This window comes from Streptomyces luteogriseus, from assembly GCF_014205055.1.
GTDB classification, from domain to species: domain Bacteria; phylum Actinomycetota; class Actinomycetes; order Streptomycetales; family Streptomycetaceae; genus Streptomyces; species Streptomyces luteogriseus.
Genome location: NZ_JACHMS010000001.1, coordinates 8,020,770 through 8,075,906, shown reverse-complemented (window position 1 = coordinate 8,075,906; position 55,137 = coordinate 8,020,770). Strand labels below are relative to the sequence as shown.

Below are 55,137 nucleotides of genomic sequence, written 5' to 3'. Positions count from 1 at the left end.
GTACCCGGGTGTCGAGCGCGAGGACGAGATGGTCGCCGCGTTCGACTACTGCCTGCACGGCAAGGGCGGGGCCGCTCCGTCCATCGACACCGCCATGCACGGGCTGGTGGAGGCCGCGCATGTCGATCATCTGCACCCGGACTCGGGGATCGCGCTCGCGTGTGCCGCCGACGGGGAGAAGCTGACCGCCGAGTGCTTCGGGGACAGCGTGGTGTGGGTGCCGTGGCGGCGGCCCGGTTTCCAGCTGGGGCTGGACATCGCCGCCGTGAAGGAAGCCAATCCGCAGGCCATCGGGTGCATCCTCGGCGGGCACGGGATCACCGCCTGGGGTGACACCTCCGAGGAGTGCGAGCGGAACTCGCTGCACATCATCCGGACCGCCGAGACGTTCCTGGCCGAGCGGGGCAAGCCCGAGCCCTTCGGACCGGTGATCGAGGGGTACGCCGCGCTCGCCTCCGGAGAGCGGCGGGAGCGGGCCGCCGCGCTCGCCCCGTACGTGCGGGCCATCGCCTCGCAGGACCGGCCCCAGGTGGGGCACTTCGACGACTCCGAGGTCGTGCTCGACTTCCTCGCGAGCGCGGAGCACCCGCGCCTCGCCGCGCTCGGGACGTCCTGCCCGGACCACTTCCTGCGGACCAAGGTGCGGCCGCTGGTGCTGGACCTGCCGCCGAGCGCGCCGCTCGACGAGGCGATCGCCCGGCTGAAGGAGCTGCACGCCGGGTACCGCGAGGAGTACGCCGCCTACTACGAGCGGCACGCCGAGCCCGGCTCCCCCGCCATGCGCGGCGCCGACCCGGCGATCGTGCTGGTGCCGGGCGTGGGCATGTTCTCCTTCGGCAAGGACAAGCAGACCGCCCGGGTCGCCGGCGAGTTCTACGTGAACGCCATCAACGTCATGCGCGGGGCCGAGGCCGTGTCCGCGTACGCGCCGATCGAGGAGTCCGAGAAGTTCCGGATCGAGTACTGGGCGCTGGAGGAGGCCAAGCTCCGGCGGATGCCGAAGCCCAAGGCGCTGGCGACCCGGGTGGCGCTGGTGACGGGGGCCGGCAGCGGCATCGGGAAGGCCATCGCGCACCGGCTCGTGGCCGAGGGCGCCTGTGTGGTCGTCGCCGATCTCGACGCGAAGAACGCCGAAGCCGTCGCCGAGGAGCTGGGCGGACCCGACAAGGCCGTCGCCGTGACGGTGGACGTCACCTCCGAGGAGCAGATCGCCGAGGCGTTCCGGGCGGCCGTGCTGGCCTTCGGCGGAGTCGACCTCGTCGTCAACAACGCGGGCATCTCGATCTCCAAGCCGCTGCTGGAGACCTCCGCCAAGGACTGGGACCTCCAGCACGACATCATGGCGCGCGGCTCGTTCCTCGTGTCACGGGAAGCGGCCCGGGTGATGACCGCCCAGGAGCTGGGCGGCGACATCGTCTACATCGCCTCGAAGAACGCCGTGTTCGCCGGTCCCAACAACATCGCCTATTCCGCCACCAAGGCCGACCAGGCCCACCAGGTGCGGCTGCTCGCCGCCGAGCTGGGCGAGCACGGCATCCGGGTCAACGGGATCAACCCGGACGGTGTGGTGCGCGGCTCGGGCATCTTCGCGGGCGGGTGGGGGGCCAAGCGGGCCGCCGTGTACGGGGTGGAGGAGGAGAAGCTGGGCGAGTTCTACGCCCAGCGGACCATCCTCAAGCGCGAGGTGCTGCCCGAGCACGTGGCCAACGCCGTGTTCGCGCTGACCGGCGGCGACCTCACCCACACGACCGGTCTGCACATCCCGGTCGACGCCGGCGTCGCGGCCGCCTTCCTGCGATGAGCGCGACCGTGAAGTCCTACGCCGCGGTCGACCTCGGCGCGTCCAGCGGGCGCGTCATGGTCGGCCGCGTCGGCCCGGACAGCCTGGAGCTCGCCGAGGCGCACCGCTTCCCCAACCGGCCCGTCCGGGTGCCCGAGGGGCTGCGGTGGGATGTGCTCGGGCTGTACGCCGGGGTGCTGGACGGCCTGAAGGCGGCAGGTGCCCACTGCGGTGGACGACTCGACTCCGTCGGCATCGACAGCTGGGCCGTCGACTACGGACTGCTGGACGAGGACGGGGCGCTGCTCGGCAACCCCGTGCACTACCGGGACTCCCGGACGGAGGGTGTCGCGGACAAGGTGTGGGCGACGGTGCCCGCGGCGGAGCTGTACGCCGCGACCGGGTTGCAGTACGCGCCCTTCAACACCCTGTACCAGCTGACCGCCGCGCGATCGACGGCCCAGCTCGCCCGGGCCCGGCGGCTGTTGCTGATGCCGGACCTGCTGACGTACTGGCTGACCGGCGAGCAGGGCACCGAGCTGACCAACGCGTCCACGACCCAGCTGATCGATCCCCGGACGCGCGACTGGGCGTACGGCCTCGCGTCCCGGCTCGGCATCGACCTGAACCTGTTCGCACCGCTGCGGCGGCCCGGCGATCCGTCAGGGCTGCTGCGCGCCGGGGTGCTGGAGGAGACCGGGCTCGCCGGTCCGGTGCCGGTGACGGCCGTGGGGTCGCACGACACCGCCTCGGCGGTCGCGGCCGTACCGGCGTCGGGCGAGCGCTTCGCCTACATCTGCACGGGCACCTGGTCGCTGGCCGGTCTGGAGCTGGACGCGCCGGTGCTGACCGAGGAGAGCCGGGCGGCCAACTTCACCAACGAGCTGGGACTGGACGGCACGGTCCGCTATCTGCGGAACATCATGGGGCTGTGGCTGCTCCAGGAGTGCGTGCGGGCCTGGGGCGACCCGGATCTGGGCGCGCTGCTGCTGGAGGCGTCCAGGGCCCCGGCGCTGCGCTCGGTCGTGGACGCGGGTGACGCGGCGTTCCTGGCGCCGGGCCGGATGCCCGAGCGGATCGCCGAGGCGTGCCGGCTCTCGGGGCAGCCGGTGCCCGAGTCGCCGGCCGAGGTGACGCGCTGCATCCTCGACTCCCTGGCCCTCGCGCACCGCACGGCGGTCCAGGACGCCCAGCGGCTCGCCGGGCACGCGGTCGACGTCGTCCATGTGGTCGGCGGCGGCACCCGCAACGCGCTGCTGTGCCAGCTGACCGCCGACGCCTGCGGGCTGCCGGTGGTGGCCGGGCCGACCGAGGCCGCCGCGCTGGGCAATGTCCTCGTGCAGGCGCGGGCGCACGGGCTGGCCGGTGACCTGGCCGGAATGCGGCGCCTGCTCGTGAACACGCAGCCGCTCACGCGGTACGAACCCCGGGGCGGGACCGAGCGATGGCACTCCGCGCAGGCCCGGCTCGCCGGGCACTGACGGGGTCTCCCCCGCCTCTCGTCCCGGGACTACGCTTCACTCATCCGATGATCGACCACAAGGAGCCGCGATGCGTGTCGCCCTGTTCCTGACCTGCGTCAACGACACGCTGTATCCGGACACCGGGCGCGCCGTGGTGAAACTGCTGACCAGGCTGGGTGTCGACGTCGACTTCCCGAGCGGGCAGACCTGCTGCGGGCAGGCCCACTACAACACCGGCTACCGCCACGAGGCCGAGCCGCTCGCCCGGCATTTCTCCGATGTCTTCGGCGCGTACGAGGCGATCGTGACGCCGTCCGGGTCGTGCGGGGCGATGGTGCGGGAGCTGTATCCGCGGATGGGCGAGCGGGCCCGGGCCGAGGGACGCGGGGACACCCTCGCGGCCACCCTGGCCCCCGTGGTGCCCAAGACGTACGAGCTGACCGAGTTCCTGGTCGACGTGCTGGGTGTGACGGACGTCGGGGCGTACTACCCGCACAAGGTGACCTACCACCCGACCTGCCACGGGCTGCGCGGACTCGGACTCGGCGAGCGGCCGCGGCGGCTGCTCCAGGCGGTGAAGGGCCTGGAACTCGCCGAACTGCCGGGGGCCGACGAGTGCTGCGGGTTCGGCGGCACCTTCGCGCTGAAGAACCCCGACGTCTCGGCGGCCATGGGCGCGGACAAGGTGCGCAACGCCGAGTCGACGGGTGCCGAGGTGCTGTGCGCGGCCGACAACTCCTGTCTGATGCACATCGGCGGGACGATGGCCCGGCTGCGGACCGGCATGCGGCCGGTGCACATCGCGGAGATCCTGGCGAGCACGGAGGAGGAACCGGCCGTATGAGCGGGACGTATCTCGGTATGCCGGCGTTCCCGGAGGCCGCGCGCGAGGCCGTGGGGAACGCGACCCTGCGCGGCAATCTGCGGCACGCCACGCACACCATCCGCGCCAAGCGGGCGAAGGCGGTGTCGGAGGTGTCCGACTGGGCCGAGCTGCGCGAGGCGGGCAAGCGCATCAAGGACCACACGCTGCGCCATCTCGACCGCTACCTCGTGCAGTTGGAGGAGTCGGTCACGGCCGCGGGCGGCGTCGTGCACTGGGCCGCCGACGCGGACGAGGCCAACGAGATCGTCACGCGGCTCGTGAAGATGACCGGCGAGCCGGAGGCCGTCAAGGTCAAGTCGATGGCCACGCAGGAGATCGGGCTCAACGAGGCGCTGGAGGCCGAGGGCATCCGGGCCTACGAGACCGATCTCGCCGAGCTGATCGTGCAGTTGGGCAAGGACCGGCCCTCGCACATCCTCGTCCCCGCCATCCACCGCAACCGGGGCGAGATCCGGGACATCTTCACGCGCGAGATGAGCGAGTGGGGTCGCCCCGCTCCCGAGGGCCTGACCGACACACCGGCCGAACTCGCCGAGACGGCCCGCCTGCACCTGCGGGAGAAGTTCCTGCGGGCCAGGGTCGGCATCTCCGGCGCCAACTTCATGGTCGCCGAGACGGGCACGCTCGTGGTGGTCGAGTCCGAGGGCAACGGCCGGATGTGCCTGACCCTGCCCGAGACGCTGATCTCGGTCGTCGGCATCGAGAAGATCGTGCCGACGTGGCAGGACCTGGAGGTGTTCCTGCAGACCCTCCCCCGCTCCTCCACGGCCGAGCGCATGAACCCCTACACCTCGACGTGGACCGGCACCACGGACGAGGACGGTCCGCAGAACTTCCACCTGGTGCTGCTGGACAACGGCCGCACCGACACCCTCGCCGACGAGGTCGGCCGGCAGGCCCTGCGCTGCATCCGCTGCTCGGCGTGCCTCAACGTGTGCCCGGTCTACGAGCGGGCGGGCGGCCACGCCTACGGGTCGGTGTACCCGGGGCCGATCGGCGCCATCCTCAGCCCTCAACTGCGGGGCACGGGCAGCGAGATCGACGCCTCGCTGCCGTACGCGTCGTCGCTGTGCGGGGCGTGCTACGAGGTCTGCCCGGTCGCCATCGACATCCCCGAGGTGCTGGTGCACCTGCGGGAGCGGGTCGTTCAGGGCGGCGAGGTCACGCGGGCCGGCAACAAGGTGGTGCTGCGGCCCGCCAAGGGGCATGCCGCCGAGCGGGCGGCGATGCGCGCGGCACGCTGGGCGTTCCTGCACCCGGGCGCGCTGCGCACGGGCCAGCGCGCCGCCTCCCGGACGCGTCGCTTCCATCCCCGGACGCTGCCCGGTCCCGGCCGGGCCTGGAGCGGGACCCGGGAGCTGCCGCCGGTGCCCGCGGAGCCGTTCCGGGACTGGTGGCAGCGGACGCGTGGTGGGAAGGACGGGGACAGGTGAACAGCAGGGAACGGATTCTGGGGCGGGTGCGGCGCGCGCTCGCGGACGTGCCGGCCGACGAGACACCCCTCTCGCGGGACTACCTCCGTGAGCACGGGCGGCGGAGCGCCGCGCAGACGGTGGACCTGCTCGCGGAGAACCTGGCGGACTACCGGGCGCTCGTGCACCGTTGCACGGACGGCGAGCTGGCGGATCTGATCATGCGGCTGCTGGCCGAGCGAGGCTCGCGGACCGTGCTGGTCCCGCCCGGACTGCCGCCGTACTGGCTCAAGGCGTCCGACGTGACGCAGGTGCACGACCGAGCCGCGAGTACCGCGCACGAGCTGGACCGGGTCGACAGCGTGGTCACCGGTTGCGCGGTCGCCATCGCCGAGACCGGCACCCTGGTGCTGGACGGCTCGCCCGACCAGGGCCGCCGCCGGATCACGCTCGTCCCGGACCACCACATCTGTGTCGTACGGGTTCCGGGCCAGGTCGTGTCGTCCGTGCCGCAGGGGCTCGAGCGCCTCGATCCGGCGCGCCCGTTGACGTGGATCTCCGGGCCGTCGGCGACCAGTGACATCGAGCTGGACCGGGTCGAGGGGGTGCACGGTCCGCGCACGCTGGAGGTGATCCTGGTCGGCGAGGACTGATCCAGGGGATCAGGGCAGGATCGAGTCGACGTAGCCGCCGTCGACCCGCAGGGCGCCGCCCGTGGTGGCCGAGGCCTGGTCGGAGGCGAGGTAGACGACCATGTGGGCGATCTCGCGTGGTGGGCGTGGAGGGCCTGGTGCTCACGGTCGCCGGCGTCTTCTTCGGCATCGCCCCGGCGCCGGCGGTGAGGGTGGTGGCGTCGGCCGCGTGAGTGACGAACAGGGCAGTCGCCTCGGCGGCCGCTCCCTTCACCGCGCGCCGGAGGCGTCCAGCAGCGCGGTCACGGTCTCCGTGGTCAGCCCGTCCAGCGTCTCGATCCCAGCCCCGCCCCGGGCGCTGGCACCGTCGAAGACCAGCATCAGCTGGCGGGCGAGCAGCTCCGGGTCGCGCGCACCGCCCTCCTCCGCCCGGGTACGGAAGAAGTCCAGCAGCCACTCCTTCGCCCCCCGGGCGACGACACTCGCCGGGTGCTCGGGATCCTTCAGCTCGACCAGTGCGGCGAGATAGGGGCAGCCCCGGTAGGACGGCTCGGCCGAGGCCTTCTCCAGCCGTTCGAAGACGTGCAGGATCCTCGCGCGCGGGCTGCCGGTCTCCTGCGGGCCGGGCGCGAACCGCGCCTCGTACTCGGGGAGCCGCCGGGCCAGGCTGGCCGCGAGGACCTCGTCCTTGCTCGCGAAGAGCTGGTACATGGACCGCTTCGAGACTCCGGCGCTCCGGCACAGCGCCTCGACACCGAGGGAGACGCCGTCGCGGTAGAACAACTCGGCCGCCGCGTCGAGGAGCCGGTCCCTGGTGGACGCCTTGTCGGTCGTGGCCATACGGACGAGAGTACCTCGCCCCGGGCTCCTGGGAAACCGATCGGTTTAGAGCGTCCGTCCGACCGGAGAACCCCGTGACAACGTGGGTGAACAAGCGCTTAGATAGTGCTCTGACCGTCCGTCCCACGCCGCCGTCCTGGAGGCCCCGTTGTTCACATCCGTCGACGACGTCTCCGCTCGTCTCGCCGAGACCGGCTACCTCGCCTCCCCCGCCGTCGCCACGACCGTCTTCCTCGCTGCCCGGCTCGGCAAGCCGCTCCTGGTGGAGGGCCCGGCCGGTGTCGGCAAGACGGAACTCGCCAAGGCCGTCGCCACGGTGGCCGGGGCGCGGCTCGTCCGCCTGCAGTGCTACGAGGGCGTCGACGAGTCCCGCGCCCTGTACGAGTGGAACCACGCCAAGCAGCTCCTGCGCATCAGCGCGGGCCGGGACGAGACGTGGGACGAAGCCCGTACGGACATCTTCAGCGAGGAGTTCCTGCTCACGCGGCCGCTGCTGACCGCGATCCGGGGCGACGACCCGAAGGTCCTGCTGATCGACGAGACCGACAAGGCGGACGTCGAGGTGGAGGGCCTGCTGCTGGAGGTGCTCAGCGACTTCCAGGTGACCGTCCCCGAGCTGGGCACGATCACGGCGACGCGGCGCCCCTTCGTCGTCCTCACGTCGAACGCGAGCCGCGAACTGTCCGAGGCGCTGCGCCGGCGCTGCCTCTTCCTGCACATCGGTTTCCCGGACGAGGAGCTGGAGCGCCGGATCGTACGGCTGAAGGTGCCGGGCCTCGACGAGGCGCTGGCCCGCTCGGTCGTGCGGGTCGTGGGCGCGTTGCGGGCGATGGACCTGCGCAAGGTGCCGTCGGTCGCCGAGACCGTCGACTGGGCACACACCCTGCTCGCCCTCGGCGCCGAATCCCTCGACGAGACGGTCGTGCGGGCCACGCTCGGAGTGCTGCTCAAGCACCAGGACGACGTGCTCAAGGCCTCGGCCAAGCTCGACCTGGACGCCCTGTGACGACGCCGCCGGGCGTCGCCGAGCGGCTGACGTCCCTGGTCGGGGCGCTGCGCGCGCACGGCATGCGGATCGGCACCGGCGAGACCGTCGACGCGGCGCGGGCGGTCGGGGAACTCGGCCTCGCGGACCGGGAGCTGCTGCGCGAGGGTCTCGCGGCGACCCTGCTGCACGGGGCCGGACAACGGCAGGTGTTCGACCCCGTCTTCGACCTCTATTTCCCGCGCGGCGTCGGCGGGCCGGAGCAGCGGACAGCCGGGCGGGAGGACCTGCGGGACCGGCTGGCCGACGCCCTGACCGCCGACGACCGGGCGATGCTGGGCCGGCTGGCGATCGAGGCGGTCGACGGTTTCGGCGGCTACGGTTCCTCGCCGGAGTCGGACGGCTGGTCGTCGTATCAGACGCTGGAACGGCTGCGGCCGCAGACACTGCTGGCCCGGGTGCGCGACAACGTCCGGGGGCAGGGCGGGAGTCAGGGGTTCGCGGACCGCTTGCTGGAGGACGAGGTCCGGCGGCGCATCGACGTCTTCCGCGCTCTGGTGGCGGCCGAGGCGCGGCGGCGGGTCGCCGAGCGGCGCGGCCGGGACGAGATCGCCCGGCGGGCGGTGGCCCCGACCGCCGACCGGGTCGACTTCCTGTTCGCCGGGCAGGACCGGCTGGCCGAGCTGCGCAGGACGGTTCAGCCTCTGGCCCGCAAGCTCGCGACCCGGCTGGCGGCGCGGCGCCGTCGCGCCTCGCGGGGCACGATCGATCTGCGGCGGACCCTGCGCGGTTCGCTGTCGACGGGCGGGGTGCCGATGAGGCCGGTGCTGCGCCGACGACGGCCCGCCCGTCCCGAACTGGTGCTGCTGTGCGATGTGTCGGGGTCGGTCTCCGGCTTCTCCGACTTCACGATGCTGCTGGTGCAGGCGCTGCACGAGCAGTTCAGCAAGGTGCGTGTGTTCGCCTTCGTCAACCGGATCGACGAGGTGACCGGGCTGCTGGAGCGCGGGCGGGCCGACCCGGAGGGGCTGAGCAGCCGTATCCAGGGGGAGGCGGCGGTCACGGGCTACCACGGCAGCAGTGACTACGGCATGGCGCTGGGCGAGTTCGCCGAGCGGTACGCGGACGCGGTCGGTTCGCGCACGACCGTGTTCGTGCTGGGTGACGCCCGCACGAACCGGAGCGACCCGAATCTGCCCGCCGTGCGGCAGATCGCCGAACGCGCCCGCCGTGTCCACTGGCTGAACCCGGAGCAGCGCTCCCGCTGGGGTACGGGCGACTCCGTCGCGCCTGCCTACGCCGAGCTGGTCGCGATGCACGAGTGCCGCAACGCCCGGCAGTTGAGCGCACTGGTGGCGCGGCTGCTGCCGGTGTGATCAGGCGGCGGTGAGCTGCGGGTACAGGGCCGCGGGGTCGGCCGCGAGCCCGGCCTTGACCTGCCGCGAGACGTCGTCGGCCAGCACCTCGTAGGCGCCGGACGCGATGCCGTCGAGAGCCTGGGCCGCGACGGATCCGGCCGAGGACTTGGGGGCGTCGACCCCGACGGTCATGTCCGTGTCCACGTAGCCGACATGGAGACCGGTGACGTCGATCCCCCGCGGCTTCAGGTCCAGGCGCAGCGAGTTGGTCTGCGACCAGAAGGCGGCCTTGGACGCGCTGTAGGAGCCGGCGAGGCCGATCCAGGACAGCACGGAGTGGACGTTGAGGATGTGGCCGCCGCCGTTGCGCTCGATGACCGGGACGAAGGCCCGGGTCACCAGGAGCGGCCCGTAGAAGTTGGTCTCGAACTCGCGGCGCACGTCCTCGACGGGCGAGTCGAGGAAGTTGGCGTTGACCGACGCACCGGCGTTGTTGATCAACAGGGTGACGTCCTGTGCCCGTTCGGCCGCCGCGGCGACGGATGCGGGGTCGGTCACCTCCAGGGCCAGCGGTACGGCGTCGGGGTGCGTGACGGTGCGCGGGTCCCGGGCGGTGGCGTACACCTTCCGCGCGCCCCGCTCGTACAGGGCCTCGACCAGCGCCCTGCCGATGCCACGGCTGCCGCCGGTGACCAGAGCGACGGAACCTTCGATGGCGGTCATGGGGTCTCCCTCATCGTCCTCAGTTCGGAAACCGATCGGTTTCCCATGCCGTGAAGCGTAAACCGATCGGTTTCCGAGGGCAAGGGGAGGGTTGCCCGGAGGGAGAGGGAAGGGGCGCGACCCCGGAGAAGATCAGGGTTCGTCCCCGATGGTCCGCGCCCGGGGGACGCCCTACGCTCGCCGGGAGCGGAGGGGGCCTCATGAAGGCAGTGGTGCAGGACCGGTACGGCTCGGCGGACACGCTGGAGTTCCGGGAGATCGACAGGCCGGTGCCGGCGGCCGGTGAGGTGCTGGTGCGGGTGCACGCGGCCTCGGTCAACGCCTACGACTGGCACTTCATGCGCGGCGACCCGCTGCTCGGCCGCGGTGTGATGGGGTTGCGCAGGCCCAGGATGCCGGTGCGGGGCCGGGACTTCGCGGGCCGTGTCGAGGCGCTGGGGCCCGGGGTCACGGGGCTGGAGCCCGGCGACGAGGTGTATGGGGAGGCGGACGGCGCGTTCGCGGAGTACGTGTGCGCGCGGGACGGCGAGGTGGGCCCGAAGCCCGCCAACCTCACCTTCGAGCAGGCCGCCGCGGTGCCGCTGGCGGGGAACACCGCCCTCATGGCCCTGCGCGAGGTGGCCGGCGTGCGGCCGGGGCAGACGGTCCTGGTGAACGGGGCGTCGGGGGGCGTGGGCACCTTCGCCGTGCAGCTCGGCAAGACCTTCGGCGCCGAGGTGACGGGCGTGTGCAGCACGAGGAACGTGGATCTGGTCCGCTCGCTGGGCGCGGACCGGGTCGTCGACTACACGCGGGAGGACTTCGCCCGGTGCGGCAGGCGGTACGACGTGGTCCTGGACCTGGTGGGCAACCGCTCGCTCGGGGAGTTCCGGCGCGTGCTGACCCCCTCCGGGACGCTCGTTCTGTCCGGCGGCGGGGTGTACGAGGGCGGCAGCGTCGTGGGGCCGATGGGGCTCTTCCTCAAACGGCGGCTCCGGGCGCCCTTCGCGGGCGGCCAGCGGTTGTTGGAGGTGTCGGCGCGGCAGAGCAGGGCGAACCTCGGGACGCTGCGGGAGCTGGCCGAGTCCGGGAAGATCACCCCGGTCGTCGAGCGGACGTATCCGCTCGACGCGGCGGCCGAGGCGATCCGGTACCTGGAGGTGGAACACGCGCGGGCGAAGGTGGTGATCACCGTATGAGGCGCCCGCGCGGCCGGTGGATGCTACTCCTGCTTCGCGTACTCCTTCGCCGTCTGTCCCTCGAAGTCGTAGACCACGACCTGTTCGTCACCCACAACCCAGGCGTCGTGACCGGGCGAGCAGACGAAGACGTCGCCGGGGCCGACCTCGGTCTCCCCGCCGTCGTCCATGCGGATGTGCATGCGGCCCTGGGCCATGTAGCAGTAGTGATGCATCTGGCAGGTCGCGGTGCCCGCGATCGGGGCCACGGATTCCGTCCAGCGCCAGCCGGGCTCGAAGGTGGCCACGGCGAAGTCGAGCTCCGTCATGTGGATGGCTTCGAGGTGGCCGCGGGGGAAATCACGCCGCTCGTCGGGCTTGTCGAGCGTCTTCACTTCCAGCATGACGGGCTCCCTTCCGGCCGCGATACTCCGCAGCCGGGGGCCGGCTCGCCCCGGCGGCCCTGGACACCGCCGTCGGCGGCCGGCCCGCTACCTCTCAATTGTCCGCCCTGCCACCCGGGGCCGCCATTCGGGGAGCCCCCGCTCAGCCGCCGCTGCCGCAGAGCTCGGCGAAGCGCCCGGTGTCGATGTTCCCGCCGGAGACGATGACGCCGACCCGGCGCGGCAGGGTGCCCGCCCGGCCGGTGAGCAGCGCCGCCAGGGGGGTGGCGCCGCTCGGCTCGACGACGATCTTCAGGCGTTCGAAGGCGAATCGCATCGCGTCCCGGATCTCGTCGTCGGTGACCAGGACGACGTCGTCGAGGAGCCGTCGGTTGACCGAGAAGGTCAGCTCGCCGGGTGTGTGCAGGGCCTGGCCGTCGGCGATGGTGTGCGGGACCGGGATGCTGATGCGCCGGCCGGCCTCCAGCGAGCGCTTCGTGTCGTCCCCGGTCTCCGGCTCGACGCCGACCGTGCGGATGCCCGGGTGCAGGCCCTTGGCCGCCGTGGCGCTGCCGGCCATCAGCCCGCCGCCGCCGACCGGCGCCAGCAGCGCATCCAGCTCTCCGGCCTCTTCGAGGAGTTCGAGAGCGGCCGTGCCCTGTCCGGCCATGACGTGCGGGTGCTCGTAGGGCGGGATGAGGGCGAGGCCGCGTTCGGCGGCGAGGGCCTCGGCGATGGCGACGCGGTCGCCGGTGTAGCGGTCGTACGTGACGATCTCGGCGCCGTAGCCGACGGTGGCCGCACGCTTCGACGGCGGGGTGTCCTCCGGCATGACGATGACCGCGGTGGTGCCCAGCTCACGGGCCGCCAGGGCGACGGCCTGGGCGTGGTTGCCGGAGGAGTAGGCGGCGATGCCCCGGGACAACTGCTCGGAGGTGAGACGGGAGGCGGCGTTGTAGGCGCCACGGAACTTGAAGGCGCCCACGCGCTGGAAGTTCTCGCACTTGAGGTGGACTTCGGCACCGACCAGGGCGTCGAGGGTGCGCGAGCGCAGCACGGGTGTGCGGTGGGCGACCCCCTTGAGACGGGCGGCGGCGTCGCGGACGTCGTCGAGGGTGACCGGTGGGGTGGTGGTCGTCACGCGGGTCCTCCGGTGGAAGTGTCGTGGGCGGCCCGGGCCCGGGACAGGTAGTTGTAGGCGGAGGCGCGGGAGATTCCGAGCCGGGCGGCGACCTGCTCGACGGCGCCGCGCACCGCGAAGACACCGCGGCTGTCCAGCCCGCCGAACAGCTCCAGGCGCTCCGCGCGGTCGAGCTCCGCCCAGCTGCCCCGCTGCTTCGACTGGTGGACGTCGACGAGGGCGTCGACGACGGAGTCGATGTCGTTGCCGAAGGTGGTGGTCGGCAGCTCCGCCGGGGCGGCGTCGAGTCCGGCGAGCGCGCCGAGCAGGCCGTGGACCTGGGTGACGGCACTGACGTCCACGTTGACGCAGAGGGCGCCGAACACGGCTCCCGTGGAGTCCCGCAGCACCATCGTGGAGGACTTCACCAGTGTCCCGCTGCGGGTGCGGGTGACGTAGTTCAGGTCGTCCTCCGCCTCGTCGCCGCGGGCGAGGACGCGCATGCCGATCTCGCTCATCGCGCCGCCGACCTCGCGCCCGGTCACCGATCCGGCCACGGCGACCACCGATTTCCCTGGGTTCCGGTAGTCGTGCAGCACGACGTCGCACACCGGTCCGAAGGTCGCGGCGATTCCGTCCACGACCGGCGTCAGCGCGGCGAGGATCGCATCCCGCTCGGCATCCCTCTCGTCGGCCATCCCTCCTCCTCTCACCTCCACCACTTTAGACCACAAGTCCAGGACTTGGATAGACAGTCCAAGCATCATCAACAGTTGGCAATGGTTTTCACATGACTTCGACCCAGAACCGCTTTTGACATTCATTCCCACTTAGCGTGATGCCTGCCGATCACCCCTGTGCACGTCCGCCCTGGAGGAGTCATGTCCCTGTCCACGTCCCGCCGCCTCGCGCTGCTGACCAGTGCGTCACTGGCCCTGCTCGCGGGCTGCGGCAGCTCGTCGGGCTCGGCCGACGCCAAGAGCGCACCGGCCCGGGTGGCCGTGGTCGCCTCCACGAACGTCTACGGCGACATCGCCCGGCGCATCGGCGGCGACCGGGTCGAGGTCACGTCGGTCATCAGCGACCCCGACCAGGACCCGCACTCCTACGAGGCCGACCCCCAGAACCAGCTGGCCCTGTCCAAGGCGAAGGTCGTCATCGAGAACGGCGGCGGCTACGACGACTTCGTCGACCACATGCTCAAGAGCGGACACGACGACTCCGCCCAGGTGATCAACGCGGTCGGCGTGTCCGGCCGGACCGCGCCCAAGGGCGGGGAACTCAACGAGCACGTCTGGTACGACTTCCCCACCGTCGCCAAGGTCGCCGACCGGATCGCCACCGCCCTCGCCGAGGCCGACCCGGGTGATGCCGCCGCCTTCGGGAAGAACGCCGCCGCCTTCAAGGCGAAGCTCGCGCCGCTGGAGGCCGAAGAGGCGCGGATCAAGAAGGCACACGGCGGCGACGGCGTCGCCATCACCGAACCGGTGCCGCTGTACATGATCGAGGCGAGCGGCCTGGTGAACAGAACGCCCGCGGCATTCAGCGAGGCGATCGAGGAGGGCGACGACGTCTCGCCGCGCGTCCTCCAGGAGAGCCTCGCGCTGTTCAGCGCCAAGAAGGTGAAGGCCCTCGTCTACAACGAGCAGACCTCCGGCCCCCAGACCGAGAAGGCCGAGGCGGCGGCCAAGGCGGCCGGCATCCCCGTCGTGCCCGTGACGGAGACCCTGCCCACGGGCAAGGACTACTTCGGCTGGATGACCGCCAACCTCGACGCGCTCGCGAGCGCGCTGGCCAAGTGACCCCGATACCCCGGCAGGACGGCACGCCCGTCGTCGCCCTGCGCGCGGCCGCCCTGTCCTACGGCGACCGCGAGGTGTGGAGCGGTCTCGATCTCGACGTACGGCCCGGCGAGTTCCTCGCCGTGCTGGGCCCGAACGGCGCGGGCAAGACCAGCTTCGTCCGGGCCCTGCTGGGCCGTCAGCCGCTGTCCGCCGGCACGCTGACGGTCCTCGGCCGGCCCGCGCGTGAGGCCGCCCGGCACATCGGCTACGTCCCGCAGCAGGCGGCGCTGTCCGCGCAGGCCATGCTGCGCGCCCGCGACCTCGTCCGGTTCGGCATCGACGGCCACCGCTTCGGGCCGCGGCTGCGCACCGGCGGGGTCCGCCGCCGGGTGGACGGGATCCTGGAGTCGGTCGGCGCCTCGGCCTACGCCGACGTCCCGCTCGGGATGCTCTCCGGCGGCGAGCGGCAACGCGTGCGCATCGGGCAGGCCCTGGCGACCGACCCCCGCCTGCTGCTGTGCGACGAGCCGTTGCTGTCGCTGGACCTGAACCACCAGCGGGCCGTCACCGGGCTGATCGACGCCCGGCGCCGCTCCCACGGCACGGCGGTGGTGTTCGTGACGCACGAGATCAACCCGGTGCTGGGCCTGGCCGACCGGGTGCTGTACCTGGCCCGCGGCGGCCACCGGGTCGGCACCGCCGACGAGGTGCTGACCTCCGAGTCGCTCTCCCGCCTCTACGGCACCCGGGTCGACGTGGTACGCGTCCGGGGCCGGGTGGTCGTCGCGGGAGCTCCCGACGAGACGGCCGGCCCGCCGCACCACCCCGAGCAGGCCCACGAGACGGACGGAGTGCGCACATGACACTCGCCGACGGGATCTGGCACCAGATCTTCGACTTCACCGACTACGGCCAACTCCTCGCCCTGGTCCGCAACTCCCTCGTCGCCGGCGTCGCGCTCGGCCTGGTGGGCGGGCTGGCCGGGGTGTTCGTCCTGATGCGGGACCTGCCGTTCGCGGTGCACGGCATCAGCGAACTGTCCTTCGCCGGTGCCTCGGCGGCGCTGCTGCTGGACACGAACGTCGTGGCGGGCTCCATCGCCGGTTCCCTCCTCGCGGCCGGTGCCATAGGCGTCCTCGGAACACGCGCCCGGGACCGCAACTCGGTGATCGGCATCATCATGCCGTTCGGCCTGGGACTCGGCGTGCTCTTCCTCGCCCTCTACAAGGGCCGGGCGGCCAGCAAGTTCGGGCTGCTCACCGGGCAGATCGTGGCCGTGGACACCCCGCAGATGTCATGGCTGCTCGGCACGTCCGTCCTGGTGCTGGCCGCCCTGGCGGTGATGTGGCGCCCGCTCGCCTTCGCCAGCGCGGATCCGGACGTGGCTCAGGCCCGCGGGGTGCCGGTGCGCACGCTCTCCTTCGCGTTCATGCTGGTGCTCGGGCTCGCGGTCGCCCTGTCGGTGCAGATCGTCGGCGCGCTGCTGGTGCTCTCCCTGGTCGTCACCCCGGCCGCGGCGGCCGCCCGCGTCACCGCCTCGCCGGTGCTGCTGCCCCTGCTGAGCGTGCTGTTCGCGGTGGTCTCCATCGAGGGCGGCATCCTGCTCGCCCTGGGCGGCAGCATCCCCATCAGCCCCTACGTCACGACGATCTCCTTCACGGTCTACGCGGTGTGCCGGGCCGCCGGGCGGTACCGGAACCGGCGGTGGGGGGCCCGGCGCACGATGGTGCGAGCGGCCTGAGCGCAGCCCTCACCGCTCGAAGACGACCCGCCCGTCGAAGACCGTGAGATCCACCTGCACCTGGGTGATCTCGTGCGGGTCGAGGTCCGGCAACGGCCGGTCCAGGAACTGGGCCGTTCCGCCGTACGGCTGGCGCTCGAACGGGAGGAGCGGACTCCGGGTGCCGACCACGTGGTGCTGAGCACCCGGTTGGTGATCCGGCAGTCGGTGCGGCGCCTGAAGTGAGCGGTGCCCGCCGGCGGTAGCGGCGGGCACCGTCGGCCTGGATGTGTCAGGCCGCGACGAGGGCCGGGCCCGGATCCTCCGCCGCGGCGAGCAGGGCGAGGAGCGTCGCCCGGGCGCGGGCCACGCGGGAACGGACCGTGCCGACGGGGCAGTTGCTCAGCGCCGCCGCCTCCGCGTAGGGCAGGCCGAGCAGCTGCGTGAGGACGAATGCCTCTCGGCGTTCGTCCGGCAGTCCGGCCAGCAGCTCCAGCAGCGCTACGCCGTCGTCGAAGCCGGGCAGGCCGCGCGGCTGGGCGAGTTCGGCCGCCGGCTCCCAGTCCGGGAGGTCGGCCGGGCGGGGGCGGGCGGCGGAGTAGCGGATGCTGTCGGCCACCGCGCGCCGGGCGATCGCCAGCAGCCAGGTCCGCGCGGAGGAACGGCCCTCGAACCGGTGGAGGCTGCCGAGCGCCCGCAGGAACGTGTCCTGCGCCAGATCGTCCACCGCCTGCGGGTCGGCGCACAGATGGGCCACGTACCGGATGACGTCACGGTGCAGGGCGCGCACGAAGCGGTCGACGGCCGCGGAGTCGCCGCCGCGGGCGGCCAGCGCCCAGGCGGTTATCGACTCGTCGGCCGACGCCGATCTCTCGTGCGCAAGGGGCAGGGCAGGAGTGATCACCTGATGTCCTTCTCGGGATTCCGGGACCACGGGCACACGGGCAGGCAGGCCGTGAGGTCGGACGTGCGCGTGTACCTGCGCGGTCCGGTGAGGGGGGGGGAGGCGGGCGTGCCCGTACGGCGCGTCGGGAGGCGTGACCGCCTGCGGATGACGCGTCGGACCGGACGTACGGCCGCGGCCGGGGCGCACAGGGGCTGCCCCGGGGTGTCACCGGCTGCCGTCAGGCGGCAGCGGCCCCCACGGGTGGTCCCCGGGTGGTGATCGCGTGGACGAGAAGGAGGAGGCGCGGCGTGCGGTTCGACGACCGTCGCCGTGGGCGTACGGGCGGGGGCGGCGGTGCGGGCAGGGCGAACAGGAGCCGCAGCGGTGCGGCGAGCCGGCTGCCCACGGCGCGCAGCAGCCGGAAGACCGCCCGCTCGCCGTGGCCCAGCCACAGGCCGCACAGCAGCGCCGCCAGGAGGTGGGCGGCGAGCATGCCGAGGGAGGAGTCGCCGCCGGGGAGGTGCACCGTGTGCGGGGACATGGACTCCATGGCGCCCGAGCTCATGCCGTGGCTCATGGATCCCATGCCGTGGCTCATGGACGGCATGTCCATGGAGTCCGTCCCAGGTGCCCCGGGCGTCGGCGGTCCGAGCGAGAACGCCGAGTGCAGAGCCGTCTGGACCGCTACGGCGACGGCGACGACCAGGCCGGGTCCGCGTTCGCGGCCCGCCAGGCACCAGCCCGCCACGACCGTCACGGCCCAGCCCGCCAGCAGCGTCGACAGGGGCACGTGGTCGCCGGACATCATGACGTGCCCCAGGGCGGCGAGCACGACACAGACGGCCGCGAACACCGCGGCCCGTATCGTGCGAGCACACCACCCGACTGTCATGGCGCCTCATCCTCGCATCCGGCCCCGCCCCGACACCCATGGGTACGGACAACTCCCCCGCCGGACACTCAATCCAAGCCATGTGATCCAGAGCACTGCCTTGGAGTCGGCGACTCCGGCCGGGCCACGGCAGAATCCCCGGCGTGGACATCACCGCGCAGGAGCTCAATCGAGCCACCCTCGGGCGCCAGTTGCTGCTGGGGCGGGAGGCGATGGAGAGCGGGGAGGCGGTGCGGCGTGTGGTGGCACTGCAGGCGCAGCACCCCGCCTCACCGTACGTGGCGCTGTGGAACCGGCTGGCCGGGTTCGCGCCGGCCGGGCTGGACGCCGCCTTCGCGGGGCGCGCGGTGGTCAAGGCGACCCTGATGCGGATCACGTTGCACGCGGTCCACGCCGACGATTATCAGGTGTTCCGGGAGGCGATGCAGCAGACGCTGTACGCCTCACGGCTCGGGTACCGCTTCGCCGCGGCGGGGCTCACGCCGGCCGACGGCCAGGCGCTGGTCCCCGAGTTGCTGGACTTCGCGGACCGGCCGCGGACGGCCGCCGAGGTGCAGGACTGGCTGGCGGAGCGAGTCGGTGAGGAGAAGAAGGCCGGGGCGTGGTGGGGGCTCAAGGCGTACGCGCCGCTGCTCCATGTCCCGACCGGCGGGCCGTGGTCGTTCGGCGCCCGGTCATCGTTCGTCGCGGCGCGGACCGGTCCCGTGCCCGAAGGGCGGGAGACGGTGGCGGAGGCGCTGAACCACCTCGTCCTGCGCTATCTGGCGGGCTTCGGGCCCGCCTCGGTGGCGGACGTCGCGCAGTTCGCCATGGTGCCGCGGGCGCCGGTACGCCGAGCACTGGTCGCCCTCGACGATGCGGTGGAGCAACTGCGGGGACCCGACGGGACCCTCCTGTACGACGTGCCCGGCGCCTCGCGCCCACCGGCGGACACTCCCGCCCCGCCCCGGCTGATGGCCATGTGGGACAGCGTCCTGCTGGCCCATGCCGACCGCAGCCGCGTGATCCCCCCGGCCTATCGCCGTCTGGTGATCCGGGTGAACGGTGACGTACTGCCCACGCTTCTGGTCGACGGCCGGGTCGCCGGCGTGTGGCGCGCGCTCGACGGCGGCATCGAGGCCATGGCCTTCCACGACCTGCCGGCCGCCGTGTGGGACGGACTCGCCGCGGAGGCCGCGTCGTTGACGACCCTGCTGGCCGGCCGCGACACCGAGGTCTACCGGCGCTACCACCACTGGTGGCCGAAACTCCCCGAGGGTCAGGTGCGCCTGCTCAAGAGCTGAAGCGGCTGCGGCACGGCGGCTGTATGGGGGCGTTCGACGAAAGGCGGGCCGCATACCCGCGGCGTGACGGGCCCCGAGCGACTCTCCGCATGCCGCGGCGTCACCGGCCACTCTCCGCGTGCCGCTGCGTCACCAGCCACTCTCAGCGTGTCGCCCCGTCACCGGCCCCGAACGGCTCTCCGCTGCCACGCCCCGAAGCGGCGGCGTAGTCCGCTCCGGGGGCGGGGGCGCCGTGTTCCCCTGACGCCGTCCGAGGTGTCCCGGGCGGGGCGCCAGGGGTCGCCGGGTGCCGCGGCGGGGCTCTGGGCCTGCGCCTGGGCCTGGATCTCGTAGTGGGAGTCGTGGGCGGTCACCCTGAAGGCCTCTTCGTACGAGGCCATGGCCGCGCGGAAGCCCGAGCCGGCGAGTCCGCGGCGCCGGACCACGGACGAGAGCCAGGCGAAGAGGCCCATGACCACAGCCAGGGCGCCCGCGACGATCAGCAAGGGGAGCCATTGCCCCGCCCACACGGTATCCGTCATACGGGGGCAACGGCTCCCGGTCCCGCCGGGTTCCCCGGCGCCGCACCAGAAGTGACATCGCGTCAGTGGTGGGCATGGACCACGGCGTGGCCCTTGCCGCGGCCGATCATCCACTTGTTGACCGGGGTCGTGATCAGGAAGGCGACCGCGAATCCGCCCAGGAGCGCGTACCAGAAGAGACCCTCCGACAGTTCGGCGTCCATCGCGCCCGGGGTGAGCGCGATGATGAGGTTGTCCACGAGTTCCATCACCGCGATCGAGACCGTGTCCGCGGCGAGGGCGACCCGGATCGCGGCCTTGAGGTCGAGGCCGGCGCGCAGGACCGCGTACAGGGTGAACGAGTAGCCGAAGAGGAACGCGAGCGCGATCGCCACCACCATGGTGGGCACGTTGCCCCATCCCGCCGCCGTGCCGATCACCATGCCGAGGATCTCGCCGATCGCGCACCCGGTCAGGCAGTGCAGCGTCGCCTTCACGGCGGTGCCCCAGGACGCGGTCCCGTGCCGGCGCAACCCGTGATGCTTCTCAGGTTCATGAGCGGTGTGGTCCATGACGTCGACTATATACCCCCCAGGGGTATCTATGTGAGAGATCTGCCGGGACTCGCCGGACCTTCCCGCACGGTGCTGTGCACCGCTCGACGACCGGCCGGATCTTCGACCTAGAGTGGGTCGCCATGACGACCCACCCGACGCCTTCGCCCCAGCCGGACCAGCAGACCCAGCAGACCCAGCAGGCCCAAGAGACCCGGGAGACCCGGCCGCCCGGAGCGACTCCGCCGTCCCGGGCCGCGCAGGACTTCCTCTCCGAGCTGTTCTCCCTGGAGGGCCGGGTCGCGGTGGTCACCGGGGGCAGTTCCGGGATCGGCCGCGCCATCACCGGCGCACTCGCCCGGGCGGGGGCGAGCGTGGTGGTCGTGGCGCGGGGCGAGGCCGGGCTGGTCGCGACGGTCGAGGAGCTCACGGCCCAGGGGTGCCGCGCCGCATGGGTCAGCGCGGATCTGAGCACCCGCGAGGGGGTGCGGACGGCCGCCGAGCGGGCGGCCGGGGTGTTCGGGGAGCCCGACATCCTCGTCAACAGCGCCGGGATCAACCTGCGTCCGCCGATGGACGAGCTCGGCGAGGACGTCTGGGACGCCACGATGGCGGTCAACCTGGAGGCGCCGTTCCTGCTGGGGCAGCGCTTCGGGCCCGGCATGGCGGAGCGCGGGTACGGGCGGATCATCCACATCAGCTCACAGCAGGCGCATCGCGCGTTCGTCCAGAGCGGTGCCTACGGCGCCTCCAAGGGCGGGCTGGAGGCACTGGCGCGCTCCCAGGCCGAGGCCTGGTCGCCGCGCGGGGTCACCTGCAACCTCCTCGTGCCGGGCTTCGTCATGACACCGCTCAACGCGCAACTGTCGTCGGACCCGGAGAGGGTGGCCGCCCTGGCCGCCCGCACGATGGTCGGGCGGAACGGTCTCGCCGAGGACTTCGCGGGTGCGGCGGTCTTCCTGGCGAGCGCGGCGTCCGCCTACGTGACCGGGCAGTCGGTCTTCGTCGACGGCGGGCTGTCCGTCCACTGACGCCGCCCCCGCGTGGGCCGGGGTCCCCCGAACGGCGAGCGGCCGACGGGCGACGGGCCGTGCTCGGTGTCACGCTGGGCACACCGGCCCCGTGGAAGGGAAGCATCGCCATGATCACGACGGAGTACGTCCCCGGCTCCCCCTGCTGGCTCGACCTGGGCGCTCCGGACGTCCGGGCCGCCGCCACCTTCTACGGCGCCGTCCTCGGATGGGACTACGAGTCCATGGGTGAGAGCGAGGACTTCGAGGGCGGGATGTTCAAGAAGGACGGCAAGATCGTCGCCGGGCTCGGCAAGCTCACCGAGGAGGGCGCGCGCCCGGCCTGGATGCTCTACTACAGCGTTACCGACGCGGACGCCACGACGCAGGACGTGCAACAGGCGGGCGGCACCGTACGGGTCCCGCCGATGGACCTCGACGACTGGGGCCGGATGGCGCAGTACAGCGACCCGCTGGGCGGTCAGTTCGCCGTATGGCAGCCGGGCACGAACAAGGGCCTGGAGCTGGTGGACCAGCCGGGTTCGCTGTCGTGGACCGAGCTGTACACGAGCGACGCCGCGGGCGCTCGGGAGTTCTACGGCACTCTCTTCGGCTGGCAGTTCAGCGACATGCCGCTGCCGGGCGGCGCGGGCACCTACACCCTGATCACCCCCTCGGGGCTCCCCGAGGACCGGATGCACGGCGGGCTCATGCAGCTCCGCAAGGAGGAGCTGACACTGACGGGCGGGCGGCCGTACTGGCACCCGGTCTTCGCCGTCGACGACTGTGACGCCGCGGTGGCCCAGGTCGACGCGAGCGGCGGCAGCGTGCAGATGGGCCCGGAGGACGTGGAGGGCGTCGGCCGGCTCGCCGTCTGCCTCGACCCGGCGAACGCGGACTTCGTGGTGCTCGCCCCGTCCGAGAGCTGAGCCGGGCCGCCTCGGCCGGTGCGGAACCGGGCCCGGTTCCGCACCGACCACCTCCCCGCGGCGCCGCCTCGGCCGGCTCGGGGAGCCCGCGGCCCCCGGCCGACACCCCGAACCCCTCTTGCATATGATTCGCAAATGCGTAAGTACAGCATCAGGGAAGCCGGCGCGGCCGACATCGACGGGGCCCGGGCGGTGATGCTCGACGCCGTGTACCGCGACTTCGGCACGGGGTACGTGCCGCGGTGGCACGCCGACATCATCGACCCGGTGCCGTTCTACGTCGCGCCGCCCCGGCACACGCTGCTGGTGGCCGTGGACGAGCAGGACGGAACGGTCGCGGCCACGGCGGCACTCGACGCGCGCGGACCTGAGCACCCGCCGAACCCGCACTGGCTGGCCGAGCGGTTCCCCTCGGGCGAGACGGCTCAGCTCCGGCGGGTCTACGTGCGCCCGGAGCACCGGCGGCGCGGGCTGGCCCGGCAACTGGTGGACGGCCTGCTGGAGTTCGCCCTGGCCGACGGCGGATACCGGTCCGTGTATCTGCACACCTATCCGCGGTCCCCCGGCGCGATGGACCTGTGGCGGGCGCTGGGCAAGGTGGTCTGCGACGAGCGGGACGAGGTGCCCGGCGGGGGCGGCGGCGTCGTGCACTTCGAGATACCGCTCGCTTAACGAAAATGGTATTCATATACACTATGAGAACTCCCCGCCGGCTCATAGCCGGGCTGTTCGTGCTGCCCCTGCTCTCCGGTTGTTTCGCGTCCTCCGGCGACGACGCGTCGGCCGACTCGGGCTCCGGCGACGGCGCCCGGCTGCGTGTCGCCCTGCCCTTCGCCCCCACCGAGAACTACTCGCCGTACGGCCAGGACGCGATGCTCCTGTCCCGGCTCGGCGTCACCGAAGGGCTGACCAAGCTGGACGCGAACGGCACGGCGGTCCCCGCGCTGGCCGAGTCGTGGAGCAGTGAGAACGGTGGCCGGAGCTGGGTGTTCACCCTGCGGGACGCGAGCTTCCAGGACGGCGGGACCGTCACCGCACAGGCCGTCGCCGTCGCCCTCACGGCCGCCGGGAAGGCCGACCCGGCGCCGTCCGCGCTCTCCGGTGTGAAGCTGACCGCCGCGGCGGAGGACGACAAGCGGGTCCGGGTCAGCACCGCCGAGGCCGACCCCGTTCTGCCGTTGCGGCTGTCGAACCCCTCCCTCGCGGTGTTCGCGCCGAAGGCGTACGACGAGAAGGGCACGGTGAACGTCGTCGGCACCGCCACCGGCCCCTTCGCACTCACCAGGATCGACGGCGACACCGCCGCCACGCTGAACCGTTTCGACGACTACTGGGGCGGCCGGGCCCAGGCGTCCGGCGTCACCGCCCGGTTCGTCTCCGACGGCACCGCCCGCGCCAACGCCCTGCGCACCGGCGAGGCCGACATCGCCGAGTCCCTGCCCGTCGCCCAGGTCGCCTCCCTGGACAAGGACGAGATCCACGAGGTCGACACCGCCCGCAACAGCAGCCTGTACCTCAACACCAAGTCCGGCGCGTTCACCGACGCGGGGCTGCGGGCGGCCGCACGCGAGGCGATCGACACCTCGGTCATCGCCAAGGGCGCGTACGAGGGGTACGCCGTGCCCGCGCAGGGCCTGTTCGGCCCGGCCCTGACCTGGGCCGCCGGCAAGCGCGTCGAACCGGCCGGGCGGGCACGGGCGACCGGCCCCGACGGCGAGCGCATCACCCTCGCCACCTACAGCGACCGGCCCGAGCTTCCGGAGACCGCCCAGGTGCTCCAACAGCAGCTGCGGAAGGCGGGGTTCGAGGTGAAGCTGGAGGTCCGCACGTACGCGCGCCTGGAAGGCGACCTGCTGGGCGGCAAGTTCGACGCCTCGGTCTTCTCCCGCAACATGATGCTGGACACCGGCGACCCGGTCACCGTCCTCGCGAGCGACTACACCTGCGACGGCTCCAACAACCTGTCGTTCCTGTGCGACAGGAACGTGGACAAGCTGGTCGCCGCCGCCCAGGCCGAGTCCGGCACCGCCGAGCGGCAGGACGCCGCCATGAAGGCGGAGGCGGCCGTCCTCGGCACCGACTCGGTGATCCCGCTGGTGCATCAGAAGCTCGTCGCGGGCATCGCGACGTCCGTCCGGGGCGCGCTGCCCGATCCGTACGAGCGCACCCTCATAGGGACGGGGACCCGGCGCTGAACACCTCGAACACACCCTGGACGAACGGTGCCGCCGCCCGAGTGCGCTCACTCGCGGGCGGTGGCGCCCCGGCGCTGCTGTGGCGGACCGTGCTCGTGGCCGCCCTGGTGTGCGGTATCGGTCTGCTGCCGTGGCTGTCCCGTACCGACCCCGCGCTGACCGTGCTCAGGGCGCGGTCGGCGGACCGCGACCCCGATCCGGAGACCCTGCGTGCCATCCGCGACGACCTCGGCCTGGACGACGGCCCGTCGGCCCTGCTCGGCCGCTGGCTGGGTGGGCTGCTGCACGGCGACGCGGGCACGTCCTGGGTGTCCGGCAGCCAGGTGCTGCCCGGCGTCGTACAGGCCCTCGGCGCGTCGCTGCTGCTGATGGCCGGCGCTCTGGTGGTCGCCGCGGGCGTGGTGGCCGCCGTCTGCGCCCGTACGCTCCGGCTGGGCGCGCGGGGCCGGCTCGGGGCGCGTCGCCCCGGCGGGTCGGCGACGGCGGTGCTGGCCGCGCTGCCCGAGTTCCTCGTCGCCGCGGTGCTGGCCTCGGTGATCGGCGTGCAGCTGGGCTGGCTGCCCGCCCTGGGCTGGTACGGGCCGCAGTGGATGGTGCTGCCCTCGCTCGCCCTCGGCCTGCCCGCCGGGGCGGTCCTCGGGCGGATGCTCGACGACCTGCTGCCCGGCGCGTTCGGAGAACCCTGGGCGATGGCGGCCGCGGCACGCGGTGTGCCGTCGAGGTGCGTGGCGCGGCAGGCGGTGCGCCGCTGCGTGCCCGGACTGCTGCCGAACCTGGCGCTGTTCGTGGTGGGCCTGACCGGCGGGTCGGTCGCCGTCGAGCAGATCTTCGACATCCCGGGCCTGGGCCGGCTCACCCTGCACGCCGCACTCGCCCAGGACCTGCCCGTCCTGCAGACCGGCACACTCGCCCTCGTCCTGCTCGCGGCCACCGCGGGGCTCCTCGCCCGGCTCGCCGCCCGCTTGCTGATCGGTCCGGCGCTGCGCGACGGCGCCCTGCAGTCCCTGCACCGGCCCCGGCCGCCCGCACCCCGCACCCTCCCCCTGCTCTATGGAGGGCTGCTGGCCGCCGTCATCGGCTTCGGGCTGCCCCGCGAACCGCTCGCCCTGGACACCCTCGACCGGCTGCGCGCCCCCTCACTCGAGCATCCCTTCGGCACGGACGCGCTCGGCCGGGACGTGCTCGCCCGCATCTCCCACGGCGCGCTGACCACCCTCGGCACCGCCCTCGCGGTGAGTGCCGCCGCCCTCGCCGCCGGGCTGCTGCTGGGGCTGCTGCCGAGGGTGTCCGGGCCGCTGGTCGACACCCTCAGCGCCGTACCGCCGGTACTGGCCGGGCTGCTCGTCACCGGCGTCTTGGGCAGCGGGACCTGGACGCCCGCGTTCGCCGTGGCCGTCGTGGCCTGGTCCCCGCTGGCCGCGCACACCTCCTCCCTGCTGCGGCAGGAGCGCGCTACCACGCACCTGACGGCCACCCGGGCGCTGGGCGCCGGCCGCTGGTACCTGCTCCGGCACGAACTGCTGCCCGCCGTCGCGCCCCCGGTCGCCCGGCACGCCCTGCTCCGCCTGCCGGGCATCGCGCTCAGCCTCGCCGCACTGGGCTTCCTCGGGCTGGGCGCCCAGCCGCCGTCCCCCGACTGGGGCCTGCTGCTGGCCGAGAACCAGCCGTACGCCGAGCGCGCCCCGTGGGCCGTCCTCTTCCCCGCCGCCGTACTCGCCCTGCTCGGGGCCCTCGCGGTGACGGCCGCGGGCGGCGTACGGCTTCCCCGGCGGCGCACCCGGCCCGCCGGCCCGGCCGGACCACCCGCGGACCGGGTCGTGCCGGCCCCGCTCCGGCGACCGGACCACCCCGACGCCCTCCTGACGCCCGTGTCCGCCTCACAGACAGAAGAACGATGACCGACCCCGCCCCCCTCGCACCGGCCCGCGAGGCCGCCCGCAGGTCCGACGCCGGGACCCGTGACAGCACCTGGCGCCTGTGCCGGGAACTGTCGCCGCTGCTGCGGCTGCTGATCCTCACCCAGCTCGCCTTCAACATCGGCTTCTACGCCGTCCTGCCGTTCCTCGCCGCACATCTCGGCAGCGCGATCGGCATGGCGGGCTGGCTGGTCGGGTTCGTGCTCGGGCTGCGCACCTTCAGCCAGCAGGGGCTGTTCGTGGTCGGCGGCTGGCTCGTCGACCGGTTCGGGGTGCGACCGGTCGTGCTGGCGGGCTGCGTGCTGCGGATCGCCGGGTTCGTCTGGCTCGGGTACGCGCGGGCGCCGGGGGCCGTGATCGGGGCGGTGCTGGTGATCGGGTTCGCCGCCGCACTGTTCTCCCCGGCCGTGGAGTCCGAGGTGGCCCGCCAGGCGGTGGTCTGGGAGGAGGGCGGCCACGGGCCGCGCACCCGGGTCCTCGCCCTGTTCAGCGTGGCGGGCCAGATCGGGGCGTTCGCCGGGCCGCTGCTCGGCGCGCTGCTGCTCGCCGTGGACTTCCGCACCGCGTGCCTCGCGGGTGCCGCGGTCTTCGTCCTCGTCCTGGCCGGGCACCTGTGGCTGATGCCGCAGCACATCCCCGGCCGGGTCCGCGTCCGGAAGCGGGGTGGGGCCCGCGCCCTGCTGCGCAACCGCCGCTTCCTCGCCCTGTGCTGTGCCTACGGCACCTATCTGCTCGCCTACAACCAGCTGTATCTGGCCCTGCCGGACGAGGTGCAGCGCGCGGCGGGCTCCCAGGCGCCGCTGTCCTGGCTCTTCGCCCTGTCCTCGGTGCTGGTGGTGTTCACCCAGCTGCCGGTGACCCGCTGGGCCGGCGACCGGCTCGATCTGCGCCGTTCGATGACCGCGGGACTGTTGCTGATCGCGTCCGGCTTCGCGGTGGTGGCCGCGGCCCGCCCGGCAGGCTGGACCGGCACCGCCGGGCTGCTGCCGGCCGCGGGCTTCGTGATCTTGCTCACCGTGGGGCAGATGCTGGTGGTGCCCGCAGCCCGCGCCTGGGTGCCCGACCTCGCCGAAGAGGGCCGGCTCGGGCTCTACATGGGCGCGTTGTCGTCCGTCTCCGGTCTGATCGTCCTGGCCGGCAGCGCGGCCACCGGCTCGCTGCTCGACCTGGGGCTGCCGGCCGCCGTGCCGTGGCTGGTCCTCGCGGCCGTACCGGCCCTGGCGGTGCCCCTGCTGCCGCGCCGTGCGAAGGAGGCGGGCACCGGGGGCTGAGACCCCGCTCGCGCTCCGAGGCAACCGGGCCTGCCGGGGTGTCACCCCGGCGGGCGACCCCTTCGTTCCGGTTCGCTCCGGGAATCACCGGAGCGCACCCTTCGCGGACACCGCTGCGGAGTTCGGTGGCCGCGCCGCGCCAGTATCCTGGGTCGGCTGCGGCACCCCCCACCAATCCCCGTGCGTAAGCGGGGAGTTCGGCCTGCGGCAACGACTTTCCCACACGTGAGACGAGGACGAGTGCTGCTAGCGGGCCGCTACCGGCTGGATGTTGAGATCGGGCGCGGTGGAATGGGAGAGGTCTGGCGCGCGTACGACGAGACGCTCGCCAGAGCGGTGGCCCTCAAGCTGCTGCTCCCCCAGGACACCGATGCCACGGCGACCTCCCGGTTCCGTCTGGAGGCTCAGACCGCCGGGCGTCTCAACCACCCCAACGTGGTCGGCGTCCTGGATTTCGGCGAGTACGACAACCGGCTGTACCTGGTGATGGAGCTGGTCGAGGGCGACAGCCTCGCCGGAGTGCTGGCCGGTTCCGGCGCCCTCCCCGCCGAGCAGGTGGCCGATCTGGCCGCACAGGCGTCCGCCGGACTCGCCGCCGCGCACGGGCAGGGCATCGTGCACCGGGACGTCAAACCCGCCAACCTGCTGCTGGACACGGGCGGCACCCTGAAGATCGGCGACTTCGGCATCGCGCGGTTCCTCGACGACCCGGGCGCCGCGCTCACCGCCACCGGGCAGATCGTCGGCACCGGCCTCTACCTCGCTCCCGAGCGCGCCCTGGGCAAGCAGGCGGGTCCCGCCTCCGACATGTACTCCCTGGGCTGCGTGCTCTACCAGCTCCTCAGCGGACGTCCACCGTTCCAGGCCGACACCGCCGTGGCCCTCCTCCACCAGCATCTCGACTCCGCCCCCGTGCCGCCCCGAGAGCTCGGAGTCACCGGACTGCCACCGGCGTTCGAGAACTACCTCCTCGGTCTGCTCGCCAAGCAGCCCGAGGACCGGCCCACCGCCCAGCAGGCCGCCGAGTGGTTCGCCGGGGGCGCCTGGCGTGGCCTGCCCGAGCCGCTGCCGCAGGCCTCGCCGCCGCGGCCCAGGACGACGTCCACGGCGATGCCCGCCGGGCCGGGGCCGTACGCGGCGGCCGAGGCCGGCACCCCGACCACGTACGCCCTGCCCGCCACCACGGGACACCGCAGCGCGGCCCGGGCGGCCCAGGCGGGGCGTTCGGGCCGCTCCCGCGGGCGCGGCGGCCCGGGCAACCGGTCGCGACTGGCCGCGACGGCCGCCGCCGCGGCGCTCTTCCTCGCCGCGATGCTCATCGGCATGCGCTGGTTCTCACCCGACACGACCGCGGAGGGCACCGAGCCCGACGCGTCCCCGACCGCGAGCAGCCCCGCCGCCACGCCGTCCACCGACAGCGCGTCGTCTTCGTCCGCCGGTTCCGAGGCCGGTCCCGGGGCCGGTCCGGCGGCCGGTCCGGGGGTGGCCGGCACGCCGGCCACCGGCACCGTGGCCGATGTCACTCCGTCCGTGCCGGCCGCTTCCCCGACACCCGACGCGCCCGCACCCGGATCCCCGGCTCCGACGCAAGAGGCGGGCGCGGGCGGGCCGGAGCAGCCGACGCCGGAGAAGCCGGGCCAGGCCGGGGATGACGGGGAAGGCGACGGCGGCGGGGACGACGAGGGCGACGGCTGACACGGCCCGGACGTCGCACGGTGGCGCCCCTGACCGTGGCGTGTGGATCAGCCGGGGGATGCGCCGGTGTGCGAGTGGGCGCCCCCTCGCGCGCCCCCTGGGTGGCTTGTCATCGCCCTTACCCCGGCCTTATTGTCACCAGGCCTTGGTGAACGGGAAATCCGGTGTGATGCCGGTGCGGCCCTCGCCACTGTGAATCGGGAAGTCCGGCTCCAGCCCTCACGGGCAGCCACTGGGTCCTTGTGACCCGGGAAGGCGGAGTCCGGGCGGTGGTACCCGTCAGCCAGGAGACCGGCCAAGGCGCGTCAACCATCCACGAGGTGCTGGAGAGGGTCTGCTGAGCCATGCACATTGCCGAGGGTTTCCTTCCTCCGGCGCACGCGGTCGCCTGGGGCGTCGCGTCGGCGCCGTTCGTCGTCCACGGGGTCCGGTCGCTCACCCGTGAAGTGCGCGAGCACCCCGAGAGCACTCTGCTCCTCGGTGCGTCCGGCGCCTTCACGTTCGTCCTGTCCGCCCTGAAACTGCCGTCCGTCACCGGCAGTTGCTCCCACCCCACCGGCACGGGCCTCGGAGCCATCCTGTTCCGGCCGCCCATCATGGCGGTGCTGGGCACCATCACCCTGCTGTTCCAGGCGCTGTTGCTCGCGCACGGCGGCCTGACCACGCTCGGCGCCAACGTCTTCTCCATGGCGATCGTCGGCCCCTGGGCCGGATACGCCGTCTACAAGCTGCTGCGGCGCTCCAACGCGCCGCTGATGGTGGCGGTGTTCTCCGGCGCGTTCGTCGCCGACCTGTCCACCTACTGCGTCACCAGCGTGCAGCTGGCGCTCGCGTTCCCCGACCCGGGCAGCGGATTCCTGGGCGCGCTCGGCAAGTTCGGTTCCATCTTCGCCGTCACGCAGATCCCGCTCGCGGTGAGCGAGGGTCTGCTGACCGTGCTCGTGATGCGGCTGCTGGTGCAGTCCAGCAAGGGCGAACTGACCCGGCTGGGTGTGCTCCTCGCCAAGAAGCAGACCCGGACCGAGACCGAGGTGGCGGCGCGATGAAGAGGAACACGAAGATCAACCTGGTGTTGCTGTTCCTCGTGGCCGCGCTCGCCGTGCTGCCCTTGGCGCTCGGTCTCGGCGACCACAAGAAGGAGCCGTTCACGGGCTCCGACGGCGAGGCCGAGACGGCGATCACCGAGCTGAAGCCGGACTACGAACCGTGGTTCTCACCGCTGTACGAACCGCCGTCCGGTGAGATCGAGTCGGCGTTGTTCTCCCTCCAGGCGGCTCTCGGTGCCGGGGTCCTCGCCTACTACTTCGGTCTGCGCCGGGGCCGCAGGCAGGGCGAGCAGCGGGCGCTGGAGCGGGAGGCCGACAGCGCGCTCGCCGGCGCCGCCGGGAAGTCCACCGCGGAACAGGACTGAGCCCGGGTGCTGCCGATCGACGCGGCGGCGCACAGCAGTCGCTGGCGCCGCCGCCATCCCGTGGACAAGGCCGTGCTCGGGCTCGGCCTCACCGTGCTCGCGATCTCGCTGCCGCCCTGGCCGGGCGCGGCCCTGGTGCTGCTGACCGCCCTGGTGGTGCTGCTGGGGCCGGCCGGTGTGCCCGGCCGTCGGCTGTGGCGGGCCTACCGGGTGCCGCTGGGCTTCTGCGTGACCGGCGCGGTCACGCTGCTCGTCCAGGTCGGCGGTCCGGGCGGTTTCGTCTCCCTCGCGGACGACGGGCCGCTCCGGGCCGGGGAGTTGCTGCTGCGCACCTCGGCGGCCTCCCTGGGCGTGCTGCTGTTCGCCTTCACCACACCCATGTCCGACCTGCTGCCCCGTCTGGTCCGGGCCGGGGTTCCCGCGCCGGTCGTCGACGTCGCGCTGGTGACGTACCGGATGAGCTTCCTGCTGCTGGACTCCATGCGGCGTATCCGGGAGGCCCAGGCGGCCCGGCTCGGGCACACCCACCGGGCCGCGGAGTGGCGTTCCCTGGCCGGCCTCGGCGCCACCGCGTTCGTCCGCGCCTTCGACCGGGCGACCCGGCTCCAGGCGGGACTCGCCGGGCGCGGCTACGACGGCACCCTGCGCGTCCTGGTGCCCGAGGCCCGGGTCTCCGTCCGCTTCACGGCGGTCAGTTGCGCGCTCCTCGCGGCGCTGGCCGTCCTCACCCTCGTACTGGAAAGGCCGCTGACATGAGCGAGCCCGCCCTCGTCGCCCTGCGGGGCGCGTCCTTCGCCTACGAGGACGGCCCGACCGTGCTCAGCGGGCTCGACTTCGACATCCGCGAAGGGCGCTCGCTGGCCCTGCTGGGCCGCAACGGCAGTGGCAAGACCACGCTGATGCGGCTGCTCTCCGGCGGGCTGAAGCCGCACGAGGGGCGGCTGACGGTCCAGGGGCAGCCGGTGTCGTACGACCGCAAGGGGCTGACCCGGCTGCGGACCACGGTGCAGCTGGTCGTGCAGGATCCGGACGACCAGCTGTTCGCGGCGTCCGTCGAGCAGGACGTGTCGTTCGGGCCGCTGAACCTCGGCCTCGACGACGCGCAGGTACGGGCGCGGGTGGCGGAGGCGCTCGCCGCCCTGGACATCACGGCCCTGGCCGACCGGCCCACCCATCTGCTCTCCTACGGGCAGCGCAAGCGCACCGCCATCGCGGGCGCGGTCGCCATGCGGCCGCGCGTCCTCGTCCTCGACGAGCCGACGGCCGGGCTCGACCCCGACGGCCAGGAGCGGCTCCTCACGACCCTCGACGGCCTCCGCGCCGCCGGCACCACGGTGGTGATGGCCACCCACGACGTCGACCTCGCTCTGCGCTGGGCCGACGACGCGGCGCTCCTCACCCCGTCCGGTGTCCGCACCGGTCCCGCGGCCGCGGCGCTGGCCCGCACCGACCTCCTGCGGGAGGCGGGGCTGCGCCTGCCGTGGGGCGCGGCTGCGGCGGAGCTCCTGCGCGCGCAGGGGTTGCTGGCCGAGGCGGAGCCCGGCCCGCGTACAGCGGACGAACTCGCCGCCCTGGTGGGCGGACGGCTGGGGGCGTCCGGAGGGTGAGGGCGCCGGCGCGTGCGTGACGCCGGCGGTCGCCCGAAACCTGCTGGTCCTGCGTCGCGGCGTCGCACTACGGTGTCGAGGTGGATCTCTTCTCTCACACCTGGACGGCCTTGCGCGCGGCGGTGGCGGAGCTCTCCGACGAGGACTTCGGGCGGCCGTCCGGCTGTACGGGCTGGCTGGTACGGGACCTGGTGTGTCATCTGATCGTCGATGCCCAGGACGTCCTGATCACGCTGGCCACCCCGTCCGACCGGGAACCGACGCGGGACGCGCTGACCTACTGGGACGTCTCCGCCGCCCCGCCGACCGGTGACGACCCGCTCGACGCGCTGACCGTCCGGCTGGCCGCCGCGTACGAGGATCCGAGCCTGCTGAAGTTCCATCTGGACGACGTCGGCTCGGCGGCGGGCCGCGCGGCCCTGCTCGCGGACCCGGCCGGGCGGGTCGGCACCCGTGACGAGATCCTCACCGTGGGCGACTTCCTCTCCACGTACGTCATGGAGTGGACGCTGCACCACCTCGACCTGATCGCCTGCCTCCCGGACGCGGAGCAGCCGCCCGCGGAGGGTCTCGTCCGGTCGCGGGAGATGCTGGAGCAGATCGCGGGGAGCCCGTTCCCGTCCGCCTTCCACGACGTGGACGCCCTGCTGGTCGGCACCGGGCGGCGGCAGCCGACGGAGGAGGAGCAGGCGCGGCTGGGCGAGCTGGCCTCGAAGGTGCCGCTCTACCTGGGCTGATTTCCGTGTCGTCGCCGCGTCGCCCGTCGGCCCGCCGTCGAATCCCTCCGGCCGAGGTGGGAGCATGGTCGGCATGGACATCCGTGGCAGGAACAACGTCAACGTCGTGGGCCCCGACGACGCGCCCGTGCTGGTCCTGGCACACGGGTTCGGGTGCGACCAGAACATGTGGCGGCTGGTGGTGCCGGAGCTCTCGCGGCGCTATCGGGTGGTGCTCTTCGACTACGTCGGTTCCGGCGGCTCGGACCTCGCGGCCTGGAGCGAGGAGCGGTACGCGTCGCTCCAGGGCTATGCCGCCGACGTCGTCGACGTCTGCGAGGAGCTGGACCTGCGGCAGGCGGTGTTCGTGGGGCACTCGGTGAGTGCCATGGTCGGGGTGCTGGCGGCGCAGGCGGCGCCGGAGCGGATCGGGGCGCTCGTGATGGTGACGCCCTCGCCGTGCTACATCGACGACGAGGGGTACCGCGGCGGCTTCAGCACGGAGGACATCGACGAGCTGCTCTCCTCCCTGGAGGCGAACTACCTGGGCTGGTCGTCCGCGATGGCCCCGGTGATCATGGGCAACCCGGAGCGGCCGGAGCTGGGCCAGGAGCTGACCAACAGCTTCTGCGCCACCGACCCCGACATCGCCCGCGTCTTCGCCCGTACGACGTTCCTCACCGACAGCCGCGACGACCTGAAGGGCGTCTCCGTGCCGACCCTCGTCCTGGAGTGCGAGCAGGACGCCATCGCGCCCCGCGAGGTCGGCGCCTACGTGCACGCGGCGATCCCCGCTTCCCGGCTGGTCACGCTCGACGCCACCGGGCACTGCCCGCAGCTCAGCGCGCCGCAGGCCACCACGGGGGCGATCCTCGATTTTCTGGAGTCCCTGCAGTGATGTGCCGTACGGGCGGCGGCGTGCCGGAGCCCACCGGGACCGGGGGCGAGGCGAGCACGGACGCGGCGTTCACCGCGCTGCTGGAGGACAGCGCGGACGACCTGTACGAGTCCGCGCCCTGCGGCTACCTGTCCACGATGATGGACGGCACCATCGCCAAGATCAACAACACCCTCCTGGACTGGCTCGGGCTGGACCGTGAGGCGGTGGCGGGCCGCAAACGCTTCGCGGACCTGCTCAGCATCGGCGGGAAGCTGTACCACGAGACGCACTTCGCTCCCCTGCTGCGCATGCAGGGGGAGCTCAGGGGCATCGCCCTGGACATGCGACGCCAGGAGGGTGGCCCGCTGCCGGTGCTGGTCTCCGCGGTGATCAAGCACGGCAGCGAGGGCGAGCCCCTGCTGATCCGGATCACCGTCTTCGACGCCTCGGACCGCCGCTCCTACGAGAAGGAGCTCCTGCGCCGCCGCGAGGAGGCCGAGCGGGCCCGCGCCGAAGCGGAGCGTGCCCACGCCGAGGCGGACGAGGCCCGGCGGCAGGCCGAGGCGGACCGGGCCAGGCTGGCCGACGCGCTCGCCGTCCTGCAGCGTTCCCTCGTGCCGGACTCGCTGCCCGCCGTGCCGGGCCTGGAGTCGGCCGTCCACTACCACACGGCGGCGCCGGACCAGCTCGGCGGCGACTTCTACGACCTGTTCCCCGTGGCGGGGGACCGGTGGGCGTTCTTCCTCGGGGACGTGTGCGGAAAGGGCCCGGAGGCCGCCTCCCTCACCTCGCTGACCCGCTACACCCTGCGCGCCGCGGCCCACCACGACCCGGATCCGGCCTCGGCGCTGAGCACGCTGAACGCCGTGCTGCACGAGCGGTACACGGGCGACGGCAATCCCCGGTACTGCACCTGCATCTTCGGGATCGTCGAGCCGGGCGGCGAGCACGGGCCGACGACCGTGCGCCTCGCCTCCGGTGGTCACCCGCCCGCGCTCGTGCTGCGGTCCGACGGCCGCGCCGAGTTCCTGCCCACCCCCGGCGGGCTGCTCATCGGCGTCGTCCCCGGCGCGCCGATCGGCACCGCCGAGACCGTCCTGGCGCCCGGTGACACGGTCGTGCTGTACACCGACGGCCTCACCGAGGCTCGGACCGGCCCCGGCCGCGACGACCTGTACGGCGAGGACGCCCTGCACGCCTTCGCCGCCGACCACGCCCCCGCCTCACCGCACGAAGTGATCACCGCCCTCACCGGGCTGCTGGAGAGCTTCGGCGACGGCCTCGACGACGACACCGCCCTGCTGGCGCTCGGCGTTCCCGCCACCCCCTCCCTCATAGACCCCGCGACGAACCACACCTCATGAACCCGCTCAGCATCAGTCAGCGCGACAGCGCGACCGGGCCCGTGCTGCACGTGGCCGGCGACCTCGACTTCGACCAGGCCCCCGTCCTGCGCGGCCGGCTCGACCAACTCCCCCTGTCACCGGGGCAGTGTCTGGTCCTCGAACTGTCCGGCCTCGCCTGCTGCGACTCCTCGGGCATCACCGCCCTGCTCGCCGCCCGCCAGCACGCCCTGGCCGCCGACGCCGACATCGTCCTGGCCGCCGTACCGGCGAACCTGCTGCGCGTCCTCACCCTCGTCGGCCTCGACCAGGTCTTCACGCTGCGCCCGGACTCCAGCGCCGCGTCATGACCCGTCCTCGGCCCCGGCCCGGACGAAGACCGGCTTGAGGTGCTTCTCCGGCAGCGCGGCCGGCAGGTCCTCCCAGTCGATGACGTGGGAGACGACCTTCCCGGGGTCGACCCCTCCCGAGGCGGCGAGCGCGAGGGCGTCGGGGATAGGCGCAGGGCGCCGTCCGAGGTGAGTCCGGCGGCGGACACGACGCCTCACCCCGCAGGACCTCTCCGACCTCGCCTGACGCACCGGCAGGGGCGCCTTCACCTCCCCTTCCGGTGCGCGCCACCGTCCCACCCCGAATCCGCCCGCCGCGCCCCGGGGCGCTCCCCGCTCACCACCCTCCGGCCGGAAAAGGCTTGGACGCCGTGGCCGGCATCGCGGGACACTTCCGGACTCGACCCGAAACCTCACACATCCGTTGCGGCGATGGCCCCTGCCCGCACGCGCGGCGTGGCGGGCGGCCACAGGACGACACAGGGGTGGGATGGAAACGCCGGAAACGCCGGAAACGCACAAGTATTACCGGGCAGGCGCTCGGTACTTCTCGCACTTCGCTATTACGGAAGGGAGTTGTCCCGGCTGCGCCGGTGGACGGCGCCCGCGATGCTGCTCTCGGCGCTGGGCAACATCGGAATCAACTACGTCGCGCCGCTGATCGTCGCCAAGCTCGTCGGCGACATCGCGGGGAACAAGGACGTCGCGGTCGGCGCGATGCTGCCGTACGTGCTCGCCTTCGCAGGCGTCCTGCTGGTCGCGGAGGCGCTGTGGCGCGTCGCCCTGCACTGCCTCAACCGCCTCGACGCCCTGGGCATCGAGCACCTGTACGTGGTCGGCATGGACGAACTGTTCGCCAAGGACGCCACGTTCTTCCACGACAACTTCGCCGGTTCGCTGACCAAGCGGGTCCTCAGCTTCGCCTCGCGTTTCGAGCAGTTCGTCGACACGCTGACGTTCCAGATCGTTGGGAGCTTCGTGCCGCTGACGTTCGGCGCGGTGGTGCTGTGGCGCTACGAACCGCTGCTCGTCGTCGGTCTCCTGGTGATGATCACGCTGACGGCGGCACTGGTCGTGCCGCTCATCCGGCGCCGCCAGGCGCTCGTCGACCAGCGTGAGGAGGCGATCGCCCGGGTGTCGGGCCATGTCGCAGACAGCCTGATGAACATGGACACGGTGCGGGCGTTCGCCGCCGAGGAGCGCGAGGCCGCCGAACACCGGTCCCGGGTGGCGAGGTCGCGCCGGCTCACCATGCGGTCGTGGGACTACGGCAATCTGCGCATCGACACGCTCGTCGCACCGATGTCCGTCCTGACCAGTGCGATGGGCCTGCTGCTCGCGGTGACGCTGGGCGGCGGAGCGCACGGGGTGGAGGCGATCGTGGTCGCCTTCGCCTACTACAACAACGCGACTCGGATCATGTTCGAGTTCAACCAGATATACCGCAGGCTGGAGAGCTCGATGACGGAGGCCGCGCAGTTCACCGAACTGCTCCTGGTGCCGCCGACCGTGCTCGACCCTCCCTCCCCGGAGCCGCTGCGGTCCCGGGCCGCCGACATCCGCTTCGAGAAGGTGACCTTCGCCCACCGGGGCGGCCGGCCGCTCTTCGAGGGACTCGACCTGGCCGTGCCGAGCGGGGCGAAGATCGGTCTCGTGGGCCGGTCCGGCGGCGGCAAGACCTCCCTCACCCGGCTGCTGCTGCGGATGACCGACATCGACGGCGGCCGCATCCTGATCGGCGGCCAGGACATCAGCCGGGTGCGCCAGGCGGACCTGCGCGGGCGGATCGCGTACGTGCCGCAGGATCCGGCGATGTTCCACCGCACCCTGCGGGACAACATCGCTTTCGCCCGGCCGGACGCCTCCGACGCCGAGATCCGCCGGGCGGCCGAGGCGGCCCATGTCACCGAGTTCGCCGCGGCGTTGCCGGACGGCTTCGACACCATGGTGGGCGAGCGGGGCGTCAAGTTGTCCGGCGGTCAGCGCCAGCGGGTCGCTCTGGCCCGGGCGATCCTGCGGGACGCGCCGATCCTGCTGCTCGACGAGGCCACCAGCGCCCTGGACTCCGAGAGCGAACTGCTGGTCCAAGAGGCGCTGTGGCGGCTCATGGACGGGCGGACCGCACTGGTGGTGGCGCACCGGCTGAGCACGGTCGCCGGCATGGACCAGCTCGTCGTCCTCGACCGCGGCCGGATCGTCGAGCAGGGCACCCATCAGGAGCTGCTCGCGGTCGAGGGGGCGTACGCGAAGCTGTGGCAGCACCAGTCGGGCGGCTTCCTCGACGACACCCCCGGGCGGGCCGAGGTGCTGTAGCACGGGCTCGCTACCTCCGCGGGAGAGCCCGCGCCCGGGCCGCCAGGGCCTCCAGCAGGAGGTCCACCGCCTGTTCGAAGGAGCTGTCCGCCATCGCGGGCAGCTCCTGTCGTACCGCGGTCAGGGACGGGTGGGTCACCGGATCGAGGTCCTGGTAGACGTCCCGCCACGACCGGCGGTCGGCCTCGCGCTGCTGCGGGGGAAGCGCGTGGAACGCCGCTTCCGTGGCGGCGTGGCTGAGCACGGTGTCGATGAAGGTGAGGTAGAGCCGTGCGGCGTCGGCCGCCGGGAAGCCCGCGGTGAGCATCAGGCCGATCCCCGTCTCGACGGCGCGGATCTCGTTCCGGCGCCGGGTCACGCGGTGGGCGGCCATGGCGGCCGCCCGGGGATGGGCGAGGTATCCCGCGCGGACCCGCAGGGCCATCTCGCGCAGCGAGGCCACCCAGTCGTCCCCGGGGGTGAAGCCGGCCATGGCGTCGCCGATGATCCGGTCGGCGATGGCCAGCACCAGGTCGTCGGTGCCGTGGAAGTAGCGGTACAGCGCCGTGGGGTCGCAGCCCAGGGCCGCACCGAGCCGGCGCACGCTCAGCGCCTCGGGTCCGTGCTCCCCGATGAGCCGCAACGCGGTCTGAACGATCAGGTCCTCCGACAGCAGGACCCCCGAACGGGTCGGTCTCCGGCGCCGGCGTTCCTGCGGAACACGGGTGGTCATGACCGGGACTCCTCTCCTCGCACCGCGGTCTTCTCGCGCGCCGGCGGCCTCTCGCCGACCGGAGCCTTGTCGCGTAACGCAGTGAACGGCCCCCGTCGCCTTACGTCAACAGGGTTGACCCAATATGGCCCCCGGCTGTTCCATCACAGTCCCGCGCGGCTCTTCCCACCCGTCCCCCGAGGAGCCAGTCATGTCGTCCGCACCGCCTCCGCCACGCCCCGCGCTGCGCCGTTCCCTCGGCGTCGTCGACGGCGTCGCCATCGCCGCGTCCAGCACCGCGGCCACCACCAGCATCGCCATCGGCATGGGCACGATCGCGACCGTCGTGGGCCTGCAGGCCCCGGCGCTCCTGCTGCTGGCGTTCCTTCCGGTGCTGGGCATCGCCCTCGCCTACGCCCGCCTCAACCGCTCCGAACCCAACTGCGGCAACGGCTACACCTGGGTCGGCAGATCCCTCGGACCCTGGCCGGGCTTCCTCACCGGCTGGGTGACCCTGGTCGGCTCGGTCATCTTCTGCGCCTACACCAGCGCGATCATGGGCTCGGTCGTGCTGGCCTTCGCCGGCAAGGCCGGTCTGCACAGCCTGGCCGGTGTCGCCCTCGATCCGACGTCCACCGGCGTCTGCACGGCGGTCGGGCTGGTGATCCTGCTCGCCCTCACCGTCCTGGCCGTCACCGGCGTCCGGAGCGCGACGCGGTTCCAGTTCGCCCTGCTGGTCTTCGAGTACGCGGTGCTGCTCGGGTTCTGCGGCTGGGCCCTGGTCACCGGCGACCACGCGGTGTCGCTGTCCTGGTTCAACCCGTTCGAGATCTCCAGCGGCACCGCCTTCGCCCAGGGCATGGTCCTCGCGGTGTTCTTCTTCTGGGGCTGGGACGCGGCGTTCAGCGTCACCGAGGAGACGAAGGACCCGGGTGACTCGGCCCGGGGCGGACTCATCGCCCTGTTCGCGATGCTCGGCCTGTTCCTCTTCGCCTCGGTCGCCTTCCAGCGGGAGATGAGCCTGGCCGAACTGGTCCGCAACGGCCCGCAGGCCCTCCCCTATCTGGGGGAGAAGCTGGCCGCCGAGCCCTGGGCCACCCTGCCGCTCATCGCCCTGATGTTCTCCGCCGTCGCCTCCGTGCAGGCCACCCTGATCCCCACCGCACGCGGCCTGCTCGCCATGGGGCGGGACCGCACCATGGGCCCGCTGTGGACCCGGGTCCACCCGCGCTTCGGCACTCCGGCCGCCGGGACGGTCGTCGTGATGTCCGTCGCCGCCGTGATCGCCGTGCTCGCCTTCGCGATCCCCAAGCTGAGCGACATGCTGCTGGCCGCCGTCAACGCCATCGGCCTGATCGTGGCCCTCTACTACGGCCTCACCGCGCTCGCCTGTGCCGTGCGGTTCCGTGCGGCGCTGCACGAGGGACCGCGCGAGGCACTGCTTGCCGTCGCCGTGCCCGCCCTGTCCGGGCTGGTGCTGCTGGGCCTCGGCGGCTACCTCGGATACTCGTACCTCACCATGAGCGATCACTTCGAACTGAGCCCGGCCAACGGCTGGTTCATGTTCTCGCTGCCCGCCGCGATCGTGCTCGCCGGCCTCGGCATGGCCGCCGTCGCCAAGTACGTCCGGCGCTCGCCCTACTTCACGACCGGGCGCGGCACCGACGCCGAAGCCCTGACCCTGCCGATGGACCGCACGGCGGTCTGACCCTCCATGGAGTTCACCCCCATGTCACACCTCCCTGCCCCGGGACCCGCCGACCTCGTCCTGACCGGCGGTCCTGTGCACACCGTCGACCCTGCCCGCAGCCGCGCCACCTCGGTGGCCGTACGCGGCGGGCGGATCGTCGCCGTCGGGCACGACGAGGTGCGCGAGCTGATCGGGCCGCGCACCGAGGTCGTCGACCTCGCCGGGAAGCTGCTGCTGCCGGGCTTCCAGGACGCCCACGTCCATCCGATGGGCGCGGGCCTCGAACTGGGCCTGTGCCACCTGGGCGACACCGCCGACGCGGGCGCGTACCTGCGCAGGATCGGGGCGTACGCCGCCGAGCATCCGGACGTCGAGTGGATCACCGGCGGCGGCTGGTCCCTGGAGGCGTTCCCCGGCGGCTCCCCCACGGCCGCCGCCCTCGACGCGATCGTCCCGGACCGCCCCGTCTTCCTGCCCAACCGCGACCACCACGGCGCCTGGGTCAACAGCCGCGCCCTGGAGCGTGCGGGCATCGACGCCCGGACCCCCGACCCCGCCGACGGCCGGATCGAGCGGGACGCCGCGGGCAACCCCACCGGGATGCTCCAGGAGGGCGCGGTCCACCTGGTCGGCAAGCTGGTGCCGGACCCCACGCCGGAGGAGCAGCTCGCCGGTCTGCTGCGCGCCCAGGCCGTGCTGCACTCCCACGGCGTCACCGCCTGGCAGGACGCCATCGTCGGCACCTACGCCAACCTGACCGACCCGGCTCCGGCCTATCTGACGGCGCTGGACCGGGGCCTGCTCACCGCGCGGGTCGTCGGCGCCCTGTGGTGGGACCGCGAGCGTGGCGCCGAGCAGATCACCGAACTCGTGGCCAGGAGGGAGGAGTTGAGCCGGGACCGGTTCCGCGCCGGGACGGTGAAGATCATGCAGGACGGCATCGCCGAGAACCACACCGCCGCCATGCTGTCCCCCTATCTGACCGGCTGCGGCTGTACCTCGGACAACAGCGGCATCAGCTTCGTCGAGCCGGGCGAGCTGCGGAAGTACGTCACCGAGCTGGACGCCTCCGGCTTCCAGGTCCACTTCCACGCGCTCGGCGACCGCGCGGTGCGTGAGGCGCTCGACGCCGTGGAGTCCGCCCGGGCCGCCAACGGCAACCGCGACACACGGCACCACCTGGCACACCTCCAGGTCGTCCACCCCGGCGACCTGCCGCGCTTCCGCGCGCTGGGTGCGAGCGCCAACCTGCAGATGCTGTGGGCCGCCCACGAACCGCAGATGGACGAACTGACCCTGCCGTTCCTGGGGGCGGAACGCGGCGCCCGGCAGTACCCCTTCGGCGATCTGCTGCGGGCCGGGGCGACCCTCGCGGCCGGCAGCGACTGGCCCGTCAGCAGCCCCGACCCGCTCCAGGCCATCCATGTCGCCGTCAACCGCGTCTCTCCCGACGCCCCACAGGGCACGCCGGCCTTCTTCCCGGAACAGCGCCTCGACCTGGGCACCGCCATCGCCGCCCACACGGCGGGCAGCGCCCATGCGAACCACCTCGACGGCATCACCGGCAGCATCGCCGTGGGCAAGTCGGCCGACCTGGTCGTCCTCGACCGCGACCCGTTCGCAGGTCCACCCGAGGAGATCGCCGCGACCCGGGTCCTGGAGACCTTCGTCGAGGGGCGGCGGGTCCACACCGCTGCCTGAGGCGTGTACCGATGCTCCGGGGTCCGGATGTCACGGAGGGGGATGAAGCGCCGTGTCGTCGAGGGACGGAGCCATGCCGGTCCGTGGTGTGGATACGGCTCGCCGTCGTGACGCTCGGCGTCGGAGTGGCGTCGGCCCGCGAGATCGGCGGGGCCTGGAGCGGGAGAGGGAGTACCGCGGCACCTCGGCCTGCGCCGCGGTTCCCCTCAAGGCGTCGGGGTGCGTGTGGGAACAGGAGTTCACCGTACGGAGCGCCACCATGAACCGCCGGACGCGGGGCGAGGCCCCGGAGGCGAAGCCGGTGCTGCCGTCGGGCAAGCCGTGGGAGGTCACGTTCCGGCGGACCGAGCCGGTGATGTCGAGATGGAGCCGGGCGAGAGGGTCGTCGGTGTGATCTGGCACGGCCGGGTCGTCGAGGTACGGGACGTCGAGGGCCGGCGGCAGCAGACGTCCGACAGCCCGGTGGGCTGGCCCGAGGACCGTCCGGGCGGCGCGCCGGACTGCGTGTCGTTCGGCCTGGCGGCCATCGTGGGCGGGGTGTGGCCGCTCTTCGCGCGGGGCGACGAGCGTCGAGCGACGGCGGCGAAGAGGGTGCGGTGGCACGGCGTCGGCCTGGGCGCGACGGCGATCCTGACGCTCTGGGCGCAGGATGCCAACGACTGGCCGCTCTGGGCCGTTCCGGCGATCTGGGGGCCGCTCGCGCTGCTCATCCTGGCGTCCACGGCGGCTTTCGCCTTCGGCGCGCTGCGCGGCGAGCCGGACGATGACGCACCCGCCCCGCACCGGCCGGAGCCTCAGGCCTCGTGAGGCGTGACCGTTCAGGTCTGCCGGGCGTGCACGGGACTGTGGGCGATGTCGTCCGGGCACGGGCCGTGCGGCTCCCGCGTGCGCCGGTCGCGGCGCCAGTCGTACGCCGCCAGGGCCAGGGACGCGGCCATGCCGAGGAGCCCGGCGGCCATCGCGACGAAGAGGGCGCCGCGGTAGTCGTCGCTGCTGTTGCCGAGCACCAGGTAGTAGAGGCCGGGCAGGGCGGCGGTGCCCACCGCGGCACCGAGCCGCTGACCGGTCTGCAGGGCGCCGCCCGCCGCTCCCGCCATGTGCACGGGCACGTCCCGCAGCGTCATGGTGATGTTGGGGGAGATCACGCACCCACCGCCGACGCCGCCGAGGAACAGGACCGGAGCGGCGATCCAGGGCGCGACGTCGAGGGGTGCGAAGCGCAGCAGCAGCGCGGTGCCGCCCAGCCCGAGGATCACGCCCGTGAGCCCGCCCACGGTGAGCAGGCGGCCTAGCCGGTCCACGAGCCGCCCGGAGACGGCGGCGGCGACGGCCGAGCCGAGGGCGAAGGGGGTCACGGCGAGGCCCGACTGAAGCGGGGAGAAGCCCAGACCGTGCTGGTAGAAGAGGGCGAACACCAGCCAGACGCCGCTGAAGCCGATGAAGTAGAGCGTGCCGACGCCGGCGCCCACGGCGTAGCCGCGCACGGTGGTGAACAGCCGCGGGTCGAGCAGCGGCTGGGTACCGCGGTCGACCAGGCGGCGCTGCCGGCGGGTGAAGACGAAGAGCAGCGCGGCACCGGCGGGGAACATCCACCACAGCCGGGTGAGGCCGCCGGACTCCGCCTGGACCAGCGGGTACATGAGCGCGAGGACACCGAGGCCGAGAAGCAGGACACCGGGCAGGTCGATGTGTTCCCGTCCGGAGCGCCGGGTGCGGGGCAGCAGGCGGCGCCCGAGGAGGACCGCGAGAATGCCGATGGGGACGTTGACGTAGAAGATCCAGCGCCAGCCCTGGGCGCCGTCGGCCAGGGCGAGGATCAGGCCGCCGGTGAGGGGGCCGACGGCGGAGGAGATGCCGACGGTGGCGCCGAAGAAGCCGAAGGCCCGGCCGCGTTCGCCGCCGCGGAACATCTGCTGGATGAGCGCGGAGTTCTGCGGGGCCATGAAGCCGGCGGCCAGGCCCTGGGCGAGCCGGGCCACCACCAGCAGGGTGATGTTCGGGGCCGCTCCGCAGGCCGCGCTGAAGAGCACGAAGCCGCTGAGGGCGATCAGGAAGATGCGGCGCCGGTCGAGGGCGTCGCCGAGGCGGCCGGCGGTGACGAGGGCGAGGCCGAAGGAGAGGGCGTAGCCGGACACCACCCACTGCACCTCGGCCGCTGAGGCGTGCAGCTGCTGCTGGACAGTGGGCAGGGCGACGGCCACGATCGACACGTCCAGCAGGCTCATGAAACCGGCGACCAGCGTGACCCACAGGGCGCGCCACCGGTTCGGGTCCGGCTCATACCCGTCCGGCTGCCCGCCCTGGTTCCGGCCGCCCGCCGCCGACGCTGTCACTTGGGCTCCTTCCACCCGGCACGCACCCGGCGGAACAGGTTCCCCCGCCGGGGCGGGAGCACACTCCCGCCCCGGCGATCCTCCCGGACGTCGCGGTGGCCCGCGACCCGGCCTGAGCGCCCGCTCATCACGTTCCGTGATCAATCGGACGCCGCGCGAAGGAGGTCGTTTGAGCACGCGAGATTCGTGCAGGCGTTGTGCTTGGAAGGACGACCGGCGAAAGGAACCACGTGATGGCGGCGCCCGACAACGACGAGTCGGTGGATCCCGCGGCTGTGAGACGACACCGCGTGCTGTTCCGGGCGATCGAGAAACGACGTCACCCGAAGCTGCGCCGCAGCGACATCACGGTGACCGACGACGCGGCGGTCAAGCGCGCCACCAAGGCCGCCGCCCTCGGCAACGCGATGGAGTGGTACGACTTCGGCATCTACAGCTATCTGGCGTCGACGATCGGGAAGGTCTTCTTCCCCTCGGGCAGCGACACCGCCCAGTTGCTGGGTTCCTTCGCGACGTTCGCGGTGGCCTTCCTGGTGCGTCCGCTCGGCGGCATGGTCTTCGGGCCGCTCGGGGACAAGGTCGGCCGCAAACGCATCCTCTCCCTCACCATGATCATGATGGCGGTGGGGACCTTCGCCATCGGTCTGGTCCCCTCGCACGCCGTGATCGGCCTGTGGGCCCCGGCCTTGCTGATCTTCTTCCGGCTGGTGCAGGGCTTCTCGACGGGCGGGGAGTACGGGGGCGCCTCGACGTTCATCGCGGAGTACGCGCCCGACAAGCGGCGCGGCTTCTTCGGCAGCTTCCTGGAGCTCGGCACGCTCGCCGGCTACGTCGGGGCCTCCGGCCTCGTCGTCGTCCTGCAGATGCTCCTCAGCGACGACCAGATGCTGTCGTGGGGCTGGCGCGTGCCCTTCCTGGTCGCGGCCCCGCTCGGCCTCATCGGCCTCTACCTGCGGCTGAAGCTGGACGAGACGCCCGCCTTCCAGAAGCTGGAGGGCGGCCAGGCCAAGGCGACCGAGGCGGCCGACGCCGTGGAGACCTCGGCGGCCGCCGACCTCGGGAAGATCTTCACCCGGTACTGGCGGCCGCTGCTGCTGTGCCTCGCACTCGTCGCGGCGTACAACATCACCGACTACATGCTGCTGTCGTACATGCCGACGTACCTGTCCGACGAACTGGGCTATGGGACCAACCACGGGCTGCTGATCCTGCTCGTCGTGATGGTGCTGCAGATGTGCGTCATCAACCAGGTCGGACGGCTCTCGGACCGTTTCGGGCGCAAGCCGCTGCTGATGACGGGGATGCTCGGCTTCCTGTTCCTGTCCCTGCCGTCGTTCCTGCTCATCCGGCAGGGCACCATCGCCCTCATCACCCTGGGCCTGCTGCTGATGGGGCTGTCGCTGGTGGCGATGCTCGGCACGATGTCGGCGGCCCTGCCGGCGATATTCCCCACGCAGGTGCGCTACGGGTCGCTCTCGGTGGCCTACAACCTGGCCACCTCGGTCTTCGGCGGCACGACGCCTCTGGTGATCACCGCTCTGATCAGCGCTTTCGACTCGACCCTCATGCCGGCGTACTACGCCATGGGTGCCGCGGTCATCGGTGTCATCGCGGTGCTGTGCATGCGGGAGACCGCCAACCAGCCGCTGGCCGGCTCCCCGCCGTCGGTGGAGACGGAGGCGGAGGCGGAGGAACTCGTCCAGGCGCAGTCCCCCCAGCCCAGGTTCTGAGCAAGGGTGAAACGCCCCGTCCGCACCTTTGCGGGCGGGGCATTTCACGGTTGGCTCCGGCCAGCCCGGGAACGCGGTGCGGGCCACGACTCCCGAGGTGAGGTCGGTAGGACGATGACCGAGTACGAACGTTCCCGCACGATGCCCGCGCAGCCGGAGCACGTCTTCGACCAGGCCGCCGACGTCGGCCGGCTGAACAGCTGGTTGCCGGAGGCCCTGCACGTGGAGGCCGGGGAGCTGCCCGCCGTCACCGTGCACGAGGACCGCACCGATGAGGACACCTCCGCCGTGCTGCGTGCCCGGCGGCAGCAGATGCGGCTCGAGTGGGGCACGCGTGACCAGGGCGGCTACGCGGGCTGGCTGCAAGTCGCCGGTCTCGACGGCGGCGCCAGCGAGGTGACCGTGCACCTGTCGTTCTTCGACGCCGGCCACGACCCGGGCGAGCAGGCCGTCGGCGACGCCCTGGACACCAGCCTGCGGCGGCTGGAGGAGCAGGTACGGCTGCACGTCGACCACCCGGCGGGCTGACCCACCGCGGCGCGCACGAAGCGGTACCCCGTCACGGCATCCGGGCGGTGTTCCGACGAGGAGGGGCAGCCGGCGCCTGGTGCCCCTCCGGTGAGGTGCACGCCCGGGAGGAGGGCCGCGACGCGAGGGTCTGCGTCCTGTCCCCCGGCCGGTCCGCCTTCCGCACATCGGCCGACCGGATACCTTCCCGGAGTCCGGCGGCGCCGCGGAGCGGGTGCGGCGCCAGTGCCCGCGCTGTGCCCCGGCGGCGGGACGCCGGGGGCCCGACGCCCCGCCCGCGGTGGCGGCGGATCGATCCCCGGCCGTGAGTGACCGGCGCCGGCAGACGGGAAAGCCGTCGACCCGACGCCGGCGCGCTCCATGTGCGCATCCGCTGTCGGCCGCCGGTGACGGAAGCTCAGCGTTTCCCGGAGTCGTCCCGTCCGCCGCGCCGCGCCGCCGCGGCGACATCGCGCATGGTCAGCAGAAATCGCCGCACCACCGCCAGTTCCGCCGCGTCGAACGACCGCATCGAGCCGACCATCTCGTGGATCAGCGGCCCGAAGAAGGACCAGCCCAGCCGGACGGCCTCGTCCTGTACGACGAGCAGCACACGCCGGCGGTCCCGGGTGTCCCGCTCGCGGCGCACCAGCCCGAGCCGCTCCAGCCGGTCGACCAGGGCAGTTATCGACGCCGAGTTCACTCCCAACTGCGCCCCCAGCCACCCGGGGGTGGCCCGCACGCCCTCCCGGCCGGCGTCGAGCAGGTGGATCAACGCCCGTACGTCCGTGGGATGGAGCCCGTTGCGTCCGGCGAACTCGGCCGCGAACAGGTCCAGTTCCATCGTCACGGCCCGCAACAGATGGACCAGTTGCAGACCGGGATCCTGGTCGTCCATGCTTCACTCCCCTAATGTCTCGCATATCGAGAATATCGGTGAGCGAGTCATACGGGTGGGGACATGGATGACACGGCAGCGTTCTTCGCGGCGTACGACGCCGTCCTGCGACGGTGGCCCGTGGAGGTGGACAGCGTCGACGTCCCCACCCCCTACGGCAGCACCCGGGTCCACGTCGGCGGACGTGAGGACGGTGCGCCCCTCGTTCTCCTGCCCGGCGGCGGAACGACCTCGACGGCCTGGTTCGCCAACGCCGGCGCCCTGGCCTCCACCCACCGGCTGTACGCCGTCGACCTCATGGGCGACATCGGCCGGAGCGTGCACGACGGAGCACCGCTGCGCGGCGCCGCCGACCTCACGGCGTGGCTCGACGCGCTATTCGACGAGCTGAAGCTGGACGGCGCGCACCTGTGCGGCCACTCCTACGGGGCCTGGATCGCCCTCAACTACGCCCTGCACGCGCCCCATCGGCTCGGCAGGCTCGCCCTGCTCGACCCGGTCGGCTGCTTCACCGGCATGAGCCCGCGCTACCTCGCGCACGCCCTGCCGATGCTGCTGAAGCCCACCCCCGGGCGGGTGCGCGCCTTCCACCGGTGGGAGACGGGCCGTGACCCCGAGGATCCGGTGTGGCAGGCGTTCCTGGAGAGCACCGCCGCTGCCCGCCGTTCGAAGGTCGTGGCCCTGCGGCGCCCCGCCCCGCGGGATCTCGCGGCCTGCACCGTCCCGGCGCTGGTCCTCCTGGCCGAACACAGCCGGGCCCACCATCCGCGGCGTGCGGCGGCCGCCGCACGCCGGCTCGTGCCCGGGGCGAGCGTCGTCATGCTGCCCGGCTCCTCCCACCACTCCCTGCCCACCGAGCGACCCGCCGAACTCAACCGGCTGCTGACGGAGTTCCTCGCCTGACCTCGGCCGGTCCGTGTCCGTCCCCCTGGCGCGCGACCCCGTCGGCACTCGGCACCGGCGACGGCCCGCCGTCCTGGCCGTTGCACATCGAGGCCGCGCCGCACGCGCCGCCCCGGGGGCGGATGGGGACGCCGTTGGTCCGCAGGACCTCGCGGACGTCCAGGATCAGGGAGAACACCTCGCGGTTGCGGTCCTCGCCCTGCTCGTCCCAGGCCCGCTGCTCGGCCTCGACGGCCATCCGGTCCTCGGCGAACACCCGCTCGGTGAAGCGCCGGATGAGCGGCCAGGCCAGGTGCAGAGCGCCGGGGATCCGCGGCTTCTCGATCATGAGCAGGCCGAACGTGTGGCACCGGCGCTGTTCGGCGTCCTCGGGCACGTAGGCGACCCAGAGGCGGAAGGCCGGCCGTTCGGCGTTCTCCGGGACCAGGTCGAGGGTCTGGTACGGGTACGCGGTGCGGATCGTCATGACGTCCCGGGAGTCGCTGCCGCCGATGCCCTCGGCGGCCAGCAGACCGGCCCCGCGGTTCCGCTTGCCCCCGGCGTGGCTGAACAGGTACCGGGCCTCCACCGACCGCTCGTCGGTCCGGAAGTCGAGCAGTTCGGGGTGGAGCCTGCCGACCACGCCCCGGTGCAGGAACTGGTGGTTCATGTCGAGGAGGTTCTCGTGCATGAACGAGTAGTGGCAGCGCACGGTCCGGGAGTACGTCATCGTCCTGTACCGCGGCGAGCCGAACGCCGGCAGGTCGGGCAGCGGGGTGACGGCCGCCTTGTCCGGGTCGCCCGGGAACACGAACACCAGGCCGTACGCCTCGTGGACGGGGTAGCCGCGCACGCCGCGCGGCGGCCGTCCGTCCCCCTTGGAGAGGTACGGGATCTGCGAGATGCGGCCGTCGCCCCGGTAGGCCCAGGCGTGATAGCAGCAGCGCAGCGCCTCGCCCTCCACTACGCCCATGCTCAGCGGGACCTGGCGGTGGGCACACCGGTCCTCCAGCGCGTACACGGTGCCGCTCTCCCCGCGGTAGAGCGCGATGCGCTCACCGGCGAAGGCCGTAGCGAACGCCCCCTTGCTGCGCACGTTCTTCGACAGGGCGACCGGGTACCAGAAGTCCGGGTTCGCCCCGACGCGCCGGAGGTCGACGACGCCGGTACTCGGGTCACGGTGCTCCGAGGGCCATTCGGCCCCGGCAGAGAAGGTCCCGGCCTCGTCGGTCTCGGTCATACCTCTCCCTCGCGCGTACGGGCAGCGACAGCCGCGCGTCGCGTCAGGCAGCACCGAGCTGCCGATGCGGGCGCCCCGGCATCGTCCATCCTGACCGCGGCACATCGCCGGCGCCTTGCGGTGCGTACGGACGGGTGACTAGAGGTCGAGCGCGGGGAGAGCTGCCAGGCCGGTGTCGAGCATGACGCGGTCCACGGTCTCGCTCAGGGTGCTGTCGGCGCCGATGACGGTCTCGACGCCGCCGGGCAGCAGGTCCAGTTCGCGGTACCACTCGCGCAGCTGCGCCTCGCCGACCTCGTGCGCGATCGGCTTGGTGGCATGACGGAGCAGGGTCTGCTCGAACGGCACGTGGAGGTAGTACGCGTGGGTCGGCCCGCGGTGGTCGGACCGCAGCCGGGTGAGCATCTCGCCGTAGTGGTCGGCGTACAGGATCCCCTCGACCACGACGTGGTACCCGGCGTCGAGGGCGTAGCGGGCCGTCAGATCGATCAGGCCGATGTTCGCCGCGCCGGGCCGGTCCCTCTCCCGCAGCACGATCCGGCGCAGATTGTCCTGCGCGACGAGCGCCAGCCCCCGCCCGAATCTCTCCCGGATCCCGGCCGCGACGGACGACTTCCCGCTCCCGCTGTTACCCCGCACCACGACCAGTCGGCTCTGCCCCGTTCCCACCATCGCGGAGGCCGGACTACGAGGCACGGTACGGGCGTTCAGGGCCCGCGTCGGCCGTCATCGGCGCGGGTCTCCGCCCCTGGGCCGGCCCTGGCGGCCACAGCCACGGGCGTCTGCGGGTGCGGCCCGCGATGTCCGAGCCGTGCTCGGCCGCCACCGTCGTCATGACCGGCCACGCGAGGAAGGTCGTGCCGAGCTGGGCGACGGCCCCGTCCGTGCCGATCGCGACGACCGCGAACACGGCGGGGAAGGCGAGCACTCCGACCAGCGCTCCCGCGAGGGTGAGTCCCCACGGGCGGGTGACGACGCGGGACGCGAGGGCCAGTCCGCCCGCGAGGATCAGCCCCGTCAGCACGCCGGCGAGCAGGCTTCCTCCGGTGAGGATCCCGCCGTAGCGCAGGTCCCGGTCGGCGAGCCGGGTGTCCCCGCCGGGGCGGAGGAACTCCACCAGGGCCACCCCCAGGGCGAGAGCGGCCCACGGAAGGACCGGAGCGCACGCCATCAGCGGGCCCACCCGCACACCGCGCCCCACGATGCCGCGTCTCTCGGCGCGCTCCACGTCAGGGCCTCACCAGTCCGCCGACCCACCAGTCGTGGGGGCGTCCGTCGTTGGCGATACCGCGGCTGCGCAGTGTCCCTTCGACGGTGAAGCCCAGCCGTTCGGCGACGGCGCGCGAGCCGGTGTTCCCGGTCATGGCCCACCATTCGATGCGGTGGACGTCGAGCGTGGCCCACCCCCACTCGCACAGCGCCCGCGCGGCCTCGACCGAGTAGCCCCGGCCGCGCTGCTCCTTGACCGCCCAGTAGCCGAGTTCGTAGACGCCCTGGCTGACCTTGGTGAGGCAGTAGGAACCGACGAGGGCCGCGCTGTCCTTGCGGAACGCCCCGAGGATGTAGTCCTTGTCGGTGGCCCAGGCCTCGGGCCACTCCGCGCAGACCCTCTTCTCGGCGTCCTGCCGCCGGAACGGCACGGGGACCGGTGTGTAGAACTGGATGTCCTCGTCCTGGCAGGCGTCGTGCACCGCGTCCACGTCACCCGGCTCGAAGGCCCTCAGCACGAGACGCCCGGTCTCAAGTGTCACTGGATCCACCGCGTCAGTATGAGCGCCGCCCAGGGACCACGACCAGCGAATATCGCCGCGGGTCCGGCGACCGCGCGTCTGCCTGGGGGTGCCGGAGTCGTGAGTCCGCATCGCCATGAACCTGATCCTCGATCCGCGACGGCATGATGCTGACGAAGCTGGCCAGGATCGCCGTGCGCGAGCACCGCGACAGCGTCGGCGGCGCACCGCGGAGCGGATGAGAAGGACGCGGGGCACGCCGGGGGCGGCGTTCCGCCCCCGGCGTGCCCCGCGCGTCACTCCTCGTCGCGCAGCCGGGCCGCCAGGGACACCAGCGACTCCGTCTCCTCGGTGTGGCCGAGCGCGGTCAGGCGGGTGATCGCCGCGTCCAGACGGGCGAGGGCGGGGGCGGGGCGTTCCAGGTAGAGGCCTTCCACGGCACCCGCGAGGCGGACGCACTCGGCCCATTCGCCGGCCCGGTCGTCCTCCCGTCCCGGCTCGCCGAGCAGGGCGAGGGCCTTCTCCAGGGCCACCAGGGCGTCCTCGTACGCGCCGGCGTAGGCGTTGACCCGCCCGTGTTCGTAGGCCAGGGCCGTGTCCAGGGAGCGGCCGTGCGCCTCGTACCCGGCGGCGTGGGCCGCGTCGGCGACCCGGCCCGCGTCGGCGAGGAGGGCGAGGGCGTCGGGCAGGCCGTCCGCGCCCTGCCGCTGCGCCTGGAGACGGGCGACTTCGCGCAGGGAATTGCTGAGGTGCTCGTAGCGCGGCTCCCGGGCGTGGGCGGCGAGTGCCTGGCCGGCGGCCTCGCGTGCCCGGCCGAACTCCCCGGACTCGGCGAGGAGTACGGCCGTCTCCGCGGCGATCATGGCGTGGCTGCCCGGGTCGTCGCCCCAGCCGGCCGATTCGGCGGCGAGGGCGACGAACTCCGCCGTGGCGGCCTTGAGGTCCTCCCCCGCATGCAGCGCGCGGGCCCGGGTCAGGCGCAGCTGGGCGACGAGCCGGTCGTCCAGCCCTCCGGCGGCCACCTCCGGTTCGGCCAGCAGGGAGTCGAGCAGCGCGATGCAGTCCTCGACACGGCCCAGATCGAGGCTGAGCTGGGCCGCGTTGCTGTAGGTGCAGTACGCGTCGGTGCGGCTGCCGTGGCGCAGGTCCAGCTCCGCCGAGCGCGTCAGGTGCCGCAGCGCCTCGTCGGGCCGGCCCAGGCGCAGACAGGTCTCGGCCAGATCGGTGTGCAGGCGGGTGGCGCCGACTGCCTCGGCGGGCCAGTCGGCGGCCAGGCGCAGGCCCTCGGCCAGGGCGGTGTACGCGGCCTCGGGGTCCTGGAGGACGAGCTGGAGCCGGCCGCGCAGGCCGCACGTGCGGGGCAGGTGCCAGGCGGGGCCGTGCGCCCGGAGCCGTTCCAGAAGGGCGTCGGCCTCGGTGACCGCGGTGGGCAGGTCGCCGGAGATGGCGTACGTGGTGGCCCGCAGCAGGTGGGCGATGGAGATCTGAACGGCGAGGTCGTGCCGGGTGGCGAACTCGCGCAGCAGGTCCGCCTCGGCGAAGACCGCCGTGACGTGCTCCTGGCTCCCCGTCGTCTGCAGGCGCTGGGCGAGCGCGGACGCCCGCAGCCGCAGCAGGCGGGCCTCCTGGTGCGGGGTGAGGCCGGGCGTCTCCTCGTGCATGCGGACCATGGACGCGTGGGCGGCGGTCAGCCGGGCGGCCTTCGCTTCGGGTCCTCCGGCCTCTCCCTCGGGTCCTCCATCGTCCTCCGCCGGGATCTCGGCGGTGGCGAGCAGGAAGCAGGCGTGCGCCAGGGCGGCGTCCCCGGGTGCGCCGGCGTCGTCGTACAGGGCCGCGGCCTCCTCGTGCAGGGCGGCGGCGTCGGCGAACTCGTCCCTCTCGTACGCCCGGTTCGCCTCGTCGGTCAGCAGGTCCGCGCGCAGTCGGGCGAGCGGGCCCACGGCCGGGTCGTCGGGGTGGGTGTAGTCGCGGGCGGCGACGAGCGTGCGCAGCCGCGCCCAGCAGGCCCGGGCGTCCGGGTGTCCCTGCTCGTCCGCCGCCCGTGCGCGCAGGACGAGCTCGGGGAGCGTGTCGGGGACTGCGGCCACCGGGCGGGCGGGGGCCGCGGCGACGGGGGCTGCCGGGGCCACGTCGTCCAGGCTGCGGGTGCGCAGGGTCAGCTCCAGCGTGTCCAGGAGCGGGGCGCGGTCCAGACGGGTCCTGCGGCGGTCGGTGTGGGTGGTGGTGCCGTTGCGGGCGTCGAAGCGGGCGGCGAGGTCGTCGGCGCGCCCCCTCACTTCGGTGCGCAGGCCGGTGACGGTCCAGGTGCGGCCCGCGTATCCGGCGGCCGGCAGCTCGCCGTGGTCCAGAACCTCGACACGCTGGAGGAGGACCTCCACGCCGGTGAGGAAGTCGAGCTGGTCGAGCGGCGAGTCGACCTCGTCGAACAGGTTCCGGTTCTCGGCGAGCAGTTCCAGGCCCCGGGCCTCGTTGCCGGTCAGCGCGCAGAACTCGAGGTGCCGTCCGACCTCTCCGGACATCGAGGGGTTGCGGCGGCAGCCGCGGTAGCCGGCGAGGTGCAGGTCGCGGGCCCGGTCGGAGCGGCCGGTGCGCAGCAGGGGCAGCAGCGCGTACGACAGGGAGCGGGCGGGCTCCTCCTGGCAGGACTCCTTGCCGGCCAGGACGGGCTCCCAGGCGCGCAGGGCCCGCTCGTCGTCGCCCGCCGTGAGGTGGTACAGGGCGCGCTCGCAGATCTCGCAGGCCTCGCAGTCGCTGAGCCGGGTGCGAGTACGGCCCGCCCACAGCTCGTAGGCGAGGGTGGTGTCCTCGCCTACGTGGGCGGCGAGCTGGTACGCCTGTCCGTAGTAGGGGTGGAGGCCGAGGCCGGCCTTCTCGTAGCGGTCGCGCATCTCCGTCAGCCACTGGCGCAGGCTCGCCAGCGGTATCTCGGGCAGGGCGCGCAGGGCGTTGGCCACCCACTTGAACCGCCAGAACAGCAGGTGGCGCAGGTTGTCGTTGAAGACGTCGGGCTGCTCGTCGAAGAGGGTGAGCAGGCGGGCGAAGACGACGGGTGACTTCCGGGGTTCGGAGCCGTAGGTGTACGCCTCCTGGAGTTCGAGGAGGGTGCGGACGAGCGGGAGGGGCTCGGCGAACCGCTCGGCGACGTCGACGAGTTCCTCGGCCGTGACGGTGCGGGTGCGGCCGTAGGGGCGGCGTTGGTTTTCCTGGAGCGCCTGGTACAGCTCGTCCGTGTTCTGCGGTTGGGGTGTGGTCGGCATCGTCAGCTGTCCTTGCGGAGGGCGTGGGCGAGAAGGTCGAGGAAGGAGCGGTTGATGAGGCTCGACTCGGCGGGCCTGAGCGGGCGCCGGGACAGCATCGCGGCCTGCCCGTAGAGGGCTTCGGCGCTGGTGCGGGCCAGCTCGGGCTCGTCGATCGAGACGGCCGTGCGGACCAGCGGGTTGAGCTGGTTGAGGATCAGCTGGGCCCGCGGCGCCTCCTGGCGGAGGGCGCCGAGGATGTCGCCCCACAGGCCGCCTTCCTGCTCTCGCGCGAGCTGGGAGCGGGTGCGCTCGTGCCGGGCCTCGCGGCTGTCGATGAGCAGGGCGGGCGCGGAGACGGGCTGGAAGGTGCGCAGGGCGACGTCGCAGTCGAAGACGGCGAGGGCATCGCGGGCCTGGGCGAGATAGGCCGCCGCGGCGAGTTCCGTCTCCCGGTCGACGGGGTCGAGGTGGGCGGTGAGGGTCGCCGGGTCGAGGTCGGCGACGGTGGCCTCGGGCCTGATCT

General features: G+C 72.9%; 53 protein-coding genes, 4 pseudogenes and 1 riboswitch (2 of these 58 running past the window's edge). Of the genes and pseudogenes, 37 read left to right on the top strand and 20 right to left on the bottom strand.

Translation table 11 applies throughout. From position 1 onward, the window contains the following. The 5 genes from BJ965_RS35875 to BJ965_RS35855 all read left to right on the top strand — a co-directional run. Positions 1 to 1,801: the 3' portion of a bifunctional aldolase/short-chain dehydrogenase gene (locus tag BJ965_RS35875; protein ID WP_184915216.1), read on the top strand. It extends 239 nt beyond the left edge of the window; the window shows 1,801 of its 2,040 coding nt (coding positions 240-2,040); its start codon lies off the left edge, out of view; its stop codon occupies positions 1,799 to 1,801. Then, on the top strand, positions 1,798 to 3,261 hold the full coding sequence (locus BJ965_RS35870; RefSeq protein ID WP_184915213.1) for a rhamnulokinase: 1,464 nt from the start codon (positions 1,798 to 1,800) through the stop codon (positions 3,259 to 3,261). Before BJ965_RS35875 ends, BJ965_RS35870 begins: the two co-directional genes overlap by 4 nt. A 70-nt stretch (positions 3,262 to 3,331) precedes the next feature. Then, complete coding sequence (locus BJ965_RS35865; RefSeq protein ID WP_031105191.1) at positions 3,332 to 4,087, top strand: (Fe-S)-binding protein; 756 nt, start codon at positions 3,332 to 3,334, stop codon at positions 4,085 to 4,087. Further along, positions 4,084 to 5,562: a LutB/LldF family L-lactate oxidation iron-sulfur protein gene (locus tag BJ965_RS35860; protein WP_184915210.1), complete on the top strand. Its 1,479-nt coding sequence runs from the start codon at positions 4,084 to 4,086 to the stop codon at positions 5,560 to 5,562. The genes BJ965_RS35865 and BJ965_RS35860 overlap by 4 nt, the downstream gene beginning before the upstream one ends. Continuing rightward, the gene (locus BJ965_RS35855) at positions 5,559 to 6,194 is read left to right on the top strand and encodes a LutC/YkgG family protein (protein ID WP_184915207.1); all 636 of its coding nucleotides are present in this window, start codon (positions 5,559 to 5,561) and stop codon (positions 6,192 to 6,194) included. The genes BJ965_RS35860 and BJ965_RS35855 overlap by 4 nt, the downstream gene beginning before the upstream one ends. A 9-nt stretch (positions 6,195 to 6,203) precedes the next feature. Here the strand turns inward: BJ965_RS35855 and BJ965_RS35850 are convergent. Then, a pseudogene (locus BJ965_RS35850) lies at positions 6,204 to 6,314 on the bottom strand (SDR family oxidoreductase); the annotation flags it as partial. A 129-nt stretch (positions 6,315 to 6,443) separates the two neighbouring features. Further along, positions 6,444 to 7,013 (bottom strand): TetR/AcrR family transcriptional regulator, encoded by a 570-nt coding sequence (locus BJ965_RS35845; RefSeq protein WP_184915204.1) that lies wholly within the window; start codon positions 7,011 to 7,013, stop codon positions 6,444 to 6,446. A 148-nt stretch (positions 7,014 to 7,161) separates the two neighbouring features. Between BJ965_RS35845 and BJ965_RS35840 the strand changes: the two genes are divergently transcribed. After that, positions 7,162 to 8,019 carry an AAA family ATPase gene (locus BJ965_RS35840; RefSeq protein ID WP_184915201.1) on the top strand — a complete coding sequence of 286 codons (858 nt, stop codon included), beginning with the start codon at positions 7,162 to 7,164 and terminating at the stop codon, positions 8,017 to 8,019. Next, a complete protein-coding gene (locus tag BJ965_RS35835; protein WP_184915198.1) occupies positions 8,016 to 9,374 on the top strand; it encodes a vWA domain-containing protein in 1,359 nt (452 codons plus the stop codon). The genes BJ965_RS35840 and BJ965_RS35835 overlap by 4 nt, the downstream gene beginning before the upstream one ends. On the opposite strand, the gene BJ965_RS35830 is transcribed toward BJ965_RS35835, so the two are convergent. Continuing rightward, entirely contained in the window at positions 9,375 to 10,079 is a 705-nt protein-coding gene (locus BJ965_RS35830; protein ID WP_184915195.1) for an SDR family oxidoreductase, read from the bottom strand. 200 nt (positions 10,080 to 10,279) lie between these two features. Between BJ965_RS35830 and BJ965_RS35825 the strand changes: the two genes are divergently transcribed. Continuing rightward, entirely contained in the window at positions 10,280 to 11,257 is a 978-nt protein-coding gene (locus BJ965_RS35825; RefSeq protein ID WP_184915192.1) for an NAD(P)-dependent alcohol dehydrogenase, read from the top strand. Positions 11,258 to 11,280: 23 nt separating this feature from the next. Here BJ965_RS35825 and BJ965_RS35820 read toward each other — a convergent pair whose 3' ends face one another. The 3 genes from BJ965_RS35820 to BJ965_RS35810 all read right to left on the bottom strand — a co-directional run bounded on the left by BJ965_RS35820 (position 11,281) and on the right by BJ965_RS35810 (position 13,437). Then, entirely contained in the window at positions 11,281 to 11,640 is a 360-nt protein-coding gene (locus BJ965_RS35820; RefSeq protein ID WP_030845277.1) for a cupin domain-containing protein, read from the bottom strand. A 142-nt stretch (positions 11,641 to 11,782) separates the two neighbouring features. Then, a complete protein-coding gene (locus BJ965_RS35815; protein WP_184915189.1) occupies positions 11,783 to 12,760 on the bottom strand; it encodes a pyridoxal-phosphate dependent enzyme in 978 nt (325 codons plus the stop codon). Then, positions 12,757 to 13,437, bottom strand: a complete 681-nt coding sequence (locus tag BJ965_RS35810) for a helix-turn-helix transcriptional regulator (protein ID WP_184915186.1) — start codon at positions 13,435 to 13,437, stop codon at positions 12,757 to 12,759. Before BJ965_RS35810 ends, BJ965_RS35815 begins: the two co-directional genes overlap by 4 nt. A gap of 183 nt (positions 13,438 to 13,620) precedes the next feature. Here BJ965_RS35810 and BJ965_RS35805 point away from each other — a divergent pair, with 183 nt between their 5' ends. The 4 genes and pseudogenes from BJ965_RS35805 to BJ965_RS39685 form a co-directional block, all read left to right on the top strand. Continuing rightward, entirely contained in the window at positions 13,621 to 14,541 is a 921-nt protein-coding gene (locus BJ965_RS35805) for a metal ABC transporter solute-binding protein, Zn/Mn family (protein ID WP_184915183.1), read from the top strand. Then, positions 14,538 to 15,386, top strand: a complete 849-nt coding sequence (locus BJ965_RS35800) for a metal ABC transporter ATP-binding protein (RefSeq protein WP_184915165.1) — start codon at positions 14,538 to 14,540, stop codon at positions 15,384 to 15,386. The genes BJ965_RS35805 and BJ965_RS35800 overlap by 4 nt, the downstream gene beginning before the upstream one ends. Beyond that, positions 15,383 to 16,264, top strand: a complete 882-nt coding sequence (locus BJ965_RS35795; protein WP_184915162.1) for a metal ABC transporter permease — start codon at positions 15,383 to 15,385, stop codon at positions 16,262 to 16,264. Before BJ965_RS35800 ends, BJ965_RS35795 begins: the two co-directional genes overlap by 4 nt. 96 nt (positions 16,265 to 16,360) lie before the next feature. Further along, positions 16,361 to 16,489, top strand: a pseudogene (locus BJ965_RS39685) (LacI family transcriptional regulator); the annotation flags it as partial. A gap of 46 nt (positions 16,490 to 16,535) precedes the next feature. Here the strand turns inward: BJ965_RS39685 and BJ965_RS35785 are convergent. Beyond that, positions 16,536 to 17,147, bottom strand: a complete 612-nt coding sequence (locus BJ965_RS35785) for a sigma-70 family RNA polymerase sigma factor (RefSeq protein ID WP_184915157.1) — start codon at positions 17,145 to 17,147, stop codon at positions 16,536 to 16,538. Positions 17,148 to 17,367: 220 nt separating this feature from the next. Further along, positions 17,368 to 18,021, bottom strand: a complete 654-nt coding sequence (locus tag BJ965_RS35780) for a hypothetical protein (RefSeq protein WP_184915153.1) — start codon at positions 18,019 to 18,021, stop codon at positions 17,368 to 17,370. A gap of 143 nt (positions 18,022 to 18,164) precedes the next feature. On the opposite strand from BJ965_RS35780, the gene BJ965_RS35775 reads away from it, so the two are divergent. Further along, positions 18,165 to 19,304 carry a winged helix DNA-binding domain-containing protein gene (locus BJ965_RS35775; RefSeq protein WP_184915150.1) on the top strand — a complete coding sequence of 380 codons (1,140 nt, stop codon included), beginning with the start codon at positions 18,165 to 18,167 and terminating at the stop codon, positions 19,302 to 19,304. 158 nt (positions 19,305 to 19,462) lie between these two features. Here the strand turns inward: BJ965_RS35775 and BJ965_RS35770 are convergent, their stop codons facing one another. Beyond that, positions 19,463 to 19,825, bottom strand: coding sequence for a hypothetical protein (locus BJ965_RS35770; RefSeq protein ID WP_184915147.1), 363 nt, complete (start codon positions 19,823 to 19,825; stop codon positions 19,463 to 19,465). Positions 19,826 to 19,887: 62 nt separating this feature from the next. After that, complete coding sequence (locus tag BJ965_RS35765; RefSeq protein ID WP_184915145.1) at positions 19,888 to 20,376, bottom strand: DUF4396 domain-containing protein; 489 nt, start codon at positions 20,374 to 20,376, stop codon at positions 19,888 to 19,890. A gap of 125 nt (positions 20,377 to 20,501) precedes the next feature. On the opposite strand from BJ965_RS35765, the gene BJ965_RS35760 reads away from it, so the two are divergent. The 15 genes from BJ965_RS35760 to BJ965_RS35690 all read left to right on the top strand — a co-directional run bounded on the left by BJ965_RS35760 (position 20,502) and on the right by BJ965_RS35690 (position 35,681). Then, positions 20,502 to 21,389 carry an SDR family NAD(P)-dependent oxidoreductase gene (locus tag BJ965_RS35760; RefSeq protein ID WP_246546177.1) on the top strand — a complete coding sequence of 296 codons (888 nt, stop codon included), beginning with the start codon at positions 20,502 to 20,504 and terminating at the stop codon, positions 21,387 to 21,389. A gap of 110 nt (positions 21,390 to 21,499) precedes the next feature. Then, positions 21,500 to 22,297, top strand: coding sequence for a VOC family protein (locus BJ965_RS35755; protein WP_184915142.1), 798 nt, complete (start codon positions 21,500 to 21,502; stop codon positions 22,295 to 22,297). A gap of 135 nt (positions 22,298 to 22,432) precedes the next feature. Next, positions 22,433 to 22,969, top strand: coding sequence for a GNAT family N-acetyltransferase (locus BJ965_RS35750; RefSeq protein ID WP_184915137.1), 537 nt, complete (start codon positions 22,433 to 22,435; stop codon positions 22,967 to 22,969). 23 nt (positions 22,970 to 22,992) lie between these two features. After that, positions 22,993 to 24,492, top strand: a complete 1,500-nt coding sequence (locus BJ965_RS35745; protein ID WP_184915134.1) for an ABC transporter substrate-binding protein — start codon at positions 22,993 to 22,995, stop codon at positions 24,490 to 24,492. Between the two features lie 41 nt (positions 24,493 to 24,533). Then, positions 24,534 to 26,390 carry an ABC transporter permease subunit gene (locus BJ965_RS35740; protein ID WP_313667553.1) on the top strand — a complete coding sequence of 619 codons (1,857 nt, stop codon included), beginning with the start codon at positions 24,534 to 24,536 and terminating at the stop codon, positions 26,388 to 26,390. Continuing rightward, positions 26,387 to 27,679 carry an MDR family MFS transporter gene (locus BJ965_RS35735; protein WP_184915131.1) on the top strand — a complete coding sequence of 431 codons (1,293 nt, stop codon included), beginning with the start codon at positions 26,387 to 26,389 and terminating at the stop codon, positions 27,677 to 27,679. Before BJ965_RS35740 ends, BJ965_RS35735 begins: the two co-directional genes overlap by 4 nt. Before the next feature lie 240 nt (positions 27,680 to 27,919). Beyond that, entirely contained in the window at positions 27,920 to 29,374 is a 1,455-nt protein-coding gene (locus BJ965_RS35730) for a serine/threonine-protein kinase (RefSeq protein WP_184917894.1), read from the top strand. 129 nt (positions 29,375 to 29,503) lie between these two features. Then, a riboswitch (cobalamin riboswitch) is annotated at positions 29,504 to 29,688 on the top strand. A 30-nt stretch (positions 29,689 to 29,718) separates the two neighbouring features. Beyond that, the gene (locus tag BJ965_RS35725) at positions 29,719 to 30,420 is read left to right on the top strand and encodes an energy-coupling factor ABC transporter permease (RefSeq protein ID WP_184915128.1); all 702 of its coding nucleotides are present in this window, start codon (positions 29,719 to 29,721) and stop codon (positions 30,418 to 30,420) included. Further along, positions 30,417 to 30,785, top strand: coding sequence for an energy-coupling factor ABC transporter substrate-binding protein (locus BJ965_RS35720; protein ID WP_184915125.1), 369 nt, complete (start codon positions 30,417 to 30,419; stop codon positions 30,783 to 30,785). The genes BJ965_RS35725 and BJ965_RS35720 overlap by 4 nt, the downstream gene beginning before the upstream one ends. 6 nt (positions 30,786 to 30,791) lie before the next feature. Further along, on the top strand, positions 30,792 to 31,541 hold the full coding sequence (cbiQ, locus tag BJ965_RS35715) for a cobalt ECF transporter T component CbiQ (RefSeq protein ID WP_184915122.1): 750 nt from the start codon (positions 30,792 to 30,794) through the stop codon (positions 31,539 to 31,541). Then, positions 31,538 to 32,392, top strand: a complete 855-nt coding sequence (locus BJ965_RS35710; protein ID WP_184915120.1) for an energy-coupling factor ABC transporter ATP-binding protein — start codon at positions 31,538 to 31,540, stop codon at positions 32,390 to 32,392. The genes cbiQ and BJ965_RS35710 overlap by 4 nt, the downstream gene beginning before the upstream one ends. Positions 32,393 to 32,472: 80 nt before the next feature. Further along, on the top strand, positions 32,473 to 33,129 hold the full coding sequence (locus tag BJ965_RS35705) for a maleylpyruvate isomerase N-terminal domain-containing protein (protein ID WP_184915104.1): 657 nt from the start codon (positions 32,473 to 32,475) through the stop codon (positions 33,127 to 33,129). A gap of 73 nt (positions 33,130 to 33,202) precedes the next feature. Beyond that, entirely contained in the window at positions 33,203 to 34,006 is an 804-nt protein-coding gene (locus tag BJ965_RS35700) for an alpha/beta fold hydrolase (RefSeq protein WP_184915101.1), read from the top strand. Continuing rightward, positions 34,006 to 35,352 (top strand): PP2C family protein-serine/threonine phosphatase, encoded by a 1,347-nt coding sequence (locus BJ965_RS35695; RefSeq protein ID WP_184915098.1) that lies wholly within the window; start codon positions 34,006 to 34,008, stop codon positions 35,350 to 35,352. Before BJ965_RS35700 ends, BJ965_RS35695 begins: the two co-directional genes overlap by 1 nt. Continuing rightward, on the top strand, positions 35,349 to 35,681 hold the full coding sequence (locus BJ965_RS35690) for an STAS domain-containing protein (protein ID WP_184915095.1): 333 nt from the start codon (positions 35,349 to 35,351) through the stop codon (positions 35,679 to 35,681). The genes BJ965_RS35695 and BJ965_RS35690 overlap by 4 nt, the downstream gene beginning before the upstream one ends. On the opposite strand, the pseudogene BJ965_RS35685 reads toward BJ965_RS35690, so the two are convergent. Further along, a pseudogene (locus BJ965_RS35685) lies at positions 35,676 to 35,834 on the bottom strand (zinc-dependent alcohol dehydrogenase); the annotation flags it as partial. The gene BJ965_RS35690 and the pseudogene BJ965_RS35685 overlap by 6 nt on opposite strands. 435 nt (positions 35,835 to 36,269) lie before the next feature. On the opposite strand from BJ965_RS35685, the gene BJ965_RS35680 reads away from it, so the two are divergent. Next, on the top strand, positions 36,270 to 37,973 hold the full coding sequence (locus BJ965_RS35680) for an ABC transporter ATP-binding protein (RefSeq protein ID WP_246548525.1): 1,704 nt from the start codon (positions 36,270 to 36,272) through the stop codon (positions 37,971 to 37,973). Between the two features lie 10 nt (positions 37,974 to 37,983). Here the strand turns inward: BJ965_RS35680 and BJ965_RS35675 are convergent, their stop codons facing one another. Then, the gene (locus tag BJ965_RS35675; RefSeq protein ID WP_184915088.1) at positions 37,984 to 38,685 is read right to left on the bottom strand and encodes a TetR/AcrR family transcriptional regulator; all 702 of its coding nucleotides are present in this window, start codon (positions 38,683 to 38,685) and stop codon (positions 37,984 to 37,986) included. Positions 38,686 to 38,875: 190 nt separating this feature from the next. Between BJ965_RS35675 and BJ965_RS35670 the strand changes: the two genes are divergently transcribed. The 4 genes from BJ965_RS35670 to BJ965_RS38790 all read left to right on the top strand — a co-directional run bounded on the left by BJ965_RS35670 (position 38,876) and on the right by BJ965_RS38790 (position 42,862). After that, positions 38,876 to 40,372 carry an APC family permease gene (locus BJ965_RS35670; RefSeq protein WP_184915081.1) on the top strand — a complete coding sequence of 499 codons (1,497 nt, stop codon included), beginning with the start codon at positions 38,876 to 38,878 and terminating at the stop codon, positions 40,370 to 40,372. A gap of 21 nt (positions 40,373 to 40,393) precedes the next feature. Then, positions 40,394 to 42,055, top strand: coding sequence for an amidohydrolase (locus BJ965_RS35665; RefSeq protein ID WP_246546175.1), 1,662 nt, complete (start codon positions 40,394 to 40,396; stop codon positions 42,053 to 42,055). A 259-nt stretch (positions 42,056 to 42,314) separates the two neighbouring features. Further along, on the top strand, positions 42,315 to 42,449 hold the full coding sequence (locus tag BJ965_RS40020) for a hypothetical protein (RefSeq protein WP_281402957.1): 135 nt from the start codon (positions 42,315 to 42,317) through the stop codon (positions 42,447 to 42,449). Further along, entirely contained in the window at positions 42,446 to 42,862 is a 417-nt protein-coding gene (locus BJ965_RS38790; protein WP_221513293.1) for a hypothetical protein, read from the top strand. Before BJ965_RS40020 ends, BJ965_RS38790 begins: the two co-directional genes overlap by 4 nt. A gap of 11 nt (positions 42,863 to 42,873) precedes the next feature. Here BJ965_RS38790 and BJ965_RS35655 read toward each other — a convergent pair whose 3' ends face one another. Continuing rightward, the gene (locus BJ965_RS35655; protein WP_184915076.1) at positions 42,874 to 44,388 is read right to left on the bottom strand and encodes an MFS transporter; all 1,515 of its coding nucleotides are present in this window, start codon (positions 44,386 to 44,388) and stop codon (positions 42,874 to 42,876) included. A 233-nt stretch (positions 44,389 to 44,621) separates the two neighbouring features. Here BJ965_RS35655 and proP point away from each other — a divergent pair, with 233 nt between their 5' ends. The 3 genes and pseudogenes from proP to BJ965_RS39680 form a co-directional block, all read left to right on the top strand. After that, the gene (gene proP, locus BJ965_RS35650; RefSeq protein ID WP_184915073.1) at positions 44,622 to 46,118 is read left to right on the top strand and encodes a glycine betaine/L-proline transporter ProP; all 1,497 of its coding nucleotides are present in this window, start codon (positions 44,622 to 44,624) and stop codon (positions 46,116 to 46,118) included. A 114-nt stretch (positions 46,119 to 46,232) separates the two neighbouring features. Further along, a complete protein-coding gene (locus BJ965_RS35645) occupies positions 46,233 to 46,646 on the top strand; it encodes an SRPBCC family protein (protein ID WP_184915069.1) in 414 nt (137 codons plus the stop codon). 9 nt (positions 46,647 to 46,655) lie between these two features. After that, a pseudogene (locus tag BJ965_RS39680) lies at positions 46,656 to 46,954 on the top strand (hypothetical protein); the annotation flags it as partial. A gap of 89 nt (positions 46,955 to 47,043) precedes the next feature. Here BJ965_RS39680 and BJ965_RS35640 read toward each other — a convergent pair. Next, complete coding sequence (locus tag BJ965_RS35640) at positions 47,044 to 47,523, bottom strand: MarR family transcriptional regulator (protein ID WP_184915067.1); 480 nt, start codon at positions 47,521 to 47,523, stop codon at positions 47,044 to 47,046. 63 nt (positions 47,524 to 47,586) lie between these two features. Here BJ965_RS35640 and BJ965_RS35635 point away from each other — a divergent pair, with 63 nt between their 5' ends. Next, complete coding sequence (locus BJ965_RS35635) at positions 47,587 to 48,426, top strand: alpha/beta fold hydrolase (protein ID WP_184915065.1); 840 nt, start codon at positions 47,587 to 47,589, stop codon at positions 48,424 to 48,426. On the opposite strand, the gene BJ965_RS35630 is transcribed toward BJ965_RS35635, so the two are convergent. The 6 genes from BJ965_RS35630 to BJ965_RS35605 form a co-directional block, all read right to left on the bottom strand. Then, positions 48,395 to 49,645 carry an aromatic ring-hydroxylating oxygenase subunit alpha gene (locus tag BJ965_RS35630; RefSeq protein WP_184915060.1) on the bottom strand — a complete coding sequence of 417 codons (1,251 nt, stop codon included), beginning with the start codon at positions 49,643 to 49,645 and terminating at the stop codon, positions 48,395 to 48,397. The genes BJ965_RS35635 and BJ965_RS35630 overlap by 32 nt on opposite strands. Before the next feature lie 138 nt (positions 49,646 to 49,783). Further along, positions 49,784 to 50,317, bottom strand: coding sequence for a kinase (locus BJ965_RS35625; protein WP_184917891.1), 534 nt, complete (start codon positions 50,315 to 50,317; stop codon positions 49,784 to 49,786). Between the two features lie 13 nt (positions 50,318 to 50,330). Further along, entirely contained in the window at positions 50,331 to 50,873 is a 543-nt protein-coding gene (locus tag BJ965_RS35620; protein WP_184915057.1) for a hypothetical protein, read from the bottom strand. Position 50,874: 1 nt separating this feature from the next. Then, on the bottom strand, positions 50,875 to 51,396 hold the full coding sequence (locus BJ965_RS35615; RefSeq protein WP_313667545.1) for a GNAT family N-acetyltransferase: 522 nt from the start codon (positions 51,394 to 51,396) through the stop codon (positions 50,875 to 50,877). Positions 51,397 to 51,671: 275 nt separating this feature from the next. Continuing rightward, on the bottom strand, positions 51,672 to 54,632 hold the full coding sequence (locus BJ965_RS35610; RefSeq protein ID WP_184915054.1) for a hypothetical protein: 2,961 nt from the start codon (positions 54,630 to 54,632) through the stop codon (positions 51,672 to 51,674). A gap of 2 nt (positions 54,633 to 54,634) precedes the next feature. Next, on the bottom strand, positions 54,635 to 55,137 hold the 3' end of the coding sequence (locus tag BJ965_RS35605) for an HSP90 family protein (protein WP_184915050.1). The gene runs 1,369 nt beyond the window's last position; the window shows 503 of its 1,872 coding nt (coding positions 1,370-1,872); its start codon lies beyond the right edge, outside the window — the gene reads right to left on this strand; the stop codon is at positions 54,635 to 54,637.

What these genes read in the sequence shown, in the direction of transcription:
- proP (WP_184915073.1), top strand. Translation starts at nt 44,622, where the DNA reads ATGGCGGCGCCCGACAACGACGAGTCGGTGGATCCCGCGGCTGTGAGA.
- BJ965_RS35830 (WP_184915195.1), bottom strand. Translation starts at nt 10,079, where the DNA reads ATGACCGCCATCGAAGGTTCCGTCGCTCTGGTCACCGGCGGCAGCCGT.
- BJ965_RS35645 (WP_184915069.1), top strand. Translation starts at nt 46,233, where the DNA reads ATGACCGAGTACGAACGTTCCCGCACGATGCCCGCGCAGCCGGAGCAC.
- BJ965_RS35770 (WP_184915147.1), bottom strand. Translation starts at nt 19,825, where the DNA reads ATGACGGATACCGTGTGGGCGGGGCAATGGCTCCCCTTGCTGATCGTC.
- BJ965_RS35625 (WP_184917891.1), bottom strand. Translation starts at nt 50,317, where the DNA reads ATGGTGGGAACGGGGCAGAGCCGACTGGTCGTGGTGCGGGGTAACAGC.
- BJ965_RS35750 (WP_184915137.1), top strand. Translation starts at nt 22,433, where the DNA reads ATGCGTAAGTACAGCATCAGGGAAGCCGGCGCGGCCGACATCGACGGG.
- BJ965_RS35810 (WP_184915186.1), bottom strand. Translation starts at nt 13,437, where the DNA reads ATGGCCGACGAGAGGGATGCCGAGCGGGATGCGATCCTCGCCGCGCTG.
- BJ965_RS35845 (WP_184915204.1), bottom strand. Translation starts at nt 7,013, where the DNA reads ATGGCCACGACCGACAAGGCGTCCACCAGGGACCGGCTCCTCGACGCG.
- BJ965_RS35640 (WP_184915067.1), bottom strand. Translation starts at nt 47,523, where the DNA reads ATGGACGACCAGGATCCCGGTCTGCAACTGGTCCATCTGTTGCGGGCC.
- BJ965_RS35720 (WP_184915125.1), top strand. Translation starts at nt 30,417, where the DNA reads ATGAAGAGGAACACGAAGATCAACCTGGTGTTGCTGTTCCTCGTGGCC.
- BJ965_RS35670 (WP_184915081.1), top strand. Translation starts at nt 38,876, where the DNA reads ATGTCGTCCGCACCGCCTCCGCCACGCCCCGCGCTGCGCCGTTCCCTC.
- BJ965_RS35630 (WP_184915060.1), bottom strand. Translation starts at nt 49,645, where the DNA reads ATGACCGAGACCGACGAGGCCGGGACCTTCTCTGCCGGGGCCGAATGG.
- BJ965_RS35745 (WP_184915134.1), top strand. Translation starts at nt 22,993, where the DNA reads ATGAGAACTCCCCGCCGGCTCATAGCCGGGCTGTTCGTGCTGCCCCTG.
- BJ965_RS35805 (WP_184915183.1), top strand. Translation starts at nt 13,621, where the DNA reads ATGTCCCTGTCCACGTCCCGCCGCCTCGCGCTGCTGACCAGTGCGTCA.
- BJ965_RS35710 (WP_184915120.1), top strand. Translation starts at nt 31,538, where the DNA reads ATGAGCGAGCCCGCCCTCGTCGCCCTGCGGGGCGCGTCCTTCGCCTAC.
- BJ965_RS35780 (WP_184915153.1), bottom strand. Translation starts at nt 18,021, where the DNA reads ATGACAGTCGGGTGGTGTGCTCGCACGATACGGGCCGCGGTGTTCGCG.
- BJ965_RS35860 (WP_184915210.1), top strand. Translation starts at nt 4,084, where the DNA reads ATGAGCGGGACGTATCTCGGTATGCCGGCGTTCCCGGAGGCCGCGCGC.
- BJ965_RS35610 (WP_184915054.1), bottom strand. Translation starts at nt 54,632, where the DNA reads ATGCCGACCACACCCCAACCGCAGAACACGGACGAGCTGTACCAGGCG.
- BJ965_RS35825 (WP_184915192.1), top strand. Translation starts at nt 10,280, where the DNA reads ATGAAGGCAGTGGTGCAGGACCGGTACGGCTCGGCGGACACGCTGGAG.
- BJ965_RS35695 (WP_184915098.1), top strand. Translation starts at nt 34,006, where the DNA reads ATGTGCCGTACGGGCGGCGGCGTGCCGGAGCCCACCGGGACCGGGGGC.
- BJ965_RS35665 (WP_246546175.1), top strand. Translation starts at nt 40,394, where the DNA reads ATGTCACACCTCCCTGCCCCGGGACCCGCCGACCTCGTCCTGACCGGC.
- BJ965_RS35690 (WP_184915095.1), top strand. Translation starts at nt 35,349, where the DNA reads ATGAACCCGCTCAGCATCAGTCAGCGCGACAGCGCGACCGGGCCCGTG.
- BJ965_RS40020 (WP_281402957.1), top strand. Translation starts at nt 42,315, where the DNA reads ATGAACCGCCGGACGCGGGGCGAGGCCCCGGAGGCGAAGCCGGTGCTG.
- BJ965_RS35725 (WP_184915128.1), top strand. Translation starts at nt 29,719, where the DNA reads ATGCACATTGCCGAGGGTTTCCTTCCTCCGGCGCACGCGGTCGCCTGG.
- BJ965_RS35870 (WP_184915213.1), top strand. Translation starts at nt 1,798, where the DNA reads ATGAGCGCGACCGTGAAGTCCTACGCCGCGGTCGACCTCGGCGCGTCC.
- BJ965_RS35735 (WP_184915131.1), top strand. Translation starts at nt 26,387, where the DNA reads ATGACCGACCCCGCCCCCCTCGCACCGGCCCGCGAGGCCGCCCGCAGG.
- BJ965_RS35675 (WP_184915088.1), bottom strand. Translation starts at nt 38,685, where the DNA reads ATGACCACCCGTGTTCCGCAGGAACGCCGGCGCCGGAGACCGACCCGT.
- BJ965_RS35760 (WP_246546177.1), top strand. Translation starts at nt 20,502, where the DNA reads ATGACGACCCACCCGACGCCTTCGCCCCAGCCGGACCAGCAGACCCAG.
- BJ965_RS35635 (WP_184915065.1), top strand. Translation starts at nt 47,587, where the DNA reads ATGGATGACACGGCAGCGTTCTTCGCGGCGTACGACGCCGTCCTGCGA.
- BJ965_RS35680 (WP_246548525.1), top strand. Translation starts at nt 36,270, where the DNA reads ATGCTGCTCTCGGCGCTGGGCAACATCGGAATCAACTACGTCGCGCCG.
- BJ965_RS35865 (WP_031105191.1), top strand. Translation starts at nt 3,332, where the DNA reads ATGCGTGTCGCCCTGTTCCTGACCTGCGTCAACGACACGCTGTATCCG.
- BJ965_RS35765 (WP_184915145.1), bottom strand. Translation starts at nt 20,376, where the DNA reads ATGGACCACACCGCTCATGAACCTGAGAAGCATCACGGGTTGCGCCGG.
- BJ965_RS35820 (WP_030845277.1), bottom strand. Translation starts at nt 11,640, where the DNA reads ATGCTGGAAGTGAAGACGCTCGACAAGCCCGACGAGCGGCGTGATTTC.
- BJ965_RS35755 (WP_184915142.1), top strand. Translation starts at nt 21,500, where the DNA reads ATGATCACGACGGAGTACGTCCCCGGCTCCCCCTGCTGGCTCGACCTG.
- BJ965_RS35795 (WP_184915162.1), top strand. Translation starts at nt 15,383, where the DNA reads ATGACACTCGCCGACGGGATCTGGCACCAGATCTTCGACTTCACCGAC.
- BJ965_RS35700 (WP_184915101.1), top strand. Translation starts at nt 33,203, where the DNA reads ATGGACATCCGTGGCAGGAACAACGTCAACGTCGTGGGCCCCGACGAC.